Below are 55,030 nucleotides of genomic sequence, written 5' to 3' on the forward strand. Positions count from 1 at the left end.
GTCGTCACAGGCCGGTCCCTCGGCGCCCTCGGGGCGACCCTCGGTACGCACGGCCTGCCGCCAGGCGGAGGCCGTATGCATGGCCGCCCGGGCGAAGGGCCGGCCGGCCGGGGTGGCCAGCCAGTTCGCCTTCGGCCGGTGCTCGGCCAGCGCCCACAGACACACGATGAAGGCGTCCGTCCCGGTCCACACCTGCCCCGAGTCCCCGATGACGGTGATCTCCCGGAGCGTCGAGGGGTGGTCGAGCCGGGGGAACCGCCGGTGCGCCTCCCAGGACCCGGCGGGTACGAGGGCGAGCGGGACGAGCCACCGCTGCGCGAGCAGCCAGTGCCGGATGTGGACGCAGAGCGGGCAGTCGGCGTCGTAGAGGACGGTCAGGCGCCGGACGGCGGCGGTGGCGGTCGGCACGGCTCAGGCCCCGACCGGCGCGGTCCACGCCTGCGGCGGGACGGGCGGGGTCTGCTGGCGCTCCATGATCCCCCGGCGGCGCATCTTGTTCAGCACCCACACGTTCCCGAGGTGCATGACCCCGAGGACCAGCAGGACGACGCCGAGCTTGACCGAGAGCGCCTCGAAGAGGGCCCGGGGGGTCAGGATCTCCTCGCTCGACCGGAGGTAGAGGGTGACGAAGCCGATGTTCACGAGGTAGAAGCCGACCACCAGGAGCTGGTTGACCGCGTCGGCGAGCTTCTCGTTCCCGTGCAGGACGTCGCCGATGAAGACGCGGCCGTTACGGCTGAGGGTGCGCGCCACCCAGACGGTGAGGGCGATGCTGATGAGCAGGTAGATGACGTACGTGACGACGGTGAGGTCCATTGTCCCCAGCCCCTTTGAACGTGTTCAAACTGCTGACAGGGATGACTGTAGGCCTCTTTTTGAACAAGTTCAAGCTATGTTCAGCGGGCACCGCGCAGCCGCGCCGCCGCCAGGGAGAGCGCGAGCATCGCGGTGATGACCCCGACGGCCAGCGTGAGCGTGCCGGCCGGGCCGCCGCCCATGGCCCAGCCGTTGCCGAGCAGCAGGGCCGTGCCGCCGACGCGGGAGAGCAGCGCGTACCGGCGGTCGCCGGCGCGGCCGAAGTGGCGACCCAGGACGAAGCAGGCGGCGATCAGGGCGAGGAAGGTGATCGACCCGGCGGCGAAGTGGGCGTAGCTGTGCCAGGTGAGGGCGGCCGGTTGCCCGTGAGGGGTGCCGACCGGGAAGCCGTCGGCCGGGTCCATGACGAACACCCCCGCGGCGATCATGCCGAACCCGGCGACGCGTACCAGTCGCGGCACCCACGTGCCTCCGGGGGCGCCGAGCAGGGCCCGTCGCAGGCCCGTCGCCCCCAGGGCGAGCAGGGTTCCGACGACCAGGAAGTCGGTGATCTGGAGCCACCCCAGGGATCCGTTGCTCAGCGCGCTCAACGGGTGGCGGGTGATGTCGAAGCCCTCGCGCAGAGCCGCCTGGGACAGGGCGACGGCCGCCCACACAGGGGTCGCCACGACCGCACAGGCGAGCAGGGAGCGGGTGGCTGTCCGGGTGTCGGTCCGGGTGTCGGTCCCGGTACGGGGGCGGGACGTGGGGGAGGAGGTGGTGGTCATGGTGGATGCCTCTCGGGTCGGTCTTTCCGGTTCTCGCCGACACGTCGATCCGCGAATGTGACAGGGAACGGCGACCGTTCCCTGTCACATCTCCTTGTTCGACGTGTTGTCGCAAGCACCGCACGACCGACGAGAGGGACCCCATGCGCTACCTGATGACGACCCGGCCTTCCGACACCGCTCCCGACGAGAACCTGTACGCCGAGATGGGCCGGTTCATCGAGGAGCTGTCCGCGGCCGGCGTCCTGCTGGCGACCGGCGGCCTGGAGCCGGGCGGGGTCCTGGTGACCTCGCTCGGCGACGAGATCACCGTGACGGACGGGCCGTTCACCGAGGCCAAGGAGGCCGTGGCAGGCTTCGCGCTGATCGAGGTCCGCTCCCGGGAGGAGGCCGTCGAACTGGCCCGCCGCTTCCGCGGGATCGTCGGTGACGGCGAGAGCGTGGTCCAGCAGGTCTTCGGCCCCTGACCCGCGGGCGCCGCCGCACCCGTACGGAATGCCCGGCCCCGGCTTGCGTACGAGCCGGGGCCGGTGCTGTGATCGTGCCCGTGCCGGACACCCATCGCACGATCGACGCCGTCTGGAAGCTGGAGTCCGCGAAGATCATCGCCGGGCTCACGCGGATGGTCCACGACGTCGGCCTCGCCGAGGAACTGGCCCAGGACGCACTCGTCGCCGCACTCGAACAGTGGCCCGTCTCCGGAATCCCCGACAACCCCGGCGCCTGGCTGACGACCACCGCCAAGCGACGGGCCGTCGACCACATCCGACGCGACCGGCGGCTGACGCACAAGCAGGAGCAACTCGCCCACGAGCTGGAACAGCACCGGGAACCCGAACAGGACGACGTCCTACGGCTGATGCTCATCTCCTGCCACCCCGTCCTGCCGACCGAGGCCCGGGCCGCGCTGACCCTCCGGCTGCTCGGCGGCCTGACGGCCGAGGAGATCGCCCGCGCCTTCCTCGTCACCGGAAGCGTGATCGCCCAGCGCATCGCCGCCGCCAAGCGGACCCTGGCCGAGCGGCGCGTGCCCTTCGACCTGCCCGACGAGGGAGAGTTGACCGGACGCCTCTCGTCCGTCCTGGAGGTCATCTACCTGATCTTCAACGAGGGCTACTCGGCGACCTCGGGCGACGATCTGATGCGACCCGGGCTCTGCCTCGAAGCCCTGCGGCTGGGCCGGCTGCTGGCGGAACTCGCGCCGCAGGAGGCCGAGGCCCACGCGCTCGTGGCCCTGATGGAGATCCAGGCCTCCCGCTCGGCCGCGCGCACCGGCCCGTCGGGTGAACCCGTACAGCTGCACGAGCAGAACCGCGGACGCTGGGACCAACTGCTCATCCGACGCGGGTTCACCGCGATGCTGCGCGCCCGTCAGGTCGGCGGTACGTCGCCGGGCCCGTACCTCCTCCAGGCGGCGATAGCCGTGTGCCACGCCCAGGCCCCCACCGCCGAGGACACCGACTGGGTCCGGATCGCAGGCCTGTACGAGGCCCTGGCGCGGCTGCTGCCGACCCCGGTCGTCCAACTCAACCGGGCCGTGTCGCTCGGGATGGCCCACGGGCCCCAGGCCGGCCTGGACCTGGTCGACTCCCTGCTCGCCGATCCCGCACTGCGTGACTACCACCTGCTCCCGAGCGTCAGGGGTGACCTGCTGGCGCGCCTCGACCGGCGGCACGAGGCGCGGCTGGAGTTCCACCGGGCGGCCGCCCTCACCCGCAACGCCGCCGAGCGCGCGTTCCTGGAGCGGCGCGCGGACGCCGTCACCGACACGGTCCCGGCCGGTCCCACGCTCGGGGAGGCCGCTCGCGCCTTCCTCGCCCGCGACGAGCCGGCCGCGGCGACGGTCCGCTCCTACGAACAGACCCTGCGGCGGCTGTGCCTGACCCTCGGCGACCGGCACCCCTTGGCCTCCCTGACCGCCGACCAGGTGGCGGGCGTCTTCGCGACGGCCTGGGGCGGGGCGGCGGCCAGGACCTGGAACCGGCACCGCTCGGCCGTGCGGTCCTTCGGCTCCTGGGCCCGCCTGGACGACCTCGCGGCGGAACTGGAGCGGCGCCCGGAGACCGCTTCCCCGGCGCCGACGCCGGACCCCGCCCGGCTCGACACGCTCTGGGACGACCCGGACCTGCCGCTGCGCGAACGCACGCTGTGGCGGCTCCTGCACGAGTCGGGGGCCGCCGTGAAGACGGTCCTCTCACTGAACGTCGAGGACCTGGACTTGGAGGACCGGCGTGCCCCGGCCGGCCGCACCTGGGTGAGCTGGCGCGCGGGAACCGCACGCCTGCTGCCCGCGCTGCTGGCGGGTCGGACCCGGGGACCGGTGTTCCTCTCCGAGCGGCGGCCCGGACCGGGCCGGACACCCGCACCCGCCGACCTGTGTCCGCAGACGGGCCGGCGCCGGCTCTCCTACGAGCGGGCCGAGTACCTCTTCAAAGAGGCCACCCGGCCCCTGGACCCGACGGCCGGCGGCTACACGCTGGGCCGGCTCAGGGGCCGCCCGGCGGAGCGCACGCCTCACATGCTCAGCGAGCGCGCGTAGTTGAGCTGCCCCATCACCCACTGGTAGGTGTACGCGTCCACCGCCGGGATCATCGTGGAGTGGTGGCGGCCGCCGCTGGTGACCGTGACCTGGATGTAGCCGGTGGTGGTCTTCTGCTTCATCAACAGGAAGAGCAGGCCGAGCAGGCAGAAGAGGAAGAAGATGATCGCCAGCACGATCGCGTGCGGCGGGATCTTCTCCTCGGTGCGCGAGAAGTCGGTCGCGTTCCACATCGCGCCCCTGAGCGGCATGTTGCCCGAGGGGGTGATGATCTGGTCCCCGGCCACGGTGATGTCACCGAGGGACAGACCGGCTCCGCCGACCGGGGCGGGAGCGTTGTACGCGGGGGCCGGGATGCCCGCGCCGCCGATGGTCGGCTGGTAGGCCGGGGGCGCCGGGTAGGGCTGCGGGTAGCCGTAACTGGCCTCGCCGGGCCCCCACCTGTAGTCGCCCTGGTCGGGGGTCGCGGGCATCCCGGGCTGACCGCCCTGGCCGGCGGGGTCGCTCGTGTACGGATTCGGCTGCTGCTCGCTCATGCCGTCGATCCTTCCACAGGGACTTGCGCCCCGTCCCCCCGGTCCCGCAACCAGGTCAGAGCGCCGCGCCCACCAGCGACATGAGGTGTCGACGCGTCAACTCGCGGTCCCTGCTTGCCGGAAGAAGGGAGTAGACGACCGTGCGCCGCCCACCCTCGGTGGCGAACACCCCGCTCGTGGAACGGCCCATGGAGCCGGTCTTGCCCCAGACCACCGTGCCGTCGATCTCGCTCCGCAGCAGCCCGCCCGCGCTGAAACGGTCCACCGCGCCCTCGGAGAGCGCCGGCATGGCGAACAACTCCCGCTGCTGGGCCGGCCTGAGCAGCCGGCCGCGCATCAGGTGGGTCATGAAGCGTTCCAGGTCCGGGGCGTTGGAGACCATGCCGCCCTCCGCCCAGGCCCACGGCTCGATCTCGTCGCCGTCGGCGAGCACCGGCCCGGGGACGGAGCGGTCCCCGGGCTTCGGGGAGTACGTGTGGCGCAGCCCGAGCGGGCGGGCGATGCGGCGCTGGACCTCGTCGGCGTAGGAGCGGCCGGTGACCTTCTCGACGACCATGCCGAGGAGGAAGTGGTTGACGCCGTTGTACTGCTGCGCGCGCACCGGGTACCGGGGCGCGGCGCACCTCGGATCGGTCCAGTGGGCGACGACCTGCGCCGGGGTCGGGGCCTCACCCGGCCCGAAGGCGACGCAGGGCTCCTGGATGCCGCTGGTGTGGCTCAGGAGCTGCCCGACGGTGATCGGCTTCCAGTGTGCCGGGAGGGTCCCCGGGAGCAGCTCCTGGACCGGTGTGGCCAGGGTGAAGCGGTCCTCGCCGACGAGTTGCAGGACCAGGGTGGAGGTGAACAGCTTCGTGATGCTGCCGATCCGGAAGTTCGCGGCGGGGTCCTGCGACAGCGGGCCCGTGGCCCGGGTCCAGGTGGGGCCCGTCCCGCCGACCCGGACCAGGGTGCCGCTCGCCATCGGGCCGGGCTCCATCAGTGCGGTCAGGGCGGCGGTGTCGACCGGGTGGTGCCCGCGGACGGTGCCGGTCACCGGTGCGGCATGCGGCTCGGCCGCCGAGGCCGGCAGGACGGCTCCGACGGTGACGGACGCGAGGGCCGCGCCGGTGAGGACCAGAGTGGTCCAGCGGGCCGGGCGGGCGGTGGCGGGCGCTGCGTACGGGGTCTTCGTCATGCCCACGAGTCTGCTGCGGTGAAGATCGACCGGCCATGAGGGAAGCCCCCCACCGGACCCTGAGGGGTCCCTGACCGCCGTCGGGGGCGAGCGCACCCTGAACGGCTACGCGCTGCGGGCGCCGCGCCGCATCGACCCGCGGCGGCGGACCGACCCGGCGTTGAAGGCGTTCGAGCGCAACGGCTTCCTGGTCAGGCTCGTCGCGCCGGTGGGCGGCTGATGGCCGGAAGGGAACGGCGAAGGCCCCGCCCCCGGACGAACCGGGGACGGGGCCCTCGCACACACGGACCGGAAGGTCAGAAGCGGCGCGTGATCAGCGCACGCTTGACTTCCTGGATCGCCTTCGTGACCTCGATGCCACGCGGGCACGCGTCGGTGCAGTTGAAGGTCGTGCGGCAGCGCCACACACCGTCCTTGTCGTTCAGGATCTCCAGCCGCTGCTCGCCGGCCTCGTCACGCGAGTCGAAGATGAAGCGGTGCGCGTTGACGATCGCCGCCGGGCCGAAGTACTGGCCGTCGTTCCAGAACACCGGGCACGAGGACGTGCACGCGGCGCACAGGATGCACTTGGTGGTGTCGTCGAAGCGCTCGCGGTCCTCGGCGGACTGCAGACGCTCACGCGTCGGCTCGTTGCCCTTGGTGACCAGGAACGGCATCACGTCGCGATACGCCTGGAAGAAGGGCTCCATGTCGACGACAAGGTCCTTCATCACCGTGAGGCCCTTGATGGCCTCGACGGTGATCGGCTTCTCCGGGTTGATGTCCTTGATCAGCGTCTTGCAGGCGAGCCTGTTCTTGCCGTTGATCCGCATCGCGTCGGAGCCGCAGATGCCGTGCGCGCACGAGCGGCGGAAGGTCAGCGTGCCGTCGAGGTCCCACTTGATCTTGTGGAGACCGTCGAGCACGCGCTCCTTCGGGTCGATCTCGACCTGGAAGTCCTGCCAGACCGACTCGTCCGAGATCTCCGGGTTGAACCGGCGGATCCGGAAGGTGACCGTGATGAACGGCGAGGCCGCGGCCGCGGCCTCCATCTTGTCCAGGGTGGGGGTGGCCATCAGTACTTACGCTCCATCGGCTGGTAGCGGGTGACGACGACGGGCTTGTAGTCCAGCCGGACGGAGTCCTTGCCGTCGTCGCCGACCTCGCGGTACGCCATGGTGTGGCGCATGAAGTTGACGTCGTCGCGGTTCGGGTAGTCCTCGCGGTAGTGACCGCCGCGGGACTCCTTGCGCGCCAGCGCGGACACGGCCATGACCTCGGCCAGGTCGAGCAGGTTGCCCAGCTCGATGGCCTCCAGCAGGTCCGTGTTGAAGCGCTTGCCCTTGTCCTGGACGGACACGTTCTTGTAGCGCTCGCGCAGCTCCGCGATCTTCTCGACCGCGGTCTTGATGGTCTGCTCCGTACGGAACACCATCACGCACGCGTCCATCGTCTCCTGGAGCTCCAGACGCAGTTCGGCGACCCGCTCGTTGCCCGTGGAGTTGCGCAGGCGCTCGACCTGGTCCGCGACGAGCTGCGCCGGGTTCTCCGGGAGCTCGACGAAGTCGTTCTCCTGGGAGTACTTCGCGGCGGCGATGCCGGAGCGCTTGCCGAAGACGTTGATGTCCAGCAGCGAGTTGGTGCCCAGGCGGTTCGCGCCGTGCACCGACACGCACGCGACCTCGCCGGCCGCGTACAGGCCCGGGACGACGGTGGTGTTGTCCGCCAGGACCTCACCCTCGACGTTCGTCGGGATGCCGCCCATCGCGTAGTGCGCGGTGGGCTGGATCGGGATCGGGTCCGTGTACGGCTCGATGCCCAGGTAGGTGCGCGCGAACTCGGTGATGTCCGGGAGCTTCGCGTCGAGCTGCTCCGGCGGCAGGTGCGTCAGGTCCAGGTACACGTGGTCACCGGCCGGACCGCAGCCGCGGCCCTCACGGATCTCGGTGTAGATGGAGCGCGAGACGACGTCACGGGACGCGAGGTCCTTCATGACCGGCGCGTACTTCTCCATGAAGCGCTCGCCGTCCTTGTTGCGGAGGATGCCGCCCTCACCGCGGGCGCCCTCCGTCAGCAGGATGCCCATGCGCCAGATGCCCGTCGGGTGGAACTGGAAGAACTCCATGTCCTCCAGCGGCAGGCCGCGGCGGTAGCAGGCCGCCTGGCCGTCACCCGTGAGGGTGTGCGCGTTGGAGGTCACCTTGAAGAACTTGCCGGTGCCGCCGGAGGCGTAGATGACGGCCTTGGCCTGGAACACGTGGATCTCGCCGGTGGCGAGCTCGTACGCGACCACACCGGCCGACTTCTTGACGCCGTCCTCCTCGACCAGGAGCTGGTCCAGGACGTAGAACTCGTTGAAGAACTCCACGCCCTCCTTGACGCAGTTCTGGTACAGCGTCTGGAGGATCATGTGACCGGTGCGGTCCGCGGCGTAGCAGGACCGGCGGACCGGCGCCTCGCCGTGGTTGCGGGAGTGGCCGCCGAAGCGGCGCTGGTCGATGGTGCCGTCCGGGGTGCGGTTGAACGGCAGGCCCATCTTCTCCAGGTCGAGGACCGCGTCGATGGCCTCCTTCGCCAGGATCTCGGCGGCGTCCTGGTCGACCAGGTAGTCACCACCCTTGACCGTGTCGAAGGTGTGCCACTCCCAGTTGTCCTCCTCCACGTTGGCCAGCGCGGCGGCCATGCCGCCCTGCGCGGCGCCCGTGTGGGAGCGGGTGGGGTAGAGCTTCGTCAGCACCGCGGTGCGGCTGCGCTTCGTCGACTCGATGGCGGCGCGCATGCCCGCGCCACCCGCGCCGACGATGACGGTGTCGTACTTGTGGATCTTCATTGGTTTCGCCTCAGCCCCGTTGCCTAGCGGATGTTCGGGTCGAAGGTGAAGATCACCAGCGTGCCCAGAAGGATGGTGAACACCGTGGCGGTGTAGAGCAGGCCCTTCAGCCACAGCCGCGTGTTGGCACGCTCCGCGTAGTCGTTGATGACGGTACGCAGACCGTTGGCGCCGTGCAGCATGGCCAGCCACAACATCAGCAGGTCCCAGACCTGCCAGAACGGGGAAGCCCAGCGGCCGGCCACGAAGGCGAAACCGATCTTGGACACGCCGCCGTCGAGCACCAGCTGGATCAGCAGGTGGCCGATGACCAGGACGACGAGCACGATGCCCGAGAGGCGCATGAAGAGCCACGCGACCATCTCGAAGTTCCCGCGGGTCGAGCGCGGGGTCTTGCCGGTCCGCTTGCGCGGGGCCTCGATGTAAGGCGCCGGGTTCTCGACGTCGTAGAGGGACACGCCCTCCACGTCACCGACGCCCTTTTCGAAAGAAGTGTCAGAAGACATGCGTGTCACTTCCCGAACAGTTCAAGGTAGGCGTGGCCCAGGACGGGGTAGAGAGCCCCGACCATCAGCACGATCCAGACGCCCACGACGGTCCAGAGCATCTGCTTCTGGTAGCGCGGGCCCTTGGACCAGAAGTCCACGGCGATGACACGGAGACCGTTGAGCGCGTGGAACAGGATGGCGGCGACGAGGCCGTATTCCAGCAGCGCGACGATCGGAGTCTTGTAGGTAGCCACGACATCGTCGTACGCCTCGGGGGAGACGCGGACGAGAGCGGTGTCGAGGACGTGTACGAACAGGAAGAAGAAAATGAGGACGCCGGTGACTCGATGAGCCACCCAGGACCACATTCCTTCCCGGCCGCGGTACAACGTTCCAGCCGGCACGGAAAACCCTCCGGAAGCGGGGCGGGGGCCAGCCGGCTTCTTTGTCGGTCGGGCCCGGCCGGGTACGGTCCTCCGGCCCCGGACATCGTAGCGACGCTTTGTCGGTTCCCTTGCGCGGGGGCCATCGGTGTGATCAAACAGGCACGTACGGGCTATCCCACAGGGGCGAATAGCCCGATTTCCGTGGCAGTCAGCCCATCCGGCGAGGTCAGCCGGCGTGTCAGATCCCGGAGCCGGGCCTGCGCGACACGCCGTAGCTCGTCCGAGGAGATCGAGCGCTCCTCGTCGACCTCGTGGCCCATCCGGCGGCGGATCGCGCCCAACAGCTGGTCGGCCTGCTCCTCCGGCGGGTGTCCGTCGAGGCAGATCACGAAGGCGTGGCCGAACTTCCGTTCGTACTCCGCGTGGGCCGCGTCGAGGGCCAGCAGGGCGGCGTACGAAGCCCCGTGGTCCAGTTCGGCCGAGCGCTCCGCGGCCAACGCCTCGGTCAGATCGCCCTGCGAGAGGTCGTACGAGGCCTCGTCCGCGGCGGCGAGCAGGGCGCCGGGATCCGGGTAGGGGCGGTGCGCCGCCACCCGGTGCGCCCACCGCCGGCTCCCGCAGCACTGCAGCAGGACGGCCTGGGCGACATCGGGGGACAGGGCGTTGAACCGCATCAGTCCGAAGCCGTGCGAAGGATCGGAACGTCCCCCGGCTCCGGTCCGGGAGGTGCGCCCTGGGGCCTGTGCCGGAAGGTGGCTGGACAGCAGGGGGCTCCTCGGGGCGCGGCGGGGGTGTACCGCCACGCTATCGACGCAGGGCAGGCTGTGGCGTACCGATACGGGGATTTCACCCGGAAGTGAGCCGAAAGGATGACGTGAGCGTCACGGGCAGGCATGGTGAGGGGCCTGGGAAGGGGAGGGCGACCGAGGCCGCCACCCCCCACAGGAGAGGCCCCGGTCGCCATCCGTCACGGGCTCGTGCGACAAGCCCGTACCCATGTCAGCGCCTCGGGTGCGTTTTGTGTCACACCTCGCTCCGCACAGGATTGGTTGCACGTTGTATCACTCGTGGACGAGAGGTGCTTGAAAGCCGTAACGTGCTGATTTGCGCCACACGTACAGGACAGTGAACGGGTTGGGGACTTTGCTGGGGGACGACGCGGAGCTGACCGCCGCGGTGCTCGCGGCACAGGACGGCGACGAGAACGCGTTCCGTGCTGTGTACCGCGCCGTGCACCCACGGCTGCTCGGGTACGTACGCACGCTCGTCGGGGACGGCGACGCGGAAGACGTGACCTCCGAAGCCTGGCTGCAGATCGCCCGCGACCTCGACTCCTTCACCGGCGACGCCGACCGCTTCCGTGGCTGGGCGGCCCGCATCGCCCGCAACCGCGCCCTCGACCACATCCGCATGCGCGGCCGCCGCCCCGCCATCGGGGGCGACGACACCGAGCTGACGAGCTGGGCCGCCGAGAGCGACACCGCGGGCGCGGCCATGGAGGCCCTCTCCACCGGCCGGACCATGGCGCTCATCGCGCAGCTTCCGCAGGACCAGGCCGAGGCCGTCGTCCTACGGGTCGTGGTCGGCCTGGACGCCAAGAGCGCGGCCGAGACCCTGGGCAAGCGGCCCGGCGCCGTACGGACCGCGGCCCACCGGGGCCTGAAGAAGCTGGCCGAGCTGCTCGGCCCCGAGGGCGGCTCCGCGCCGGACCCGGACACCGGCTCGGATCCGGGCGCGGCGGTCGGCCATAATGCCCGTGGCCAGGCCTGGGGCGCCGGAGGCGGGAGGGATCTCGACGCCGTACCCGCGCAACGCGGCCGAGGCGGGGGCTTCGTAGAACAAACCGGTGTGACGGATTCACGTTGGCGGACGCAGAAGGACATGTGATGGCCGACGAGCGCAACAGGTGGCTGGACGAAGCCGCTGCGGAAAAACTGCTGCGCGGCGAACCGGTGGAACCTGTGGGGCCGGCCGCCGATCAGCGTGCCCGCGAGGAGGCGGCCCGGCTCCGTGCTGCCCTGGACGTCCTGGGTGGCGTGAACGCGCCGCTGCCCGCGGGCGCGGAACTGCCCGGTGAGGCCGCCGCGGTGGCCGCCTTCCGTACGGCCCGCGGCGGCACGCGCCCGGTCGCGGCGCCCGGCGTGGCGGCCGACGCGGCGGCCCCGTCCGACGAACCCCTGGTCGATCTCGGCCGCATCGTTCCCGTGCCCGCCCCCCGGCGTCGCCGCGCCGTGAGCTTCGGCCTGGCGGCGGCCCTGGCCAGTGTCGCCGTGGGCGGACTGGCCGCCGCGGCGGGCGCCGGGCTGTTGGAGCGGTCCCGGGTCGACAGCGCGGGACCCGGTCCGGCGATGTCCGTGAGCGCCGGCGAGGACCCGGCTCCGGGCATCGGCAGCGGAGCGCCGAGCGCCGGTCCGAAGCCGACCCTCACCCCGCAGCCGAATGGCTCGAATCCGACGTCCGCCACGGGGACGGCGCAGCCGCCCGGTACGGACGGGCGCGCCGCGACACCCGGGACCGGCGCGGGCGCCGGCGCCTCAGCGGGTTCCTCGGCGACGGCCGGCGCGGGCAAGGACGTGCAGGGCGGCACCGGCGCCACGGGTGGTATCGGTGGCAAGGACATCGACCGGGACACCTTCGGCGGCGGCACCACGGGCGGCAAGGACCGCGACCGCGACGGTGAGACCCGTCTCAAGGTCGCCGACCTCTGCACGGAGTTCAAGGCGGGTCGGCTCGACGAGGCGCGCCGCGAACGGCTCTCGCGTCTGGCCAACGGACTCACCCGGATCCCGGACTACTGCAAGTCGGTGCTCGACGACGGAGGCGCCGGCGGCAAGCGCAGCGACACCCAGCTGGGGGGCGGGACGCTCCGGGCCCCGACCCTGACGCCGACGCTTCCGCGGGGTTCGGTCGACCTGCGCACCGGCCGCTGACACATGTGCTGACCTGCCTGTAACACTTTTCGAACCGGCGGCGCAGTACATATCGAGCCGACTGGTCATCGGCCGCGCATGAGCCGGGGTTCCCCCCGTACCCCTGGGCTCTGCGCAACCGGCGCGGGCGGGGCACGTTCCCCCGGCCCTGCCCGCGCCCATGACGTTCGGACCGGAAGAAGCCCGAGGCGATCGCCTCGGGCTTCTTGCTTGCCGCTCACCTGCCGTGGGGACGGGCTCCGGCTCCGGGACGGGCTCCGGCTCCGGTGACATCACCAGTAGACGACGACCTTGTCGCCGACCTGGACCTGGTCGAACAGCGCCGACAGCTTGCCCTTGTCCCGGACGTTCACGCAGCCGTGCGAGGCCCCGTTGTAGCCGCGGGCCGCGAAGTCGGCCGAGTAGTGCACCGCCTGGCCGCCGCTGAAGAACATCGCGTACGGCATCGGCGTGTGGTAGATCGTCGACGTCCACTCCTTGGCCTTCCAGCCCACGTTGAACACGCCCTCGCGGGTCGGGGTGTTCTCGGAGCCGAAGCGCACGTCCATCGTCGAGACGACCTTGCCGTCGATCATCCAGGCGAGGGTGCGGCTCTCCTTGCTGATGCACATGACGCGGCCCTGCATGCAGCGCGGGTCCGGGGCGTCGACCTCGTTGACGGTCGAGGGGCGCAGCTCGTCGGCGGTGGGCTTCTTGCTCGCGGCCTGGATCTTCTTCCAGGTGGCGTCGTCGACCGAACCGGAGGCGGTCAGCCCGTTCTTCGACTGGAAGGTCTTGACCGCGGCGGTCGTCTTCGAGCCGTAGAAGCCGGTCGGTGCGACCGATATCAGCTTGAGCTGGCGCAGCCGGGCCTGGAGCTCGCGCACCTGGTCGCTCTCGTCGCCGTTGGCCATGATCGCCTTCACCGCGGGCGAAGGGGAGGTGGAGGAGGAGGCCGACGCGGAGGCGGAGGCGGACGGCGACGCGGAGGTCTCGCCGGGCTTGCCGTCGGTGGTCGGGGAGGCTTCGGGGGAGGTGCCCGCCGTGGGCGAGGACGAAGCCGAGGAGGCGGAGGCGACAGGCTCCGTCTTCTGCGGTCCGCAGGCGGTCGCGGCGAGTGCGACGGCGGTTGCCACCCCGATCGTGCGGATTATGACTCTCTGGCGCTGCATTGCAGTCCCCCCGGTTTCTACGTCGTGTATCTAGGTGATGCTCCGCGTGCGTGGACAGTTGCACTCGGCTCCGGGATGTTGCGCCATTGTGACCGGCAGCCGTCCGCGGCCTTACGAAGCGATACGCGGTCGCCGAACCCCGGCGGTGGTTCGGGGGAGGTTCTACCAGTCCTGGGCCCGTTTGCTCCACGGAGGACCACGTCACATGGCACAGACCGAGAGCGGAATTCCCGTCGAACCCGTCTACGGACCGGCCGACCTGACGGGATGGGACCCGGCGGCCGCACTCGGACAACCGGGTGACTTCCCCTACACGCGGGGGATTTATCCGAACATGTACACCGGTCGCCCGTGGACGATGCGGCAGTACGCCGGCTTCGGCACGGCCGCGGAGTCCAACGCCCGCTACCGGCAGCTCATCGAGGGCGGCGGCACCGGGCTGTCCGTCGCCTTCGACCTGCCGACCCAGATGGGGCACGACTCCGACGCCCCCCTCGCGCAGGGCGAGGTGGGCAAGGTCGGCGTCGCCGTCGACTCGCTCGACGACATGCGCACGCTGTTCGACGGGATCCCCCTCGACCGGGTCTCCACCTCGATGACGATCAACGCGCCCGCCGCGCTGCTCCTGCTGCTCTACCAACTGGTGGCGGAGGAACAGGGCATCTCGGGCACGCAGCTGACGGGGACGGTCCAGAACGACGTGCTGAAGGAGTACATCGCGCGCGGGACGTACATCTTCCCGCCCGGCCCCTCGCTCCGGCTGACGGCCGACACCTTCCGCTACTGCCGGGCCGAGATCCCCCGGTGGAACACCATCTCCATCTCCGGCTACCACATGGCCGAAGCCGGCGCCTCGCCCGCGCAGGAGGTGGCCTTCACCCTCGCCGACGGCATCGCCTACGTCCGTACGGCCCTGGCCGCCGGGATGGCGGTCGACGAGTTCGCCCCCCGGCTCTCCTTCTTCTTCGTCGCCCGCACCACCCTGCTGGAGGAGGTCGCGAAGTTCCGCGCGGCCCGGCGCATCTGGGCGCGCGTCATGCGGGAGGAGTTCGGGGCCCGGGACCCGAAGTCGCTGATGCTGCGCTTCCACACCCAGACCGCCGGGGTCCAGCTCACCGCGCAGCAGCCGGAACTCAATCTCGTACGGGTGGCCGTGCAGGCCCTGGCCGCCGTTCTCGGCGGCACCCAGTCGCTGCACACCAACTCCTTCGACGAGGCGATCGCGCTGCCCACCGAGAAGTCCGCCCGCCTCGCCCTGCGCACCCAGCAGGTCCTCGCGTACGAGACGGACGTGCCGCACACCGTGGACCCCTTCGCCGGGTCGTACGCGGTGGAGCGGATGACGGACGAGCTGGAGGCGGCGACGCTCGCGCTGATGCGCCGGATCGAGGACCAGGGCGGGGCGGTGGCCGCGATCGAGGCCGGCTTCCAGAAGGCCGAGATCGAGCGGAACGCCTACCGCATCGCGCGGGAGACCGAGAGCGGGGAACGCGTGGTGGTCGGGGTCAACCGCTTCACGCTGGAGCGCGAGGAACCGTACGAACCGCTGCGCGTGGACCCGGCGATCGAGGCACGCCAGTGCGCGGCGCTGGCCCGGCTGCGGGCGGAGCGAGGCGAGGCGGCGGTGACCGCGGCGCTCGCCGCGCTGAAGGAGGCGGCGGCCGGGACGGCGAACGTGCTGTACCCGATGAAGGAGGCGCTGCGCGCCCGGGCCACGGTGGGCGAGGTGTGCGGCGCACTGCGGGAGGTCTGGGGGACGTACGAGCCCACCGGTTCCACCTGGTGAAACACAGTGGCACGACAGGTGCAACCTTGTGGGACACTCCTGCGCATGCTGGGTGTGACAGATCTTCCGACCTATCTCGCCGGCCTGGTGCTGATCATTCTGCTGCCGGGCCCGAACTCCCTCTACGTGCTCTCCGTGGCCGCCCGTCGCGGAGTGCGCACCGGGTACAAGGCCGCCGCCGGGGTGTTCACCGGCGACGCCGTGCTCATGCTGCTGACCGCTGTGGGCGCCGGGGCCCTGCTGCGGGCGAGCCCGCTGGTGTTCACCGTGGTGAAGTTCCTCGGCGCCGGCTACCTGGCGTGGCTGGCCGTGGGGATGATGCGGGGCGCCTGGGCGCTGTGGCGTACGCGCGCGGAGCGGGCCGAGGCGGAGGCGGCCGCCCCCGCCGACCCGGCCGAGAACGAGCGGCCCTACCGGCGGGCGCTGCTGATCAGTCTCCTCAACCCGAAGGCCATCCTCTTCCTGATGTCCTTCTTCGTGCAGTTCGTGGACCCGTCCTACGCCTACCCGGCGCTGTCCTTCCTGCTCCTGGGCGGTCTGCTGCAGACCGGCAGCTTCCTGTACCTGACGATGCTGATCTTCGGCGGCACCCGCCTCTCGGCGGCCTTCCGGCGTCGCAAGCGGCTGTCGGCCGGGGCCACCTCGGCGGCGGGCGTGCTGTTCCTCGGCTTCGCGGCCAAGCTCGCCGTCAGCTGAGGTCCTTCAGCTGACGACGCGGCGCAGCCACCCCATCCGCCGTACGACCCGGCGCACCGCCGGGCTGCGCGGCAGGAACGACAGCTGCGCCGGGAGGCCGCCGGGCAGGCCGAGCGTGGTCAGCCGGCGGCGGGTGAAGTACCGCCAGGTGCGCGGGGTCAGGCGCTTGGCCAGGTAGGCCTCGGCCGCCGGCCGGCGGGCGGCCAGGATCTGGGGCTGCATCGTGAACCCGATGGCGGTGAGCAGCGCGGCCGGCTCCGCCCGGACCTGCTCGGGGGTCGGCGGCGTCCAGGTGCGGACCGCCTCGGCGTCGGCGAGGTCCGGCAGCAGGGCGTCCACCAGGGCCAGCGGGACCCGGTTGCTGTTCGGGTACGGGGTCAGCGCGGCCAGCACCGCGTCGGTGCCGGTCCGGGCCACCGGAAGTCCGTACAGCGTGGCGGCGGTCAGCAGTCCGGTGGAGAAGCAGCCGACGACCAGCGCCGGGCGCAGCCGCTGGTAGAGGGTCTCGGCCAGGACCGGGGCGGCAATCACCGTCAGCCGGGCGCCGAGCCGTTCGGCCTCCTCCACGGCCCGGCGGCAGTACGCGGCCGGGGCTCCGGGGTGCGGTTTGAAGACCAGCTCCCGGTGGCCCAAGGCGTGCGCGCCCCGGACCATCGACACGTGCAGCTCCTCCTCCTCGGCCAGGGTCATCAGGTCGAGCGCGGAGAGGTACTGGCCCAGCAGCAGGGCCGGGGGCCCGGCCGGCTCGGGTGCCGCGTCCGCGGTGGCCTCGGCGAGCTCCGCGAGGACCTTGAGGAAGGGCTCCGTCGGCACCAGTTCCACCCGTACCCCGAACTCCGTCAGCAGCAGCGGCTCCAGGCCGGGCACCAGGTCCAGGTGGAGCACCCGCCGCACCCGCATCCCGAGCTGCGGGTCGAGGCGGAAGCGGGTGGGGCCGTAGCTCATGAGCCCGTCGGCGTAGACGTCGACGGCCGCGCCCGGGAAGAGCCGGCACAGGCTCTGGGCCGGCGGGACCTGGAGGGATTCCACGATCAGCTCGATCCGGTCCTCGCCCAGGTGCCACAGCGAGCGCAGCTGCCGCTCCCAGATCGGGACGTCCTCCGCGCGCGGGGCCCAGGTGCTGGGGTGCTGCGGCTCGATGACGCGGTTCCAGTCGAGGACCTCGTCGAAGCGGGAACGCAGGGCGGCGAAGCCCGGCATGTCCGTGACCCCCAGGGTGACCTCGGCGGTGACGGCGTGGTTGCTCGTCAGCAGGATGCGCCGGCCGGCCGGTGGGAAGGAGCCCGCGTCGATGCCCGCCGCGAGCGTGGCCGCACCGTAGAGGGTGGAGGCCAGGAAGATCTGGGTGGGCATCAGACGCTTGCTCCTGACGGGGCCGCCTTGCGCGCGGGGGCGATGGCACGGCGGCCGGTGCGCAGGCGGCGCAGCACGGTGGAGCGTTCGACGTCCATGGAATCCAGGACCTGGTCCAGTACGCCCTGCGGCATGCGGCCGAGCGCGGCCGTGCTCATCGTACGGAGTTTCTTGGCCACGTCCGGCTCGAACCTTTCGATGGACCCCACATGGTGGGCGATAATTGCACAATAGGTCCGGACGGCTTTCGGGAGCAGTCGATCGCATTCCCGGTCGGCCATGACCTCGGCGAGCACCTGATCGAATGCACGGATGAAATCGAGCTGTCGTTCGTCCCCGACTTGCGTCAAAGAGGTGGACACTCCACGCCGGTAGAAGACGCCCGGCAGTCCGACCGCGGCGAAGGATTCCGCCTCCCGGTGCAGCCGCCAGATCCACGGCCGGTCCTCCGCGGTCCGTAGCCCGTCGGTGAAGTGCAGCACCCCGCGGTCCAGCAGGCGCCGGTGGTACATCCCCGCCCAGGCGTACGGGTAGTCCACCGAGGTGGCCCGGTCGGCGGGCAGGATCGCGGTGCGCGGCGCGGCGACCACCGCCTCGGGGCCGTAGGGGACGCGCTGCACGCTCCGCGACCTGCCCGTGCACCGCACATGGTCCGTCCGGACGAAGTCGCAGCTCAGGGCCTCTATGGCGGCCAGGGTCCGGGCCAGGTGGCCGGGCGCCAGCCAATCGTCCCCGTCCAGGAACGTCAGGTACTCGCCGCGGGCCGCGTCCAGACCGGTGTTGCGCGCGGTGGCGAGGCCCCCGTTGCGCTCGTGTCTGAGATGGACCGCTCCCGGCAGCTCGCGCGCCGCCCGTTCCAGCAGGTCGGGCGTCCCGTCCGTCGAGCAGTCGTCGACGAGCAGGAACTCGAAATCCTCCCGGGCGTTGAGTTCGAGACTCTTCAGGGCGTCCGGTGCGTATGTCTGCACGTTGTAGAACGGCACGACAACAGAGAGCTTGGGCACCCGCGAGACATTAGGGCGCCGCCCGTCATTCACTGTGGCCCGGACGCGGATTCCGTGTGAACGGAGCGGGGCGGGAGAGTTAACCCGTACGCTTTCGCATTTCGTAGACGCGTTGTTAACCCGCTGTTGTGCGGTCGTTGGGCCGATCACCGAAATCGCGGAATAGCTTCTGCCGCGTGCCAGAACGCAAACGCGTCGCCGTACTCGCCGATTCCGATACGCGATGGAAATGGGGCGCACTCACCGCCCGCCGTCTCGTGCCCGACCACCAGCTCACCGGATTCCTGCTGCGCGGCCGCGCCACCCCCACCGCGCGCCAGCTCGGCGAGGTGGGGGTGCGGGCCGAGCGGCTGTCCGAGGTGACCTGCGCCGAGTTCCTCGCCGAGATCGAACGCGAGCGCTACGACGTGGTCGTCCTCGCGCTCGTCGGCGGGGCCGTCCAGGCCGTCCTGCACGGGGCCCGCGCCCTGTGGCCCGCCCCGGCCCGGCGCCCCGTACTCGTCACCGGCTACGTGGGCGTCGTCTACGAGAAGCTCGCCGACGGGCTGCTGCTGAGGCACGGCGCCGACCTCGTGCTCGCCAACTCCCGCCACGACGCGCGGCGGTTCCGCGCCGTGTACGAGGGGGTCGGCGCGGACGCCGCCGCCGTCACCGAGACCGCGCTGCCCTTCCTGGGCGGAGCGCCGTACGAGCCGGCCGGGAGCCGGGCCCACACGGTGGTCTTCGCCGTCCAGCCTTCTGTGCCCGACAGCCGCGCCGACCGCGCCTACCTGCTGGAACGGGCCGCCGGCCACGCCCGCAAGCACCCCGACCGGGAGGTGTTGATCAAGCTGCGGAGCAGGCCCGGGGAGCACACCACACACCTGGAGGAACAGCCGTACCAGCGGCTCGCGGAGCGGCTCCCCGGCGGACTGCCCGCCAACTGCCGCCTGGTGTACGGGAACATGGGCGAGGTGCTGGACGGCGCCGACCTGCTGGTCACCGTCTCCTCCACCGCGGCCCTGGAATCCCTGCACCGGTCCATCCCGACGGCGATCCTCACCGACCTCGGCATCCGCGAGACGCTCGGCAACCACCACTTCCTCGGCTCCGGCTGCCTCGCCTCCTGGGACCAGCTCGACTCCGGGCTCCTGCCGACCGGTGATCCGGTCTGGCTGGCGGCGCAGGGCGTACTCCCGGCCGCGTCCGGGAGCGGCCCCGGCGACCCCCTGGCAGCGGCCTCCGGACCGGGCCTGTCCGCCGGGCCCGACGCAGCCGCGGAGCACGACCCCTACGCCGTCGCCCGGGCCAAGGTCGCCGGCCTGCTCGCCGCGGCCCGGCTTCCCTCGCCCGCCCCCTACTACACGCGCACCACCGCCCCCGGATACCTCCCCGGGATCCTCGCCCGCCACCACCTGGCGCCCGACGGCACCCCGCTGCCCGGCGCGGTGCGCCCGGCCGCGGGGGAGTCCCGGCTGCGCCGCCGGCTGCGCGGCCACCTCCGGGAGGCCGCCCGCGGGGCCTACCGGCACGGCGTGCAGCGCGTGGCTCCGGTGATCCGCAGGCTGGGGGAGCTGTGAGGGTCCTCGCCGTCATCCCGGCCCGCGGCGGCTCCAAGGGAGTGCCGGGCAAGAACCTCGCCGAGGTCGCCGGCGTCCCGCTCGTCGCCCGCGCCGTCCTGGCCTGTCGGGCCGCGCCCACCGTCACCGACGTGGTGGTCTCCACCGACTCGGAGTCCATCGCCGCCGCCGCCCGCGCCGCCGGAGCCGACGTCATCGCCCGCCCCACCGCGATCTCCGGCGACACCGCGAGCAGCGAGGCCGCCGTCCTGCACGCGCTCGCCACGTTCGAGGAACTGCACTCCCTCGCCGTGGACGTGGTCCTCCTCGTCCAGTGCACCAGCCCCTTCCTCACCACCTCCGACGTCGAGTCCGTCGCCGTCGCCGTCGCCTCCGGGGAGGCCGACTCGGCCCTGACCGTGGCCCCGTTCCACGGCTTCCTCTGGCGGGAAGGGGCCGACGGCTCCGGAACCGGCGTCAACCACGACCGGGCGTACCGCCCTCGGCGCCAGGACCGGCCGCAGGACCTGCTGGAGACGGGCGCCGCCTACGCCATGGACGCCACCGGCTTCCGCGGCGCCCGGCACCGGTTCTTCGGCCGCACCCTCCCCGTCGCCACCGATCCCGCCCGGGTCCTGGAGATCGACGACCCGCACGACCTGACCCGCGCCCGACTGCTCGCACCCCTGCTCGACCCGCGCCCCACACCCCTCGCACCTCTCACACCCCTCGCACCCGGTACTCCCCGTACATCCCCGCACCGAAGGACGCCCCCTGCCATGACGAGCACCCCCGACCCCCGCCTGCGCACCTTCGGCTCCCGCACCGCGGGCCCCGGCCGCCCCGTCTACGTCGTCGGCGAGATCGGCATCAACCACAACGGCGACCTCGGCAACGCCTTCGCCCTCATCGACGCCGCCGCCGAAGCGGGCTGCGACGCCGTGAAGTTCCAGAAGCGCACCCCGGAGATCTGCACCCCGCGCGACCAGTGGGACATCGAACGCGACACCCCCTGGGGCCGGATGACCTACATCGACTACCGCCACAAGGTCGAGTTCGGCGAGGACGAGTACCGCGCCATCGACGACCACTGCGCCAAGCGCGGGATCGACTGGTTCGCCTCCCCGTGGGACACCGAGGCCGTCGCCTTCCTGGAGAAGTTCGACGTCCCCGCCCACAAGGTGGCCTCCGCCTCCCTCACGGACGACGAGCTGCTGCGCGCCCTGCGCGCCACCGGCCGCACCGTCGTCCTGTCCACCGGCATGTCCACCCCGCACCAGATCCGCCACGCGGTGGAGGTGCTCGGCAGCGCCAACATCCTTCTCTGCCATGCCACTTCGACGTACCCGGCGAAGGTCGAGGAGCTCAACCTGCGGGTGATCAACACCCTTCGGGAGGAGTACCCGAACGTCCCGATCGGCTACTCCGGCCACGAGACGGGCCTGCAGACCACCCTCGCGGCCGTCGCCCTCGGCGCCACCTTCGTCGAGCGCCACATCACCCTCGACCGCGCCATGTGGGGCTCCGACCAGGCCGCCTCCGTCGAGCCCGGCGGCCTCACCCGCCTGGTCCGCGACATCCGCACCATCGAGACCGCCCTCGGCGACGGGATCAAGCGCGTCTACGAGTCCGAGCTCGGCCCCATGAAGAAGCTCCGCCGCGTCCGGGGCGAGTTGGCCGCCGTCTGACCCGAGGTCCGGCGCGTACGAGATCCGCCCCCCGACAAGGAGCACGTGGTGACCCCCTCCGCCCCCGCCGCCCCCTCCGCAGCCACCCTCGCGTTCGTCGAGAGTCCCGTCCAGCTCCTGAACGTGCTGGAGTGGGCGTACGCACGCCCCGGAGCGCAGCCGCAGCTGGACGGCGTCCCGCGCCAGCGGGGGCGCCGGGCCGGCGGGGCGGACCTGCCCGGGCCCGCCCCCCGGCCGGCGGGCGCCGCGTCCCCCCTGCGGATCGTCGTCCTGCCGCCCACCGACCCGATGTCCCGCGGCCAACTGCGCCGGGTGGCCGCACTGGCCCGGGACGAGGGGCACGAGGTCCGGTGGCAGGAGGCGCGCGGCAGCCGGTTCGCGCCGCTGAAGGCGCTGGCCGCGCTGGCGCGCGACGTGCGCGCCGCGCGCACGGTCGTCGTCGGCGACCCCTTCTCGCGCTACGTCCAGCTGCTGCTCACCCTGGTGCGGGCCGAGGAGCTCGTGGTGGTCGACGACGGCACCGCCACCATGGAGTTCATGGCCCAGACCGCCCGCGGCGAACGCCTCGTACGGTGGCACCGGGTCGGGGGCGGCGGACTGCCCGGCCGGATCCGCGAGCTGGCGTACGCGCCCGTCTCGGCGACCGCCCGCCGCCGCTTCACGCCGGCCGCGCACAGCGGCCACCGCGTCGAGGTGTTCAGCTCGATGCCCGTCACCGCCCACGGCGGGATGACGCTGCGGGTCAACGACTTCGCCTGGACCCGCGCCCGGTTCGGCCCGCCCCGCCTGACCAGGGGCACCGACCTGGTCGGCACCTCCCTCGTGGAGACCGGGGTGGTGGATCCGGACCGCTATCTGGACGCGGTGCGCGCCCTGACCCTGGAACACGGCGCCACCCGCTACTTCGCCCACCGCCGCGAGTCCCCGGAGAAGCTGCGCGCACTGAGCCGGGCGACCGGGCTGGAGATCGTACGCCCGGACCTGCCGCTGGAGCTGATCGCCCGGCGCGGTCCCGTCGGCCGGACGATCGTCAGCTTTCCGTCCACCGTCGTCCACACGCTGCCGTACGCCCTGACCGGTACCGGTGTCACGGTGGCCGTCTGCGACGTGGATCCGGCGTGGCTCACCGGGTCCGCCTCCCCGCGCGCCCGCAGCTTCCTCGCCGGGGTCACGGACACCGCCCGTGATGTGCGCAGACTGCCTGCGCAGGTGGCTCCCACGGCCTGATGAGCGCGCGAGTTTACCCCCGGGCGCATCCGGTCATGCGTCCAGAGGTCGGGTTTCTTTCCCCTAACGGCATGAACTTTTCGTGATCCCCGGCCAGTTGACCCGTCCGTGGGCCTACCCTTCAACGGGTGAACCAGTTGATGTCCCGCGAGTCCCAGACCGCCCAGCCCGCCGCGTCCGACCGGCCCGAGCTGCCCGGCAAGCTTCCGGACCACCTGCGTACCGAACTGATCGCCTTCCGCCGGGACTTGCACATGCACCCGGAGCTCGGACACCAGGAATTCCGTACCACCGCGGCGATCAAGGCCCGGTTGGAGCAAGCCGGCCTGCGACCACGGGTGCTGAACTCCGGCACGGGCCTGATCTGTGACGTCGGCACCTGGGACGGGGGCCGGCCGATGCTGGCCCTTCGCGCGGACATCGACGCCCTGCCCATCCCGGACGCCAAGACGCACGTCCCGTACCGCTCGACCTTCCCGGACCGCGCCCACGCCTGCGGCCACGACGTGCACACCGCCGTGGTCCTCGGCGCCGGCCTGGTCCTCGCCGAGCTCGACCGGCAGGGGCTGCTGCCCCGCCCGGTGCGGCTGCTCTTCCAGCCCGCCGAGGAGGTGCTCCCGGGCGGGGCCACCGACGCCATCGGGTCCGGGGTCCTGGACGGCGTCGGCCGGATCGTCGCCGTGCACTGCGACCCCCGGGTCGACGCGGGGCGCATCGGGCTGCGGGCCGGCCCCATCACCTCCGCCTGCGACCGGCTGGAGGTCACCCTCTCCGGCGCCGGCGGGCACACCGCGCGGCCGCACCTGACCACCGACCTGGTGACGGCCGCCGCCCGGGTGGCCGTCGACGCCCCGGCCCTGCTGGCCCGCAGGATGGACGCCCGCTCGGGCATGTCCGTCACTTGGGGCCGGATCGAGGCCGGGCACGCCTGCAACGTGATCCCGATGCACGCCGAGCTCTCGGGCACCGTGCGCTGCCTGGACCTGAACGCCTGGCACGAGGCGCCGGACATGATCCACGCGGCGATCGACGAGATCGCGACCATGCACGGCGCCAAGTTCGAGATCAACCACGTGCGCGGAGTGCCCCCGGTCGTCAACGACCCGGTGATCACCGAGCTGCTGCGCGAGGCGATGGGGGTCCGCTGCGGAGCGGAGTCGGTCGAGGACACCGAGCAGAGCCTGGGCGGGGAGGACTTCTCCTGGTACCTGGAGCACGTGCCGGGCGCGATGGCCCGCCTCGGCGTGCGTACTCCGGGCGACAGCGCCAAGCGTGACCTGCACCGGGGCGACTTCGACGTGGACGAGTCCGCGATCGCCGTCGGCGTGGAGTTCTTCACGGCCGCGGCGATGATCGACGGGCTCCGCGCGGTGGCCACGAGGTAGCCGCGGGACCGTCGAGAAGCAGCCGGCGGGCGAAACTCCTTACAACATCCGCGGGGCTCCCGGTGGGCGTGTCCAGCCCTTGGTACACAAGGGCTGGGCGCAGAAGGAGTTACCGATCGGTCACTGTCCGGTTCACGACGATCCGATAACGACTCATGAACGGGCCTTTAACTGACATCTACGCGCGTTACGATCGCCGCGAAACCAGCGCCGGTCGTGGCGCTTCGGTCAGGTTTTGAAGGAGCCTCCCCTTGCGCCGGATCACCAGGATCGCCACCGTGGGCATCGCGTCCGCGGCGCTGGCCCTCTCGGCCACCGCCTGTGGCGGAAAGAAGTCGTCGGACGCCTCGTCCTCCCCCTCGGAGTCGGGTCAGAAGTCCGCTGCCATCGCGTACGACATCGGTGGCCGTGGCGACCAGTCGTTCAACGACGCCGCCTACGCCGGCCTGAAGAAGGCCGAAACCGATCTCAAGATCAAGACCGCCGAGGCGGAGCCCACCGACGGCGAGGGCGAGGCCGACAAGGTCCAGCGCCTCACCGAGCTGGCCCGCAAGGGCAACAACCCGGTCATCGGCGTCGGCTTCGCCTACGCCCCGGCCATCAAGAAGGTCGCGCCGAAGTTCCCGAAGACCACCTTCGGCATCATCGACGACACCTCGGTCACCGGCGAGAACATCGCCAACCTCGTCTTCAACGAGGAGCAGGGCTCCTACCTGGCCGGCGTCGCCGCCGCCAAGGCGTCCAAGACCGGCACGGTCGGCTTCATCGGCGGTGTCGAGGTTCCGCTGATCAAGAAGTTCGAGGCGGGCTTCACCCAGGGCGTCAAGGACACCAACCCGAACGCCAAGGTGCTCTCCGCGTACCTGACGCAGCCGCCGAACTTCGACGGCTTCGCCAAGCCCGACCTCGGCAAGGCCGCCGCGCTGGGCCAGCTCGACGCGGGTGGCGCCGACGTGGTCTACGCCGCTGCCGGTCTCGCCGGTTCGGGTGCCATCGAGGCCGCGTCCTCCAAGGGCAAGTGGGCCATCGGTGTCGACTCCGACCAGTACAACCAGGCCGGTCTGGCGAAGTACAAGGACTCGATCCTGACCTCGGTCACCAAGGACGTCGAGGACTCGGTCTTCAACCTGATCAAGTCGGTCGAGGACGGCAAGCCGACCACCGGTGAGATCCGTTACGGCCTGGACAAGGACGGCGTCGGCCTGGCCGACTCCAACCCGAAGTACAAGGAGATGGCTGACGTCGTCGCCGCGGTGGAGAAGGCCAAGGCCGACATCATCGCCAAGAAGATCATCGTCAAGACCCAGCCGTAAGGCCGTTCCTGACATGTAGTCCTGGTCTCCGGGGTCCGGGAAGCGGTCGACATCGCTCCCGGGCCCCGAGCCACGTTCTGTGATCATTAGTCTGTGACCACGTGGCCGCCTGGCCGCAAGTTTTCACTTCCGACAGTGCTACGCGCGTAGAAGCATCGTGGACGCGATACTTTCTCTCCCCGCCCTGTCCCCCCTGCCTTCCGCTCCTTCCGCGCCAAGGAGAGTGCGTCATCAACGCGTCCAGCCCGCCCCCCGCCGTAGAACTGCACGGCATCACAAAGCGCTTCCCCGGCGTCGTCGCCAACAAGGACATCGCGATCACCGTCCGCAAGGGCACGGTCCATGCCTTGATCGGTGAGAACGGCGCCGGCAAGTCGACTCTGATGAAGATCCTCTACGGCATGCAGAAGCCGGACGAGGGCACCATCGCCATCGACGGGGAGCAGGTCTCCTTCAGCACCCCCGGCGACGCCATCGCCCGCGGCATCGGCATGGTGCACCAGCACTTCATGCTCGCCGACAACCTCACCGTCCTGGAGAACGTGGTTCTCGGCGGCGAGAAGCTGTACGGCATCGGCGCCAAGGCCCGTAAGAAGATCAAGGAGATCTCGGACGCGTACGGCCTCGGCGTACGTCCCGACGTCCTGGTCGAGGACCTCGGTGTCGCCGACCGGCAGCGCGTGGAGATCCTCAAGGTCCTCTACCGCGGCGCGAAGATCCTCATCCTCGACGAGCCGACCGCCGTGCTCGTGCCGCAGGAGGTGGACGCACTCTTCGACAACCTGCGCGAGCTCAAGGCCGAAGGCCTGACCGTCATCTTCATCTCGCACAAGCTGGGCGAGGTCCTGAAGGTCGCCGACGACATCACCGTCATCCGGCGCGGCACCACGGTCGGCACCGCCGACCCGAAGACCGCCACCACCAAGCAGCTCGCCGAGCTGATGGTCGGCTCCGAGCTGCCGTCGCCCGAGACCCGCGAGTCCACGGTGACGACCACGCCGATGCTGCAGGTGACGGGCCTGACCCTGGCCGCGGGCGACGCCGTCGTCGCCGAGCCGGAGACCATGGCCCCCGCGGGCGCCCCGGACTCCGCCACCCTGGAGCACGTCGGTGCGGGCCGCCTCCTGCTGGACGACATCAACCTGACCATCCACAAGGGCGAGATCCTCGGAATCGCCGGTGTGGAAGGCAACGGCCAGACGGAGCTCATCGAAGCCCTCATGGGCATGGCCTCCGCCGACTCGGGTGTCATCTCCCTGGACGGCAAGGACATCACCAAGACGCCGGTGCGCAAGCGCCGCGAGGGCGGCATCGGCTACATCCCCGAGGACCGTCACCGCCACGGCCTGCTGCTGGAGTCCCCGCTCTGGGAGAACCGCATCCTCGGCCACGTCACCGAGGCGCCCAACTCCAAGAGGGGCATCCTCGACCCGAAGGCGGCCCGCAAGGACACCGAGCGGATCGTGCGCGAGTACGACGTCCGCACGCCCGGCATCGACGTCACGGCGGCCTCGCTCTCCGGCGGCAATCAGCAGAAGCTGATCGTCGGCCGCGAGATGAGCCACAACCCGAAGTTCCTCATCGCCGCCCACCCCACCCGCGGTGTGGACGTCGGCGCGCAGGCGCAGATCTGGGACGCGATCCGCGAGGCCCGCCGCGAGGGTCTGGCCGTGCTGCTGATCTCCGCCGACCTGGACGAGCTCATCGGCCTGTCCGACACCCTGCGCGTGATCTACCGCGGCCGTCTGGTCGCGGACGCCGACCCCGCGACCGTCACCCCCGAGGAGCTCGGCACCGCGATGACGGGTGCCGCTTCGGGGCACCTGGAAGCAACCGACAACCACTCCGCCGCTGCCGACGGTGACACGACGGAGGACGAGGCCCGATGAAGACATTCGACAAGGACCGGCTGATGCTCGCCATCGCCGGGCCCCTGCTGGCACTGCTCAGCGCCTTCGTGCTGACCATGATCGTCCTGGCGGCGACGGGCATCAACCCGATCGAGCCGCTGCGCATCATGGTGGAGAACGGTGGCTACGAGGACATCCAGGTCCTCATCGTCAACCAGGCCGGCACGTACTACCTGGCAGCCCTGGCCGTCGCCATCGGCTTCCGGATGAACCTCTTCAACATCGGCGTCGACGGCCAGTACCGCCTCGCCGCGATGATCTCCGCCGTGGTCGGTGGCGCCATCGCGCTGCCCGGCCCGCTGCACATCCTGCTGATCGTCCTCGTCGCGATGCTGACGGGCGCCGCCTGGGCCGGTATCGCGGGTGTGCTGAAGGCCAAGCGCGGAGTCAGCGAGGTCGTCTCGACGATCATGCTGAACGCCATCGCGACCAGCCTCATCGCCTGGCTGCTCCTGCCGAAGAACCTCGGTGTCCAGGTCGAGGGCTCCAACGACCTCACCACCGGCGAGATCGCCCAGTCCGGCTGGTTCCCGGCCCTCTCCCTCGGCGACTCGGGCGAGATCTACGGCTTCACCTTCGTGGCCTTCGCCCTCGGCGTCGTCTACTGGTTCGTGCTCAACCGCACCCGCTTCGGCTTCGACCTGCGCGCCAGCGGCGCCAGCGAGTCCGCCGCCGCGGCCTCCGGTGTCGACTCCAAGAAGATGATCATCACCGCGATGCTCATCTCCGGCGCCGTCGCCGGCCTCTCCGGCATGCCGGTGCTGCTCGGCGAGAGCCACACGTACACCCTCGTCTTCCCCGTGGGTGTCGGCTTCACCGGCATCACCATCGCCCTGCTCGGCCGCAACAGCCCCGTCGGCATCTTCTTCGCCGCCCTCCTGATGGCCTTCATCGACAAGGCGTCCGCCGGCCTCGACACGGCCGGCTACGCCAAGGAGATCGGCACGATCATGAAGGGCCTGATCGTGATCGCGGTCGTCGTCTCCTACGAGCTGATCCGCCGCTACGGCCTGCGCCGCCAGCAGCAGAAGGTCGGCGAGGAGCTGGCCGCGGGCCACGCCATGAAGACCGAGAAGGAGGTCGCGGCGTGAGCGCCAGCACCGTTTCCACGAAGAAGGCGGCACCCGCCACCGGCGGCCGCAAGAAGCTCACCCTCCCGTGGATCATGCTGATCATCGCGGGCGCCCTCGCGCTGGTCTCCGTGGTCCGCCTGATCTCCGGGGCCAACGACCTGACCTCCGTCGGCCAGGTCGCCGGCGCCCTGTCCCTCGCCGTGCCGATCGGCCTCGCCGGTCTCGGTGGTCTGTGGGCCGAGCGCGCCGGTGTGGTCAACATCGGCCTCGAAGGCATGATGATCCTCGGCACCTGGTTCGGTGCCTGGGCCGGCTACCAGTGGGGCCCCTGGACCGGTGTGCTGGTCGGCATCGCCGGCGGCGCCGCCGGTGGCCTGCTGCACGCGATCATCACGGTGACCTTCAACGTCAACCACATCGTCTCCGGTGTGGCCGTGAACATCCTGGCGCTGGGCTTCACCCAGTACCTGTCGAACTTCACGTTCGCCGAGGCCCCGGGCGGCTCCTCCAAGCAGTCCCCCCAGGTCGAACCGATCACCAAGATCACAGTCCCCGGGCTCTCCGACTGGATGAGCGACCTCCAGGGCAAGCACTGGTTCTTCGTCTCGGACCTCGCCGGCGTCATCGGCGGTCTGGTCACCGAGATCTCCCTGCTGACCATCGTGGCCCTGCTGCTGATCCCCGCCACCTGGTGGGTGCTGTGGCGGACCTCCTTCGGTCTGCGCCTGCGCTCCTGCGGTGAGAACCCGATCGCCGCCGAGTCGCTGGGTGTCAACGTCTACAAGTACAAGTACATCGCCGTGATCATCTCGGGCGCCCTCGCCGGCCTCGGTGGCGTGTACCTGTCCGAGGTCGCCAGCCCCATCTACCAGGAGGGCCAGACCGGCGGCCGCGGCTACATCGGTCTCGCCGCGATGATCTTCGGTAACTGGATGCCGGGCGGCATGGCGATGGGCGCGGGCCTGTTCGGCTTCATCGACAGCCTCAAGCTGCGCGGTGGCGCGGAGAACGTCCACGCGATGCTGCTGCTGATCGCGATCCTGCTGGTGCTCGTCTGCGTCTGGCAGCTGTACAAGAAGAAGTACATCCAGGCCGGCGTCGCCGCCGCCTTCGCCGCGCTGCTGTTCCTCTGGTACGCGACGACCGACTCGGTGCCGAGCCAGTTCGTGGACGCCGCTCCGTACCTGACCACCCTGCTGGTGCTCGCCCTGTCGGCGCAGCGCCTGCGGATGCCCAAGGCGGACGGCATGCCGTACCGCAAGGGTCAGGGCAAGTGACCTCGGACCGGACGGTGGACTGGGAAGCCCTGCGGACGTCCGCCCGGGAAGCGATGACCCGGGCGTACGCCCCGTACTCGGGCTTCCCGGTCGGGGTCGCCGCCCTGGTGGACGACGGCCGCGTCGTGACCGGCTGCAACGTCGAGAACGCCAGCTACGGGCTGGGCCTGTGCGCCGAGTGCGGACTGGTCTCCTCCCTGCACGCCACCGGCGGAGGCCGCCTCACGCACTTCACCTGCGTGGACGGAAAGGGCGAGATCCTCGTCCCGTGCGGCCGCTGCCGCCAGCTGCTGTACGAATTCGGCGGCGACGAGCTGCTGGTGGAGACCCCGGACGGGATCCTCCCCCTGGCGGCGATGCTGCCGCAGGCCTTCGGGCCCGACCACCTGAGATAGCCGTGCCGACGGCCCTTCGCCCCTGCCGGGGCGGAGGGCCGTCGTCCTTCCGTTCCTGAACCCCTCATCTCCCCCTCTCTATGCGCGTAGAAGGAAGCACCACATGGACGTCATCTCCGTCATCCGGACCAAGCGGGACCGCGGTGAGCTGAGCCCCGAGCAGATCGACTGGGTCATCGACGCGTACACCCGCGGTGTCGTGGCCGACGAGCAGATGTCGGCGCTGGCGATGGCCATCCTGCTCAACGGCATGAACCGGACCGAGATCGCCCGCTGGACCGCGGCGATGATCGCCTCCGGCGAGCGCATGAACTTCGACTCCCTGTCCCGCCCGACCGCCGACAAGCACTCCACCGGCGGCGTCGGCGACAAGATCACCCTCCCGCTCGCCCCGCTCGTCGCCGCGTGCGGCGCGGCCGTGCCCCAGCTGTCCGGCCGCGGCCTCGGCCACACCGGTGGCACCCTCGACAAGCTGGAGTCCATCCCCGGCTGGCGCGCGCTGCTCTCCAACGAGGAGATGCTGCACGTCCTGGACACCACCGGCGCGGTCATCTGCGCGGCCGGTGACGGTCTGGCCCCGGCGGACAAGAAGCTCTACGCCCTGCGTGACGTCACCGGCACCGTCGAGGCCATCCCGCTGATCGCCTCCTCGATCATGTCGAAGAAGATCGCCGAGGGCACCGGCTCGCTCGTCCTGGACGTCAAGGTCGGCACCGGCGCGTTCATGAAGAACATCGAGGACGCCCGCGAGCTGGCCCGCACCATGGTCGGCCTCGGCACCGATTCGGGCGTCAAGACCGTCGCGCTGCTCACCGACATGTCCACCCCGCTCGGCCTGACCGCCGGCAACGCCCTCGAGGTCCGCGAGTCGGTCGAGGTCCTCGCCGGTGGCGGACCCGCCGACGTGGTCGAGCTGACCATCGCGCTGGCCAAGGAGATGCTGGACGCGGCGGGCATCAAGGACGCCGACCCGGCGAAGGCCCTCGCCGACGGCTCCGCGATGGACCACTGGCGCCGGATGATCGCGGCCCAGGGCGGCGACCCGGACGCGACCCTCCCGGTCGCCCGCGAGCAGCACGTGGTCACCGCGCCCGAGTCGGGCGTCCTGACCCGCCTGGACGCGTACGGGGTCGGCGTCGCCGCCTGGCGCCTGGGCGCCGGCCGCGCGCGCAAGGAGGACCCGGTGCAGGCGGGCGCGGGCGTCGAGCTCCACGCGAAGCCGGGCGACACCGTCACGGCGGGTCAGCCGCTGATGACCCTGCACACGGACACCCCGGAGAAGTTCGACTACGCCCTCGCCTCCCTGGCGGGCACGTACGACATCGCCCCGGCGGGCACGGCCTTCTCCGCCACGCCGATCGTCCTGGACCGCATCGCCTGACCTGCGGCTTCCCTTTCGTGTGAACGGGACCGGTGGACCCCCACCGGTCCCGTTCGGCGTGCTGGGATCGGTGCCGACCGCTTCACGAGGAGCAGGAAATGAGCGCACCGACCGCCCCGTACGTACCCGATCACGACAGCTGGGAGGGCCTCGTCCGCCTCTGGGAGGAACTGGACTGGCCCGAGGGCTGCAAAGTGGAGATCATCGGCGGGACCGTCAGGGTCGCTCCCCGGGCGGCTAACCGCCACGCCCTCATCGCGTCCATGGTCCGGCGCGCGCTCTGCCCGGCGCTGCCCGAGACGTGGGGCGTCCACCAGAGGCAGAGCATCGCGGTCGCGTCCTGCAAGGCCATGCTCACCCCGGACATCCTGGTCCTGGATTCGTCCGTCCTCGTCGAGTCGGCCACGGAGTGCTACGTGCCCGCCGAGCGCGCCGTCCTCGTCGCCGAGATCACGTCCCTTTCGACGGCGGCGCAGGACCGCACCGAGAAGTCCGCAGCGTATGCCCGGGCAGGCATCCCGCTCTACCTCCTCATCGACGCCCACGCCCCCGGCGGCCCAACGGTCACGCTGTACGGGGAGCCGAAGCAGGACGAGTACCGGGTGCTGGGTGCCGGCAGGTTCGGCGACACCTTCCACCTGCCTACCCCCTTCGACCTCGCCATCGACACCTCCGTCTTCCCCCGCCCCTGACCTCAGAGCCGCGGCAGGGTCTCGCCCGGGAGCGGTTCGCGGCGCTGCTCCAGCCAGAACAGGTAGCCGCGGAGGTAGGCCTCCAGACCGTCGTCGATGTACGCGACGACGTCGCGCAGGCCGCGGGCGGCGTCCTGGTGGTGCACCTCGTACGGGGGTCCTCGGCGTCCCGTTCGGCCGCGGCGGCCACGGCCCACTCACGGACCTGCCCGCGCTCTCGCCACCAGTCGCGAACCGCCTCGACGGTCCAGTGGTCGTCGCCGTCCCAGCCGTAGCCGGAGTACAGCTCCACCTGGGCGGCGCTCAACAGGGCTTCGGCCTCCAAGGCGTTGACCGGCTGCCGGTAGACGAACTCGTGGTCGCCGTCGTAGGCGATGTGACGCGGAGCCTCCCACCGGCCCAGCTCCATGCAGTCGGTGTCCGCCCCGTAGAACGGGCCGGGGATGTTGCGCCGGTTCCGCTCGGCCCAGACCCCCGAGAACACCGGGAAGCGCCGGGTCTCGGGCGTGACGAGCCGGCGGACGTAGGGCACCGGGTCCCAGTAGGCAGGCTTCATCGCGCCATTGTGCGTGCCCGCCGATGAGTTCCGGTGGGCGGGGGAGTCACCCTCTCGTGGAGATCCAGAAGCTCGTGCTGCCCGGTCCCGGACCGGCCGCCCCGCAGGACGCCGCGCTGCTGTGCGCCCGGCTGGCCCGGCTCTACGACGGCGGGGCCGGCGCGGTGGTCTGCGACGCCGCCGCGGTCACCAGGCCCGGGCTCGCCGACGTAGAGGTGCTGGCCAGGCTGCGGCTGGCCGCGCGGGGGCGGCCGCTGCGGGTGACCGGCGCAGGGCCCGCCCTACGCGCCCTGCTGGACCTCGTAGGACTCGTCGAGCTCCTCGGGGAGGCCGAACAGCGGGAACCACCGCGCGGTGTCCAGGAAGGCGTTGAGCCCGACGATCTTGCCGTCTGAGATCTCCAGCACCTGGAGCGCCCACGGGGTGTGGCCCGGTCGTCCGTCCTCGCGCGGCCGGTACTGGCCGAAGGCGGGCAGGCCGTTCGCCGTCGTCGGGATCAGCCGGGAACCCTTGCAGCCGATGCCCTGGTTCAGGTGCCAGGCCGCGATGTCCGCGTGGCCCTGGAGCCACAGGTCGTACGGCGGCATCGAGAGCACCGCGTCCTCGTGCAGGAGGGTGGTGAGCCGGGAGATGTCGTAGGCCTCGAAGGCGGCGAGGTACTGCTCCAGGAGCTTCGACTGGTCCGCGTCGAGCGGATCCGCGGGGTCGCTCTCGCGCAGCGACTGCCCGGCCAGGGTGGCCCGGGCCCGCTGGAGGGCGCTGTTCACCGAGGCCGTCGTGGTCTCCAGGAGCTGGGCCACCTCGTCGGCCTTCCAGGCCAGCACCTCGCGCAGGATGAGCACCGCCCGCTGCTTCGCCGGCAGGTGCTGGAGCGCCGCGACGAAGGCCAGCCGGACGGACTCCTTGGCCAGCGCCATCTCCGCCGGGTCGGCGGTCTGCGGCAGCACCCGACCGTCCGGGACCGGCTCCAGCCAGGTCACCTCGGGGCGCTCGTTGAGCACGGCGGAGGCCTGGTGCTGCGGGGCGGTCAGGTCCATCGGGCGGGCCCGCTTGTTGCCCGCGTTCAGCAGGTCCAGGCAGACGTTGGTGGCGATTCGGTACAGCCACGACCGCAGCGAGGACCGGCCCTCGAACTTCTCGTGGGCGCGCCAGGCGCGGACGTACGTGTCCTGCACCGCGTCCTCGGCGTCGAAGGACGAGCCGAGCATCCGGTAGCAGTAGCCGGTGAGCTCGACCCGGTACCGCTCCATGGCCGTGTCGAGGTCCATTTCGGTGGTGGCGAGATCGCTCATGTCGTACGTCCGTCCCCCTGGTCGTTCCGCGTACTTCGGAACCTACCGGAGGGGTCCGACAACGGCAGCCGGAAGCGGTGGACGCGCCCGCCGACCCCTACATATGTCGCCATCAAGTTTCTTGACGTCAAGATTCATTTGGGGCAGGCTTCCGTCATGTATCTCGACATCGAGATACATGGGCGGTGGGCGCGGTCGACGGGGGAGACGGGGATGCGGCGTGGTGGGGAGATCCGGAAGACACGGCAGGGGGACGGTGGTCTGTCGGCGCAACTGCGCCGGCCGCCCGGCGGCCGTGACGCGCGGATCATGCTGCTCACCCAGGCGCTGGACCGGGCGGGCACCGGCGTGTGGGCCGCGTCCTCCGTCCTCTACTTCACCTTCGTCGTCGGCCTCGACGCCGGGCAGCTGGGCCTGCTGCTGGGCGCGGCCGGGGTGGCGGGCATCGCGGGATCACCGCCGGCCGGCCACCTCGCCGACCGCTTCCAGGTCCGCACCCTGCTGATCGGCTGCCACCTGATCCGCCTCGGCGCCCTGTGCGTGCTGCTGCTGGTCACCGACTTCGGCCTGCTGCTGCTCCTGTTCGCCGTCACCCACCTGGGAGACCGGGCGGCCAAGACGCTGGAGATGCTCTTCGCCACCCGGGTCGCCGGCGAGCGGCGCTCCACCTACCAGGCCCTGTCGCGCAGTTCGGCGAACGCCGGCTACGCCCTCGGCGCGGGTCTCGCCGCCATCGGCCTCGCCGTCGGCACCCGCGGCGCCTACCAGGTGCTGATCCTGGCGAACGCGCTGTCGTTCCTCGTGGCCGCGGTCCTGGTGTGGCGCACCCGGGAACCGCGCGGCGCCGGACTCGTGGTCGCACAGCCCGGGGCGGCGGAGGGGGACGCCCCGGCGGCGGCCGGCACCGGCCCCTGGCGGGACCGCGGATACCTGCGCTTCGTCCTGCTGGACATCCCGATGAACCTGGACGACTCGATCCTCGGCGTCGGCATCCCGCTGTGGCTGGTCGGCCACACCGCGGCCCCGCACGCCCTGATCCCGGCCTTCCTGGTCATCAACACCGTGCTCGTCGTCGTGCTGCAGCTACGGGTCTCGGCCCGGGTCCGCGACGCCCGCCGGGCGGCGGACGCCGTCGCCCTGTACGGCCTCACGGCGCTCACCTGCTGCGCCTTCCTGGCCGCCGCCCCCGCGGGCGGGCCGTGGGCCGCCTCGCTGCTCCTGCTCGCCGCGTCCGTGCTGGTCACCGCGGCGGAGCTGATGCGCTCGGTGAGCTCCTGGGAGCTCGCGGTCTCCCTCGCCCCGGCGCGGGCGACCGCCTCCTACCTCGGGGTGGCCGGCATGGCCCAGTCCGTCCAGAAGTCCGCGGGCCCGCTGCTGCTGACCGGCGCGGTGATGGCGGCCGGCCCCGTCGGCTGGCTGGCCCTCGGGGCCGGCGTCGCGGGCCTCTCCCTCGTCCAACGCCGGTCCGCCCTGAGACGGTTGGACCGCCTCGGCGCCCCGCCCGTACCCGCCACCAGCGAGGCCGGGTCGGCCTAGGTACCGGGCTTGCGTCCGTACACGTAGACGTCCTCGCCCTGCCCCAACAGGTTCCAGTACGCCTTCGCGTCGGCGGAGCGCATGTTCACGCAGCCGCCCGAACCGGGCGGGTTCCACATGCTCTTGGTGGTCGAGTGGAAGGCGATGCCGCCGTCGAAGAACTGCGCGTACGGCATCGAGACGTTGTAGAGCGTCGACCAGTGGTCGATGTTGCGGTAGTAGATCTTCTTCAGGCCCGTCCGGGTCTCCGTGCCGTCCTTGCCGGTACGGACCGGGACGGGCCCGTACCTCAGGGTGGCGCCGTCCTGGATCCAGCTGAGCTGCCGCGTCAGGTCGACGCAGGCGATCCGGCCCCGGTCCACCGGGCAGGCGCCCGCCTTGTTCGGGGTGGTCCCGGCCGCCCGCTGGGCCAGCATCGTGCTCATCGTCTGCCAGGTCAGCGGCCCGGCGTAGCCCTGCGTCGGGGTGATCCCGTGGCTCGCCTGGAAGGAGCGGATCGCCGTGCAGTCCGCCGCCGACTGCTTCCCGTCCACCGGCCGCCCGAGGAACTGCTCGACCTGCCGCTGGTAGGGCCCGGTGGTGAGGTTGCAGGAGGCGGCGGCCCGCGCCGCCCCGCCTCCCGTGACCACCACCGGAAGCGCCAGCGCGAGGGCCCCGACCAGCACCGCCGCCCGCCGCCCCACGCGCCCGCCCGACGCCCGTGTCCCCGCGCCCGTCCCCGTGTCCGTCCCCGTCCCCATCCGGTCCTCCCCTGCTCGCACCGCATCGTCCTCCGTGTTGAATGCCCGGAAAACAAGCAGGGGTTGCCGCGTCGGGTGTGGAGATTTCGTCAGCGCGCGCCCACGGCCGACGCCGGCATCCGCCGCTCGGCACGCGCCGCGTGCGACCCGTACAGGGTGATCGACACGACGCCGAGCACCGCCAGCAGCGCGATGCCGACCGTGGCCGCCCAGCCCGCCGAGTGGTAGGCGAGGGCGCCCAGGGTGCCGCCCGCGCTGGAACCGAGGTAGTACGCGGACTGGTAGAGCGCGGAGGCCTGCGCCCGGCCCGTCTTCGCCGTCCGGCTCACCGCGGCCGAGGCCACCGCGTGCCCCGCGAAGAAGCCCGCGGTGATCAGCACCAGCCCCAGCACGATCGCCGCCAGCGAGTCCGACAGCGACAGCAGCAGGCCGAGCGCCGTGGTCGTCACGGCCAGGTACAGCGCGCCGCGCCGCCCGGTACGGGCCACCAGCTTGCCGGCGGCGGCCGAGGAGACCGTACCGACCAGATAGATCAGGAAGATCGACCCGACCACGCCCTGCCCGAGCGAGAACGGCTCGTCCACCAGCCGGTAGCCGATCACGGTGTAGACCGCGCCGAAGACCGTCATGAACAGGGCGCCGATCCCGTACAGGCGCAGCAGCAGCGGATCGCGCAGGTGACCGGCGACGGTACGGCCCACCGCGCGCGGGTTCAGCGACGCCGGGCGGAAGAACCGCGCCCGGGGCAGCAGCACCAGGAAGGCCACGGCGCATGCCAGCGCCATCAGGGCGACGGCCAGCAGACCGGCCCGCCAGCCCCACAGCTGCGCGGCCCAACCGGTGACGAGACGACCGCTCATCCCGCCGATGGAGTTGCCCGCCACGAACAGGCCGATCGCGGCCACCAGTGCCTTCGGCCGGACCTCCTCCGCCAGGTAGGCCATCGCGGAGGCCGGGATCCCGGCGATCGCCGCGCCCTGGATCGCGCGCAGCACCACCAGCCACTCCACGTTCGGCGCGAACGGCACCAGGAGGCCGACGGCGACGGCGATCACCATCGAGTACGTCATCATCCGGGTGCGGCCGAACCGCTCGGACAGCGCGCTCAGCGGAAGGACGAACAGCGCGAGCGCGCCGGTGGCCGCGGACACCGTCCAACTGGCCTGGCCCGCCGTCACCCCGAAGCCGGCGGAGATCGCGGGCAACAGCGCCTGGGTGGAATAGAGGAGGGCGAACGTCGCGAGTCCGGCGGCGAAGAGCGCGAAGCTCATCCGGCGGTAACCGGGGCGGCCGGGGGAGAGGGGCTGCGGTGCGGGGGACGACGAGGTGGAGGCACCCGGGATGACGGGTGCCCCGGTATGAACGGGAGGCATGCTTCGACGTTAGGCCCGTCATTTTCATGCGTCCAATGCACAGAATCGCGATAATCGATCCACTGATGCATCAACCCAGCTCAGAGGCGTGGATGTCGATGAACCGTTACGTAGAAGACATGGCAGTGACAACTCTGCTGGCGCCGAGGCTGGCGTATTTCGTCGCCGTCGCCCGCCACGAGCACGTCACCCGCGCCGCCCACGAGCTCGGCGTCCCGCAGTCCACCCTGTCCCGGGCCATGGTCCGGCTCGAACAGGACCTCGGCGTCACGCTGTTCGCCCGCAAGGGCCGTACGGTCGCCCTCACCACGGCCGGCCGCACCTTCCTGGCCTCGGCCGAGCAGGCCCTCACGGAGATCGACCGCGCCGCCGAGTCCGTTCAGCAGGACGCCGATCCGGCGGCCGGCAAGGTGGCCTTCGGCTTCCTGCACACCCTCGGGTCCGAGACCGTACCCGGCCTCATCCGGGCCTTCCGCGCCGACCATCCGCGCATCCGCTTCTCCCTCGTCCAGAACTACGGTGAGGCCATGCTGGAGAAGCTCCGGGCCGGCGAACTCGACCTGTGCCTGACCTCCCCGCTGCCGGACGCCCCCGACCTGGTCGCGCGCCGCCTCGACGAACAGCGGCTGCGGCTCGTGGTCCCGGACGACCACCGGCTCGCGACCCGCAAGCGCATCCGCCTCGCCGAGGCCGCCGAGGAAACCTTCGTCACCCTGGAGCCCGGCTACGGCATGCGCCGCATCACCGACGACCTGTGCGCGGAGGCCGGGTTCACCCCGAAGATCGCATTCGAGGGCGAGGAGGCCGAGACCCTGCGCGGCCTGGTCGCCGCCGGCCTGGGCGTGGCCCTCCTGCCGCCCCCGGCCGTGCCCCGACCCGGCGTGGTCGAGCTGACGGTCACCGCCCCGCGCGCCGTCCGCGAGATCGGCCTCGCCTGGCTCGACGGCCACCCCGACACCCCACCGGTGGCGGAGTTCAAGCGCTTCCTCCTCTCCCGTCGCGGCCGCCTGATCCCCGAACTGGACCCGTCCGTCGGGTGATCGGGACGCAGCGCCGAAAAGCGGTGGACCGGCCCCGGCACGGCCAGGACAATTCCGGAGTCATCGGGACCGAGGGGGAGCTTGTTTGGACGTGTTCACGTGTGCCGGGTGCGGTACGGAGCTGACGGTGCCGGTCTCCCGGGTCGCCCTTCCCGTCCACACCCACTACGGGGCCTGGGAGCAACTGCACCCGCCGCTGATGGACCCGACGACGTACGCCGTCGAACCCGAACCCTGGGGGCCGCCCTGGCGGTTGTGGGACGAGGTGGGGGAGGCGGAGGCGGCCGCCCGGGGCGTGTACGCGCCGGAGTACTCGGTGTCCTTCGCGGCCCGCGGCAGGATCGTCATCGCCCCGGGCGACTCCCGGGGCATGGCCCTGCTCCTCGACAGGTGCGAGGGCTACTGCATGGGCGTGGACGGCCGCGACGGCCCCAATCTGGCATGTACGGGGTGCGGACGGCCGGTGGCGACCCGGATGGACGACTGCGGCCTCTGGCAGGCGGTGTGGCTGGAGCCCGACGCGGTGGAGCGCCACCCCTGCGACGTCCCCGCCGCGCCGCCGCCCGACTGGGACGACCTGCTGCGTGAGGCGTACGCCGTACCCCCCTTCGAGCTCGACGGATCGTGGAGCAGGCGCTGGGCCGCGGCGGTCGGGGTGGCCCTCGCCCACCTGGTGGCGGCCTGCGACGGAGGACCGGTGACGCTGCCCGGCGGGCTCACGGAGGAGGTCTTCGGCCCCTCCGTCGCCCGCTTCCCGGCCCCCGGACTCCCGCCGCGGTACGCGGCCTTCGCCGGGCCGGGGATCGGCCTCCCCCGACCCGCCGCCGACATCCTGCTCGTCCCGCGCCATCCACTGACCGGCGAACCGTGGCGGCCGGAGACCGGCACGGCCGTGGTCGTACCGCTGGACAGCGGGGTCTGGGCGTACCTCGCCCTCTCCCGCGCCGGGGAGACCTCACCGGTGCCGGCGACCGGCCGCCTGCCGGAGGGCGTCCTGCGCGACGACTATCCGGAGTTGCCGAATCCGTGGCCGCTCTGGCCGGACGGCCAGGCCTTCATCCGCACCCTGGCCCGGCTGCCCGCCGCCCGCAGCCCCCGGCTGCGCGGCTACTTCGAACGGCCCGGACGGCAGATCTAGGGCTTGTCTCTCGGATCAGGGCGGATCAGGCCGGTCGGGCGGGGTGGGGGCCGCCGCCGAGAGCAAGTAGCCCGCCTGGAAACGGGACTTGGCGCCCACCGCGCGCATGATCTCGGCGATGTGGCGCTGGCAGGTCCGCTCCGACATGCCCAGGCGGCGGGCGATCACCTTGTCCTCCAGGCCCTCCGACAGCAGCCGCACGATCGTCTGCCGCAGCTCGTCCGAGATCGACCGGGCCGCCTCCGGGCTCACCGAGGTCGGGAAGGGCTCCGCGCCCACCCAGGAGCGCTCGAAGGTCGTCGTCATGAAGTGCACGACACTCGGGTCCCGCACCACCAGCGCCGCCCCGCTGCGGTCCGGCACCGCCATCAGGCCCGTGTGCTCGTCGAAGATCAGCATCCGCATCAGCCCGTCGCCCAGGGTCCGTACCTGGGCGCCCAGGGCCGTCACCCGCTCGACGTACGCCGCCGTGGGCCGGGAGTAGCGTGCCGTGTGCTGGTAGATCGTGCGCATCCGGACCCCGCGCGTCAGCAGCGACTCGTCCCGCCCGATCGACTCCTCCAGCGTCTCCAGCGGGCGGCCCCCGCCGGGCTGCGAGGTCAGCAGCTCCCGCTCGCACGTCGCGACCAGCTCCGTGATGAGTCCCCGTACCGCCCCGAGGTCGGTGACCAGCTCCAGCCGGCCCGACCCGCTGAGGTCCCGGTGCGCGGTCCCCGACTCGTACGCGGGCACCAGCGCCTCCAGCCGCCCGCGCAGCCGGTCCATCTCGTCGTGCGTCTCCCGTACGAGCAGGGCCAGCGGGGCCAGGGCCCGGGCCGCCGCGGCCCGGGGGGCCACCGCGCTCCAGCGGTCCGGGTCGTCGCCCGGGGCCCGCTGGAGCAGGTGTGCGGCGGCCAGCTCGGTGATCGCGGCGGCCGCGCGGACGCCCAGGGCCCCGGTGGCCTCGCACAGGTCGAAGGCGTGCCGCTCGACGGCGTACGCGTACAGGCGCCGGGCGGCGGGGCTCAGCTCCCCGTCGCCTCCGGCCGGCCCGGGTTCCTCGGGAGGCATGTGCGTATCCGTCCCGAGATATGCCTGTTTGTAAACCCCTCGTATTTCCGCAAGGCGGCAAAACGACGCCTGGGCGGCTGCCCTCGGCGTCCGCCCGAGCGGCACAGTGGCAGCACGGCGCGAGGGGGAAGCGCGGTGTGCCGCAGCGGACGCCCAGGCGAGAACGGGGGCCAGTGTCCGGCGCGGCCCGCGGCCGGCCGTGGTGGTCGCGCCAGGGCCGTTCGGTGCCATCCGACCGTGAGGGGGCGGAGCGGCGGGTACGGACGGACTGGCGCGACCCCGAAGAGCACGGGCAGGTCGGCCACCGCACACGTCGGCCGTCGGCCGTCGGCCGTCAGCCGTCCGCCGGCTTCGCGTAGTCGTTGTATCCGGTCCAGTCCAGCGCCACGCACGGCTCGTCACCCAGGACCCAGGCGTCGTGTCCGGGGGCGATCTGGATGAAGTCGCCCGGGCCGAGGTCGCCGCTCTCCCCGTCGTCCATGACGATCTTCATCCGGCCGCTCACGATGTACCCGGTGTGGGCGGAAAGGCAGCTGTCCGTGCCGGCCAGCGGCTTGATGTGCAGCGACCAGCGCCAGCCCGGCTCGAAGACCGCGCGCCCGACCGCCCCGCCCTCGGTGTTGAACAGGTCCAGCCTGCCCGTGCCGGCCTCGAAGGGCCGCGTCTCGTCAGGCTTGTCGAAGTTCCTGTGGACCAATCCGCCCATGGCCGGTCGCCTCCGGGAGTCTGTCGGCACACCCCGAGTCCACTTCCTACGGTACGCGCGCCGCCCGCCGCCCGTGGATCACTGCCGACCGCGCGGGTCACCTGCGGAGCGCCTTCCCGAAGCCGGAGGCCAGCGGCATCCGTAGACCCAGGGGCGGTGGTGCGGCCAGGGCGTCCGTCACCGGCCGCGAGTACCGCCCCGTGAAGACCGCGCCCAGGATGAAGTCCACCGCCAGTGCCACCACTTCCGGCTGGTGCTCGCGCAGCCCGTGCCCGTCCGAATGCACCTCGAAGCGGCACGTCGACCGGTTCGCCTTCTTCGCGCGCGCCGCCAGCCGGAAGGAGGCCTCCGGGTCGCTGCGCGCGTCGTTGGTGCCGTGGACGATCAACACCTGCCGTCCCGACAGCTGTTTCACCGGTTCAGGGGAGTCGGTCCGGGCCGCCTCCGTTAAACAAGGGGCGATCACCACGACCGAGTTGACGGCCCCGTGGCCCGCCGCCCGCAGTGCGGCCACTCCTCCCGCGTCGTAGCCGGCCAGGCAGACGGGCACGTCCCCGTACCGCCGCACCGCCTCGTCCGCGGCCCACTCCGCCTGCTCCTCCCGGGCGGAGTCCCCGCCGTGGACGACCATGTGCGTGACGAGCCCCTCCGCCCCGCCCGCGCGGGCCAGCGCCCGCGCGAGCGGACGTACGGGACCCGGAGAGAATCGGGAGGCCCCGGGGAGCAGGAGCACCACCCCGTTGACCGTGCTTTCCGTCGAACCCGAGCCGGTTCTCGCGCCGGCCGCCCGCCCCAGACGGGCCCCGCGCGCCGGCGGCGCATGCTGTGCCATGGCGGAACAGTCTCAGACCTTCGGGTGTACGCCATCCGTCCGCGCGGTCTCTGTTACATATCGACGCCCGCCGGGGACATTCCGCTCTACGCGCGTAGGAGTAGAGTGCGCAGATGACGAGCGAGACCCCCAACCTGCCGACCCCGGACCAGATCCGTCGTTCCCCGAAGGTGCTGCTGCACGATCACCTCGACGGTGGACTGCGTCCCGGGACCATCATCGAGCTGGCCCGTGAGGTCGGTTACGAGAACCTCCCCGAGACCGACGCCGACAAGCTCGGCATCTGGTTCCGCGAGGCCGCCGACTCCGGTTCCCTGCCGCGCTATCTGGAGACCTTCGCGCACACCTGCGCGGTCATGCAGACGAAGGCGGCCCTCTTCCGGGTCGCCGCCGAGTGCGCCGAGGACCTGGCCGAGGACGGCGTCGTGTACGCCGAGATCCGCTACGCGCCCGAGCAGCACCTGGAAGCCGGCCTCTCCCTCGAAGAGGTCGTCGAAGCCGTGAACGACGGCTTCCGTGAGGGCGAGCGCCGCGCGAAGGCGAACGGCCACCGCATCCGCGTCGGCGCCCTGCTGACCGCGATGCGCCACGCCGCCCGCGCGCTGGAGATCGCCGAGCTGGCGAACCGCTACCGCGACAACGGCGTGGTCGGCTTCGACATCGCCGGCGCCGAGGCCGGGTTCCCTCCCACCCGCCACCTCGACGCCTTCGAGTACCTCAAGCGCGAGAACAACCACTTCACCATCCACGCGGGTGAGGCCTTCGGTCTGCCGTCGATCTGGCAGGCGCTGCAGTGGTGCGGCGCCGACCGCCTCGGCCACGGTGTGAAGATCATCGACGACATCGAGGTCGCCGAGGACGGTTCCGTGACGCTGGGCCGCCTGGCCTCGTACGTCCGGGACAAGCGCATCCCCCTGGAGATGTGCCCGACCTCGAACCTGCAGACCGCCGCGGCCGCCTCGTACGCCGAGCACCCGATCGGTCTGCTGCGCAAGCTGCACTTCAGGCTCACGGTCAACACGGACAACCGCCTGATGAGCGGCACCAGCATGAGCCGCGAGTTCGAGCACCTGGTCGACACCTTCGGCTACACCCTCGACGACATGCAGTGGTTCACCGTCAATGCGATGAAGTCCGCGTTCATTCCTTTCGATGAACGACTGGCCATGATCAATGAAGTGATCAAGCCCGGCTATGCGGAGCTGAAGTCGGAGTGGCTGTTCCGGCAGACCGCCTCCACCAGCGGTTCTGTCTCGGCCTAGGCCACGACTTGACGTAACGGAAGCGCCCGGGAGGGATAATTCCCGGGCGCTTTCTCGTATTTAAGGATGTTTGCGGGCGGGGGTTTGAAGTGACTAGTTTGCGGAGCCGCTCAATTCCCCGTCGCAAGGACAACTTTTCATGAAGAAGTCAGCTGCCAAGACCCTCGGTACCGCCGTTCTCGGTGTCGCCTTCGCCGCGGTCGCCGCCGGTACCGCCTCCGCCGCCGTCCCGGCGGTCGGCCTCACCGACGCGCTGGGCTCCGCCACCGGCATGCTCCAGGGTGCGACCAGCCAGCAGCAGGTGGGCGGCGAGGCTCAGCAGTCGAGCGACCCCACCACCCAGATCACCGGAGCCCTGACCCCGCTGACCGGCGCCCTGAACGGCCTCGGCAGCTGACTCTGCCGTCACTGTGACGCGTACACGTGTGCGGTGGGCGCATGCCCTTTCGACCAGGTATGTGTCCCGCCGCGCCGTGTGTCACGATCGCCACCAACTGCCCGCCGACGTCTTGGGTACGAGGTTCTCGGTCATGCGCATGAAGGCACGAGCGACGATGGTCGCGCTGGTCCCCGCCCTGCTGTTCGCCGCGGCGGGGTGCAGCAGTACGAACACCCCCGCGACGGGCAAGGCCCCCGACCCCAAGGGCTCCGCCGGCAGCGCCTCCGCCGCGCCCGGGGCCCCGGCGCCGTCCGCCGCGGCAGCCGGATCGGCCGCGCCGAAGACCGGTGGCAGCCGGCTCGAGCGGTCCGCGCTGGCACAGGGCGACCTGCCCGGCTACCAGATCTCCGCCCAGGGCAAGAACCCCAACGCCCCGGACGGCCAGCCGCAGGCCGACAAGAAGGCCTGCCAGCCGCTGGCCGACATCATGGGCGACAAGCCGGACCCGTCCGCGCGCGAGACCCTCAGCCGCGGCATCGGCTCCCAGAAGCAGGTCGGGCTGGCCGTCTCCGCCTCCGTCAGCTCCTACTCCGAGCGTGACGCCAAGGCGCTGATCTCCCGGCTCAAGGCCGCCGTCGCCGCCTGCGGTGCGGGCTTCTCCGCCAAGGTCGAGAAGCAGACCGGCGCCTATCGCGAGGTACGCCCCGCCGAGTACCGCACCAGCGGCGACGAGAGCGTCAGCTGGACCATGACCGCCGCCGCCGAGGGGGTCTCGGCACAGGTCCACCTGGTCGTCGTACGCGAGGGCGACACCGTCGTGCGGCTGACGGCCCTCAATGTCGCGGCGGCGGCACCCCAGCAGAAGGCCCAGGTGCCGCAGGAAGTGGCCGACAAGCAGCTGGAGAAGATCCGCAAGGCCCAGCAGGCCGGCTGACCCGAGGACGCGCCGGCCGTCGGACTACCAGGCGGCCGAAGCGGACTTCTCGTTCGGCAGCAGCACCCACAGCGCTATGTAGATCAGGAACTGCGGGCCCGGCAGCAGGCACGAGACGACGAAAATGGCGCGCATCGCGTTCGCGGAAATTCCGAAACGCCGCGCCAGTCCGGCGCAGACTCCGCCGATCCAGCGGCCGTCACGGGGGCGGACCAAGGCGCTCATGAGATTCTCCTTCGTCGGTATCGCTTTCTGCGATGACTCAATACTCCCGCTGGACCGCCGACAGAACGTCGGTCCAGCGGCCGAGCCCGACCCTGGAAATCTTCGGGGTGTCCCCCTGATAAACGGTGTGTGAGCGCCTCAGCCGGGCCCGCAGCGCCGGTACGACGGCCACGTGCGCGAGCACCACGCCGACGGTGTTCAGCAGCACCGAGTCCACGTTCACGACCTGCCCCGGAACCGCGGTCTGCAGCATCTCGATGCACACGGAGACCAGCGCGCCCGCGGCCGCGGTGCGGGCCAGCGAGGACCAGGCGGACAGCGCCGACGGCGCGAGCCGTCCACTGATCAACGGCACCAGCACCCCGAGCGGGGCCAGCAGCGCGAGTCCCTCACCGATCTGCCGGGCGGCCTCCAGCGGACCGAGCGCCAGGTCCGCCGAGATCCCCTCCAACGGGCTCAGATTGGCCGCCGCGGCCCAGGGCACGTCCAGCGGTCGCAGGGTCAGCCAGCCGACGACCACGAAATGGGCGACGAGCAGGACCCCGGCCAGGAGTCGCAGACGGAGGTGGATCGCGGTGGCGGCGTGTTCGCCGGCCTCATGACGCTGCACACCTGGGAGGACGCGTCGTCCGGTAGCCCTGGTTCCGGCCCGGAGCGGGGTGTGGCGGGGAGCACCCGGGAGGGTGCGGATCCGGCGTCCTGGCCGGTCAGCGCGTGGCGATGAGGACGATCAGGAGCAGCGCGCCGATCAGGGCCGGCGCGATGATCTCGTACGACCAGCGCACGCGCACACCGCCCTGCGCGCCCGGCCGCGCGGCATTCAATTCGGCCAGTCCCTGCAGCTCGTCGACGATCCGGTCGGCATTGGCCCGCATCGGTTCGGAGGCGGCGGCGGACGCGGAGGCCCGGCCCCGCGCGGTGGGGTCGCCCGAGCTGCCGGGGTCGCGGCGGTCGATCGCGTTGCGGCGCATCTGCTGCCGGTTGGCCTTCTTGCGCTCCCGCAGCGAGACCGGCACGGACCAGAGCTGGTACTTCGAACCCTCGGCCAGCACCTCGGCCGAGTACCCGGCGCGCACCGCGTCCACGGCCGCCCAGGGCAGCTCGATGACCCGGAACGGGTTCCGCACGCGCATCCGGTCCTCATTGGCGAAGACGGCCGGGCGGATCGTGAAGGCGACGATCAGCGGTACCGCGCACAGCGCCACCGCCAGTCCGATCCACGGGGTGTTGCCGGAGCCGCGGAGCACGGCGTCGCCGCAGAGCCAGACGGTCAGCGCGAGCAGCAGTACCCCCGAGACGAAGCCCATGGAGGATCGGTAGACCCGGTCTGCGTACACCGGCTCGTCGGACGGCTGCTGGCTGCTCATGGGGTCGATTCTGCCCCACGTCATCTCAGCCCACGAGATCGGCGTACAGGATGATGTTGTCGGGGCGGTGCCCGTTCGTGATCTCGCCGCCGCAGGTGATGACGCGCAGCTCGGGGCGGGCGGTGTCGCCGTACACCTTGGCGGTCGGGAAGTGCTTCTTGTCGACCTGCTCCAACTCGCGGACGCGGAAGACGGCGGTGGTGCCGTCGGCCCGCGAGATCGTGATCTCCTCGCCGGTGCGGACGCGCGACACGTCCTTGAGCACGGCGGGGCCGCGGGCGGTGTCGAAGTGGCCGATCAGCACGGCGGGACCGGTCTGGCCCGGCGTCACGCCCTTGGTGTACCAGCCGATCCGGTCGGCGTCGGCCACCGAGGGCACCTCGACGGTGCCGTCGGCGGCCAGGCCCAGCCCCAGTACCGGGGAGGTGTCCACCCCGGCCGAGGGGATCCGTACGCGTACGGGTTCGGAGGCGGCCATCGCGGTCGCGGCCGGGACGTCGGCCGGAGCGGCGGAGGCCGGGCCGATGTGCGGGGTCGGGGCGGACGCCGGGCTACCGGCGGGGGTGCCACCGCAGCCGGTCAGGGTGGCGAGGGCGAGCGGGGCGAGCAGCGCGGTGGCGCGGAGGGCGGCTCGGGACATGGGGGGCTCCTGAACGGGGACCGGCGGGCCACCCGAGGGTGGCCCGCCGAGATGGGCGTCGACGTGGCCGCGCGGGGCGGCCGTCGGTCAGCTGTGGCTGCGGCGACGGCGCAGGACGGTCGCCCCGAGCGCGGCGAAGACCGCGAGGAGGCCGGCGCCGGCGGCGACGGTGATGCTGTTGTCGGTGTCCTCGGAGGCGATCTCGGCGCCCGCGGCGACGGATCCCTGGGGGACGACGGTGGTCTGACCCACGGTCTGGGCGGAGACGTTCGTGGCGGTCACCGGCTTCGCGGTGGAGGGCTCGGGCTCGGCGGTGGAGGACTCGGGCTTCGGGGTGGAGGGCTGGGGCTCGGCGGTGGAGGGCTCGGGCTTCGGGGCCGGGGTCTCCTCCGTGACCTGGTAGTCGAGGGTGCAGCCCTTGGGGAGGGCGGGGAAGTCGGCGAAGCCGGACGGGACGTCGTCGCCGCCCTGGGTCTTCCACTCGAAGACGGGCTTGGCGCCGCTGGGGTTGTTGATGCGGGAGAAGTAGTCCGACGCGCCCTTGGGGTGGGTGCGGGTCAGGGTGCGGGTCCAGGTGTCGGCGGGGTCGGAGCCGTGCATGACGACCTTGGGGCCCTTGGGGGACATGGTCAGGTCGGCCTGCAGCCCGGCGCCGAGGTCGACCTGCTCGGTCCGGGAGACGCAGTCCGCCGGGGCGGTCGGCGCCTGCGGCAGCGGGTAGGACCTGGTCGTGCCGCCCTTGGCCACCGTCAGGGACGGGTGGCGCGGGTCCTCCTTGACGAGCCGCAGCTCCAGGCCGCTCACCGAGGCCTTGGGGTGCTCGCCGTCCAGCGTGGCGAGTGTGCGGCCCATGTAGTCGTCGCCCGGCTTCCAGTCGGCGGACACGGCGCGGATCCAGACCTCGGGACCCTCGGACGCGTTGCGCAGCACCGCGACGACACCCGTGTCGATCAGGACGGGCGTGCCGGCGTAGCGGGCGGGCACGGTCGCGGCGGCGGCCTGCGGGGCCGTGGCCGCGTACGCGGTGCCCGCGACCGGGGCGAGGAGGGCACCGGCGAGGACGGCGGTGGCGAGGGAGGCACGGAGGGCGGTACGCATAACGACTCCTTGAAGCGTTGTCTCGGAAAAGTGGAGGAGAGTCGCATGCCGCGGTTTTCTCTGTCGGTGAGAGCCGGGTGAGTGTCTGGCGGGCTGCTGAGAACAAAGTTACGGATCTTGTTCGTGCGGACGATCCGGCTCCTGTCACAGGTCCGTGACGGAGAGTGGAGGTGTCGATTCCATAGCGGATCCGGGGGCGGGGGTGACAGGTCGCTACGCGCGTAGATATGCTCATCTGGTGACCATGCCCACCACCCTCACCGCATTCGCTGACGTGACGACGTCCGACAGTGCGCTGCGCCGCTTCCTGCACGGGCTGCCCGGCGTCGACGCTGTCGGCCTGGAGGCCCGCGCGGCCTCCCTCGGCACCCGTTCGATCAAGACGACGGCCAAGGCGTTCGCCATCGACCTGGCCATCTCGATGATCGACCTGACGACGCTCGAAGGCGCGGACACCCCGGGCAAGGTCCGGGCGCTCTCCGCCAAGGCCGTCAATCCCGATCCGACCGACCGTTCGACCCCGATGACGGCCGCCGTCTGTGTCTATCCCGACATGGTGGCCACGGCGAAGGCGGCGCTGAACGGCGCCGACGTCAAGATCGCCTCCGTCGCGACCGCCTTCCCGGCCGGCCGCGCCGCCCTGCCCGTCAAACTCGCGGACACCCGTGACGCCGTCGCCGCCGGCGCCGACGAGATCGACATGGTCATCGACCGTGGCGCGTTCCTCGCCGGCCGCTACCTGGAGACATACGAGCTGATCAAGGCCGTCAAGGAGGCCTGCGTCCGCGAGGACGGCAGCGCCGCGCGCCTGAAGGTCATCTTCGAGACCGGCGAGCTGTCGACCTACGACAACATCCGCCGCGCCTCCTGGATCGGCATGCTCGCGGGCGCCGACTTCATCAAGACGTCGACGGGCAAGGTCGGGGTCAACGCCACCCCCGCCAACACGCTGCTGATGCTCGAAGCCGTCCGCGACTTCAAGGCGCAGACTGGAATCCAGATCGGCGTGAAGCCGGCCGGCGGCATCCGGACCACCAAGGACGCCCTCAAGTTCCTGGTCCTGGTCAACGAGACCGTGGGCGAGGACTGGCTGTCCAACCACTGGTTCCGCTTCGGCGCCTCCAGCCTGCTGAACGACCTGCTGATGCAGCGCCAGAAGCTGAGTACCGGCCGTTACTCCGGTCCCGACTACGTGACGGTGGACTGATCACCATGGCTTCCCTTTTCGAGTACGCGCCGGCCCCCGAGTCGCGTTCCGTCGTCGACATCGCCCCCTCCTACGGGCTCTTCATCGACGGTGAGTTCACCGACGCCGCCGACGGCAAGGTCTTCAAGACCGTCTCGCCGAGCAGCGAGGAGGTGCTGGCCGAGGTCGCCCAGGCCGGCGCCGCCGATGTGGACCGCGCCGTCAAGGCCGCCCGCAAGGCCTTCGCCTCCTGGTCCGCGCTGCCGGGCTCCGAGCGCGCCAAGTACCTCTTCCGCATCGCCCGGATCATCCAGGAGCGCAGCCGCGAGCTCGCCGTCCTGGAGACCCTGGACAACGGCAAGCCGATCAAGGAGACCCGCGACGCGGACCTCCCGCTGGTCGCCGCGCACTTCTTCTACTACGCGGGGTGGGCCGACAAGCTCGACCACGCGGGCTACGGCCCGAACCCGCGTCCGCTGGGCGTGGCCGGCCAGGTCATCCCGTGGAACTTCCCGCTGCTGATGCTGGCCTGGAAGATCGCCCCGGCGCTCGCCACCGGCAACACCGTCGTGCTGAAGCCGGCCGAGACGACCCCGCTCTCCGCGCTGTTCTTCGCGGACATCTGCCGCCAGGCGGGTCTGCCGAAGGGTGTCGTCAACATCCTGACCGGCTACGGCGACGCGGGCGCGGCCCTCGTCGAGCACCCGGACGTCAACAAGGTCGCCTTCACCGGCTCGACCGCCGTGGGCAAGAAGATCGCCCGCCACGTCGCCGGCACCCACAAGAAGGTCACCCTGGAACTGGGCGGCAAGGGCGCCAACATCGTCTTCGACGACGCCCCCATCGACCAGGCCGTCGAGGGCATCGTCAACGGCATCTTCTTCAACCAGGGCCAGGTCTGCTGCGCGGGCTCCCGCCTGCTGGTCCAGGAGTCGATCCACGACGAGCTGCTGGACTCCCTCAAGCGCCGCCTCTCCACGCTGCGCCTGGGCGACCCGCTCGACAAGAACACCGACATCGGCGCGATCAACTCCGCCGAGCAGCTGGCCCGGATCACCGCGCTCGCGGAGACCGGTGAGGCCGAGGGCGCCGAGCGCTGGTCCCCGGCGTGCGAGCTGCCGTCCTCCGGCTACTGGTTCGCCCCGACGCTCTTCACGAACGTCACCCAGGCGCACACCGTCGCCCGTGACGAGATCTTCGGTCCGGTGCTGTCCGTGCTGACCTTCCGTACGCCCGACGAGGCCGTCGCCAAGGCCAACAACAGCCAGTACGGCCTGTCCGCCGGCATCTGGACGGAGAAGGGTTCGCGCATCCTCGCGGTCGCGAACCAGCTCCGCGCCGGGGTCGTCTGGGCCAACACGTTCAACAAGTTCGACCCGACCTCGCCCTTCGGCGGCTACAAGGAGTCGGGCTTCGGTCGCGAGGGCGGCCGCCACGGCCTGGAGGGCTACCTCGATGTCTGATCAGTCGGCGGCGTCCCGCCTGCACGTCTTCAAGACCTACAAGCTGTACGTCGGGGGCAAGTTCCCCCGCTCCGAGAGCGGCCGGGTGTACGAGGTGTCCGACTCCAAGGGCAAGTGGCTGGCCAACGCTCCGCTGTCCTCCCGCAAGGACGCCCGTGACGCGGTGGTCGCCGCCCGCAAGGCCTTCGGCGGCTGGTCCGGCGCGACCGCGTACAACCGCGGTCAGATCCTCTACCGCGTCGCCGAGATGCTGGAGGGCCGCCGCGAGCAGTTCGTCCGCGAGGTCGGCGAGGCCGAGGGCCTGTCCAAGTCGAAGGCCGGCGCGGTCGTCGACGCGGCCATCGACCGTTGGGTCTGGTACGCGGGCTGGACCGACAAGATCGGCCAGATCGTGGGCGGGGCCAACCCGGTCGCGGGCCCGTTCTTCAACCTCTCCACCCCGGAGCCGACCGGTGTCGTCACGGTCGTCGCCCCGCAGGACTCGTCCTTCCTGGGCCTGGTCTCGGTGATCGCCCCGGTGATCGCGACGGGCAACACCGTCGTCGTCATCGCCAGCGAGCGGTCCCCGCTGCCGGCCCTGTCCCTGGGCGAGGTGCTCGCCACCTCCGACCTGCCCGGCGGCGTGGTCAACATCCTGTCCGGCAAGGCCGGCGAGATGGGCCCGCACCTGGCGTCCCACCAGGACGTCAACGCGATCGACCTGGCCGGGGCGGACGCGGCGCTGGCCAAGGAGCTGGAGATCGCGGCGGCCGACAACCTCAAGCGCGTTCTGCGTCCACAGCCTGTGGACGACTGGAGCGCCGACCCGGGCACCGCGCGGATGACGGCGTTCCTGGAGACCAAGACCGTCTGGCACCCCACCGGGTCGCTGGGCGCGGGCGGCTCGTCCTACTAGTCCCCCGGGACAGGACGGCCCCGTACGAGACCGGCCCCGGCAGCGTCCCCCGCGCTGTCGGGGCCTTCGTGTGCCCGCAGGGCGCGTGGCTACGGCTTCGGGAGCACCGGCCCGAGCAGCGAGGAGGCGGCGGCGGTCGGCAGCTCGCCGACCGACGGTCCCTGGGTGAGGATGCCGGTGACCATGCCGGTCCCGACCGCGGGGAAGTCGGCGACCTTCGTGGCGACGCCGTTGTCCAGCGGGTCCACGCCGGTGTGGGCGAGCGGGTTCACCTTGAGGTTCGCGATGGGGTCGGCGACCCCCGACAGGGCCGCCGGGATGTCGAGTTCACCGGCCTGCGCCCCGCCCGCGGCCATCGCCAGGGCCGCGCCCGCCATCGAGACGGTCAGTCCGGCGTTGCGGAGCCGGTTCGGAAGGGAAGGGGCTGCGTGACGTGCCATGGTGATCCCGCCTGAGGTCGTGGTCGCGTGCGCACGCAGCGTAGTTGAGGTGTGTTCCTGGACACCAACCGGCCACCGGGAGGATCCCCTACCCGGGGGAATGGTTCAGACTGGTGTCCCGTGAGCTCCCCCTCTTCCTCGCCGACCCGAGTCGTCCTGCTGACCGGTCCGTCGGGCTCCGGAAAATCCTCGCTGGCCGCCCGCTCAGGGCTGCCCGTGCTGCGCCTCGACGACTTCTACAAGGAGGGCGTCGACCCGACCCTCCCGCTCGTCGACGGCAGCTCCGACATCGACTGGGACTCCCCGCTGTCCTGGGACGCGGACGCGGCGGTCGCCGCGATCGCCGAACTGTGCGCGGCGGGACGGACCGACGTCCCCGTCTACGACATCGCGACGAGCTCCCGCACGGGCTCCGAGAGCCTCGACATAGCCCGCACCCCGCTGTTCATCGCCGAGGGCATCTTCGCCGCCGACGTGGCCGCCCGCTGCCAGGAGCTCGGTCTCCTCGCGGACGCCATCTGCCTGCGGGGCCGCCCCTCGACGACCTTCCGTCGCCGGCTGGCGCGCGACCTGCGGGAAGGCCGCAAGTCGGTGCCGTTCCTGCTGCGCAGGGGCCTGCGGTTGATGCGTGCGGAACGCGGCATCGTGGCCCGCCACGTCGCCCTGGGCGCACACGCCTGCGCCGGCGACGAGGCCCTCGGCCGCCTGGCGGCGGCCGCGGCGGGCCGCCACCGCGCGACGACCCCGGCGTAGGACCGTAACCCTCAGCGGCGGGACCAGCGCTCCGTCAGGGTGGTGAGCGCGGCCGCGGCCCGGTCGAGGCCGCGGTCGTCGCCGCGGAGGGTCTTGTTCAGTTCGACGTGCAGGAAGCGCGACTGCCGGTCGGCGGCGGTCCGGCCCTGTTCGTTCTCCCGGCCGGCGAGCTTGCAGCGCGCCGAGTACGCCGTGCAGACCTCCAGGCCGTCGCGCCGCAGCGCGGCGGTCAGCAGTTCGGCGTCCGCGAGGGCGCTGTCGCCGGCTCCGGTGGAGACCACCGCGTCGCGCCCGCGGAACGACTCGTCGGCGAACCCGTGCAGCTGGACCCCCGGCAGGTTCCGCCGAGCCAGCTCCTCCACCACCCCGTGGAAGACCGAGTCGTCGCGGTGCGCCACGTCCGCCGCCCCGTCCTCGGCCGCGTCGCGGTGGGCCCCCGCGAGCACGAGCACCCCGCCGGGCGACCCGCGCAGCACCCGCGCTCCCAGGAGTTCGGTGCGGGCGTCGGCGAGGGGGTGGGGGACCTGGACCGACCAGCGCGCAGGCCCGTCCAGGTCGACGTACACCCGGCCCCAGCCGCGGCCGGTGTGGCCCGATTCACTCACCCCGTCCGCCACCTCGGCGTACCGGCGTCCGGTGGCGGCGTCCGTGACGGTGCGGAGGGTGAAGTCGATCTCGGCCAGGCCGGTCCGCGCCGCTTCCGGATCCCCGTCGAGCACGTGGGCGAACGCCCTGGTGAACGCGCGTCGTTCCTGCTCGGTGGGGGTGCGGTAGCCGCCGCTCGCGCCGAAGCCGGCGGTGAAGTCGGCGATCCGCCGCTCCAGGTCGGTGCCGGCGGAGCGTTGGGGGGCGGGGTCGGTCGGGCGGGCCGGCGGCGCGCTTCCCGGGCCTGCCATCCAAAGAGTCAAAACGGTACAAACGGTGATCAAGGCGCCGCACAGAACCGCGATCGTTATCCGCCTGGTCCGTGGAGCGCTCATAGTCGTACGAAAATAGCGGAGTGATGCCCTCCGCTTTTGCCCCGCCCGCCCTTCACCCCGGCCCGCCCGACCTCGTGACCGGGACCCGTCGGCGGACCGGCCCGCGCTGACCGGACGCGCCGAGGCCCTCACGGCACTCCCCGCGCGCACCGCAAGACCGGATCACCACACCCCCTAGGCCGCACCGGCTCCAGGACAGAACGAAGAGGAGCCTGCGTTGGCCGCGTTGCGACCGAAGCGGCGACACCGGACCCGCCGCCGGGCCGACATGTCGCTCCTGGGCGGCATCCGCCCGCCCATCGCGGCCCTGTCCGCCCTGCTGCTGACCCTCGCCGCCCTCACCGCGTTCCAACTCGGTCACGTGGGCCGGGAGAGCGTACCGCCGGCCGTCCTCACCTCCCAGCAGCACTTCGCCGAGGACGGCGCCATCGCCCTGCGCGCCTCCCTCGACGAGAGCATCACGGACATCGGCAGGACCGCCTCCCTGTTCAGCTCCGGCGAACCGGTCTCGCCCGACTCCGTGCTCGACAAGCTCGGCAGCGTCTACCAGAAATGGCGCGGCACGGCCGTGATCGAGATCAAGTCGGGCCGACTGGAGGCGCAGCGCGGCGAGAACCTCCCGCTGACGGCCCTCGACCTGACCGCGCTCGACGGGGAGTCCGGCCTCGCCCCCCGCATGGTCCGGCTGGAGAACGGCGAGACCCGCCTGCTCACCCTCGCCCTGCTGTCCTGGCCCGACCGCCCCCAACAGCTCCTGGTCGCCTCCAGCAGCCTGAAGGTCCCCGGCATCAGCCTGGGCAGGTCCCGCGCCATCGCCGTCCTCGACTCCTC

The 55,030-nt window shown here is 71.6% G+C and carries 56 protein-coding genes and 1 pseudogene (2 of these 57 running past the window's edge); 30 read left to right on the forward strand and 27 right to left on the reverse strand.

What is annotated here, in order from left to right:
- The 3 genes from ACGFYY_RS10250 to ACGFYY_RS10260 all read right to left on the reverse strand — a co-directional run.
- Positions 1–408, reverse strand: the 5' portion of a protein-coding gene (locus ACGFYY_RS10250; RefSeq protein WP_365272801.1) for a DCC1-like thiol-disulfide oxidoreductase family protein. 21 nt of this gene lie to the left of the window's left edge; only the first 408 of its 429 coding nucleotides appear in the window; its start codon is at positions 406–408; the stop codon falls past the left edge of the window.
- A gap of 3 nt (positions 409–411) precedes the next feature.
- Positions 412–816 (reverse strand): hypothetical protein, encoded by a 405-nt coding sequence (locus ACGFYY_RS10255; RefSeq protein ID WP_150258867.1) that lies wholly within the window; start codon positions 814–816, stop codon positions 412–414.
- An 80-nt stretch (positions 817–896) separates the two neighbouring features.
- A complete protein-coding gene (locus ACGFYY_RS10260) occupies positions 897–1,583 on the reverse strand; it encodes a DUF998 domain-containing protein (RefSeq protein ID WP_393708113.1) in 687 nt (228 codons plus the stop codon).
- Positions 1,584–1,726: 143 nt separating this feature from the next.
- Between ACGFYY_RS10260 and ACGFYY_RS10265 the strand changes: the two genes are divergently transcribed.
- Together ACGFYY_RS10265 and ACGFYY_RS10270 are read left to right on the forward strand one after the other, a co-directional pair.
- Complete coding sequence (locus tag ACGFYY_RS10265) at positions 1,727–2,050, forward strand: YciI family protein (RefSeq protein ID WP_393708115.1); 324 nt, start codon at positions 1,727–1,729, stop codon at positions 2,048–2,050.
- Between the two features lie 80 nt (positions 2,051–2,130).
- Positions 2,131–4,122, forward strand: coding sequence for a DUF6596 domain-containing protein (locus ACGFYY_RS10270; RefSeq protein WP_393708117.1), 1,992 nt, complete (start codon positions 2,131–2,133; stop codon positions 4,120–4,122).
- Here the strand turns inward: ACGFYY_RS10270 and ACGFYY_RS10275 are convergent.
- From ACGFYY_RS10275 to ACGFYY_RS10305, 7 genes are all read right to left on the reverse strand, one after another.
- The gene (locus ACGFYY_RS10275) at positions 4,098–4,658 is read right to left on the reverse strand and encodes a hypothetical protein (RefSeq protein WP_365272804.1); all 561 of its coding nucleotides are present in this window, start codon (positions 4,656–4,658) and stop codon (positions 4,098–4,100) included. The genes ACGFYY_RS10270 and ACGFYY_RS10275 overlap by 25 nt on opposite strands.
- 55 nt (positions 4,659–4,713) lie before the next feature.
- The gene (locus ACGFYY_RS10280; RefSeq protein WP_393708120.1) at positions 4,714–5,832 is read right to left on the reverse strand and encodes a serine hydrolase domain-containing protein; all 1,119 of its coding nucleotides are present in this window, start codon (positions 5,830–5,832) and stop codon (positions 4,714–4,716) included.
- A gap of 296 nt (positions 5,833–6,128) precedes the next feature.
- Positions 6,129–6,887: a succinate dehydrogenase iron-sulfur subunit gene (locus ACGFYY_RS10285; RefSeq protein ID WP_136229770.1), complete on the reverse strand. Its 759-nt coding sequence runs from the start codon at positions 6,885–6,887 to the stop codon at positions 6,129–6,131.
- A complete protein-coding gene (gene sdhA, locus ACGFYY_RS10290) occupies positions 6,887–8,641 on the reverse strand; it encodes a succinate dehydrogenase flavoprotein subunit (protein ID WP_365272810.1) in 1,755 nt (584 codons plus the stop codon). Before sdhA ends, ACGFYY_RS10285 begins: the two co-directional genes overlap by 1 nt.
- Before the next feature lie 23 nt (positions 8,642–8,664).
- Positions 8,665–9,147 (reverse strand): succinate dehydrogenase hydrophobic membrane anchor subunit, encoded by a 483-nt coding sequence (locus ACGFYY_RS10295; RefSeq protein ID WP_109784026.1) that lies wholly within the window; start codon positions 9,145–9,147, stop codon positions 8,665–8,667.
- Positions 9,148–9,152: 5 nt separating this feature from the next.
- On the reverse strand, positions 9,153–9,533 hold the full coding sequence (gene sdhC / locus ACGFYY_RS10300) for a succinate dehydrogenase, cytochrome b556 subunit (RefSeq protein WP_365272814.1): 381 nt from the start codon (positions 9,531–9,533) through the stop codon (positions 9,153–9,155).
- 152 nt (positions 9,534–9,685) lie between these two features.
- Positions 9,686–10,189 (reverse strand): 2-oxo-4-hydroxy-4-carboxy-5-ureidoimidazoline decarboxylase, encoded by a 504-nt coding sequence (locus ACGFYY_RS10305; protein ID WP_393708124.1) that lies wholly within the window; start codon positions 10,187–10,189, stop codon positions 9,686–9,688.
- Positions 10,190–10,658: 469 nt separating this feature from the next.
- Between ACGFYY_RS10305 and ACGFYY_RS10310 the strand changes: the two genes are divergently transcribed.
- Complete coding sequence (locus ACGFYY_RS10310; RefSeq protein WP_365272869.1) at positions 10,659–11,402, forward strand: RNA polymerase sigma factor; 744 nt, start codon at positions 10,659–10,661, stop codon at positions 11,400–11,402.
- Positions 11,402–12,445 (forward strand): hypothetical protein, encoded by a 1,044-nt coding sequence (locus tag ACGFYY_RS10315; RefSeq protein WP_393708126.1) that lies wholly within the window; start codon positions 11,402–11,404, stop codon positions 12,443–12,445. Before ACGFYY_RS10310 ends, ACGFYY_RS10315 begins: the two co-directional genes overlap by 1 nt.
- 272 nt (positions 12,446–12,717) lie before the next feature.
- Here the strand turns inward: ACGFYY_RS10315 and ACGFYY_RS10320 are convergent, their stop codons facing one another.
- Positions 12,718–13,596, reverse strand: a complete 879-nt coding sequence (locus ACGFYY_RS10320) for a peptidoglycan-binding protein (RefSeq protein ID WP_393708128.1) — start codon at positions 13,594–13,596, stop codon at positions 12,718–12,720.
- 205 nt (positions 13,597–13,801) lie between these two features.
- Here ACGFYY_RS10320 and ACGFYY_RS10325 point away from each other — a divergent pair, with 205 nt between their 5' ends.
- Together ACGFYY_RS10325 and leuE are read left to right on the forward strand one after the other, a co-directional pair.
- Positions 13,802–15,382, forward strand: a complete 1,581-nt coding sequence (locus ACGFYY_RS10325; protein ID WP_393708130.1) for a methylmalonyl-CoA mutase — start codon at positions 13,802–13,804, stop codon at positions 15,380–15,382.
- Positions 15,383–15,427: 45 nt separating this feature from the next.
- A complete protein-coding gene (gene leuE / locus ACGFYY_RS10330) occupies positions 15,428–16,078 on the forward strand; it encodes a leucine efflux protein LeuE (protein WP_030712550.1) in 651 nt (216 codons plus the stop codon).
- A gap of 6 nt (positions 16,079–16,084) precedes the next feature.
- On the opposite strand, the gene ACGFYY_RS10335 is transcribed toward leuE, so the two are convergent.
- Together ACGFYY_RS10335 and ACGFYY_RS10340 are read right to left on the reverse strand one after the other, a co-directional pair.
- Complete coding sequence (locus ACGFYY_RS10335; RefSeq protein WP_393708133.1) at positions 16,085–17,431, reverse strand: polysialyltransferase family glycosyltransferase; 1,347 nt, start codon at positions 17,429–17,431, stop codon at positions 16,085–16,087.
- Complete coding sequence (locus ACGFYY_RS10340) at positions 17,431–18,435, reverse strand: glycosyltransferase family 2 protein (RefSeq protein WP_393708135.1); 1,005 nt, start codon at positions 18,433–18,435, stop codon at positions 17,431–17,433. Before ACGFYY_RS10340 ends, ACGFYY_RS10335 begins: the two co-directional genes overlap by 1 nt.
- A gap of 176 nt (positions 18,436–18,611) precedes the next feature.
- Here ACGFYY_RS10340 and ACGFYY_RS10345 point away from each other — a divergent pair, with 176 nt between their 5' ends.
- The 12 genes and pseudogenes from ACGFYY_RS10345 (at position 18,612) to ACGFYY_RS10400 (ending at position 32,314) form a co-directional block, all read left to right on the forward strand.
- Entirely contained in the window at positions 18,612–19,994 is a 1,383-nt protein-coding gene (locus tag ACGFYY_RS10345) for a DUF6716 putative glycosyltransferase (protein WP_393708137.1), read from the forward strand.
- Positions 19,991–20,374: pseudogene (locus tag ACGFYY_RS10350) on the forward strand (cytidylyltransferase domain-containing protein); the annotation flags it as partial. The gene ACGFYY_RS10345 and the pseudogene ACGFYY_RS10350, both read left to right, overlap by 4 nt.
- 378 nt (positions 20,375–20,752) lie before the next feature.
- Positions 20,753–21,661, forward strand: a complete 909-nt coding sequence (locus ACGFYY_RS10355; protein WP_393708525.1) for an N-acetylneuraminate synthase family protein — start codon at positions 20,753–20,755, stop codon at positions 21,659–21,661.
- A 48-nt stretch (positions 21,662–21,709) separates the two neighbouring features.
- Positions 21,710–22,888, forward strand: coding sequence for a hypothetical protein (locus ACGFYY_RS10360; protein ID WP_393708139.1), 1,179 nt, complete (start codon positions 21,710–21,712; stop codon positions 22,886–22,888).
- Between the two features lie 140 nt (positions 22,889–23,028).
- Positions 23,029–24,273, forward strand: a complete 1,245-nt coding sequence (locus ACGFYY_RS10365; RefSeq protein WP_365272874.1) for an amidohydrolase — start codon at positions 23,029–23,031, stop codon at positions 24,271–24,273.
- A gap of 251 nt (positions 24,274–24,524) precedes the next feature.
- Positions 24,525–25,586: a BMP family ABC transporter substrate-binding protein gene (locus ACGFYY_RS10370; protein WP_365272838.1), complete on the forward strand. Its 1,062-nt coding sequence runs from the start codon at positions 24,525–24,527 to the stop codon at positions 25,584–25,586.
- A 230-nt stretch (positions 25,587–25,816) separates the two neighbouring features.
- Positions 25,817–27,475, forward strand: a complete 1,659-nt coding sequence (locus ACGFYY_RS10375) for an ABC transporter ATP-binding protein (RefSeq protein WP_393708528.1) — start codon at positions 25,817–25,819, stop codon at positions 27,473–27,475.
- A complete protein-coding gene (locus ACGFYY_RS10380; protein WP_365272840.1) occupies positions 27,472–28,587 on the forward strand; it encodes an ABC transporter permease in 1,116 nt (371 codons plus the stop codon). The genes ACGFYY_RS10375 and ACGFYY_RS10380 overlap by 4 nt, the downstream gene beginning before the upstream one ends.
- Positions 28,584–29,846 (forward strand): ABC transporter permease, encoded by a 1,263-nt coding sequence (locus ACGFYY_RS10385; protein WP_365272843.1) that lies wholly within the window; start codon positions 28,584–28,586, stop codon positions 29,844–29,846. Before ACGFYY_RS10380 ends, ACGFYY_RS10385 begins: the two co-directional genes overlap by 4 nt.
- Positions 29,843–30,241: a cytidine deaminase gene (locus tag ACGFYY_RS10390; protein WP_365272846.1), complete on the forward strand. Its 399-nt coding sequence runs from the start codon at positions 29,843–29,845 to the stop codon at positions 30,239–30,241. Before ACGFYY_RS10385 ends, ACGFYY_RS10390 begins: the two co-directional genes overlap by 4 nt.
- A gap of 103 nt (positions 30,242–30,344) precedes the next feature.
- The gene (locus tag ACGFYY_RS10395) at positions 30,345–31,622 is read left to right on the forward strand and encodes a thymidine phosphorylase (protein ID WP_030009876.1); all 1,278 of its coding nucleotides are present in this window, start codon (positions 30,345–30,347) and stop codon (positions 31,620–31,622) included.
- A 98-nt stretch (positions 31,623–31,720) separates the two neighbouring features.
- The gene (locus ACGFYY_RS10400; protein WP_393708143.1) at positions 31,721–32,314 is read left to right on the forward strand and encodes a Uma2 family endonuclease; all 594 of its coding nucleotides are present in this window, start codon (positions 31,721–31,723) and stop codon (positions 32,312–32,314) included.
- 2 nt (positions 32,315–32,316) lie between these two features.
- Here the strand turns inward: ACGFYY_RS10400 and ACGFYY_RS10405 are convergent, their stop codons facing one another.
- On the reverse strand, positions 32,317–32,460 hold the full coding sequence (locus ACGFYY_RS10405; RefSeq protein ID WP_393708145.1) for a hypothetical protein: 144 nt from the start codon (positions 32,458–32,460) through the stop codon (positions 32,317–32,319).
- 466 nt (positions 32,461–32,926) lie between these two features.
- Between ACGFYY_RS10405 and ACGFYY_RS10410 the strand changes: the two genes are divergently transcribed.
- Entirely contained in the window at positions 32,927–33,265 is a 339-nt protein-coding gene (locus ACGFYY_RS10410) for an STAS domain-containing protein (RefSeq protein ID WP_393708147.1), read from the forward strand.
- On the opposite strand, the gene ACGFYY_RS10415 is transcribed toward ACGFYY_RS10410, so the two are convergent.
- Positions 33,152–34,162, reverse strand: coding sequence for a sigma-70 family RNA polymerase sigma factor (locus ACGFYY_RS10415; RefSeq protein WP_393708149.1), 1,011 nt, complete (start codon positions 34,160–34,162; stop codon positions 33,152–33,154). The genes ACGFYY_RS10410 and ACGFYY_RS10415 overlap by 114 nt on opposite strands.
- Positions 34,163–34,375: 213 nt before the next feature.
- On the opposite strand from ACGFYY_RS10415, the gene ACGFYY_RS10420 reads away from it, so the two are divergent.
- Positions 34,376–35,698: an MFS transporter gene (locus ACGFYY_RS10420; RefSeq protein WP_393708151.1), complete on the forward strand. Its 1,323-nt coding sequence runs from the start codon at positions 34,376–34,378 to the stop codon at positions 35,696–35,698.
- Here the strand turns inward: ACGFYY_RS10420 and ACGFYY_RS10425 are convergent.
- Both ACGFYY_RS10425 and ACGFYY_RS10430 read right to left on the reverse strand, forming a co-directional pair.
- Positions 35,695–36,438 (reverse strand): L,D-transpeptidase family protein, encoded by a 744-nt coding sequence (locus ACGFYY_RS10425; RefSeq protein ID WP_393708153.1) that lies wholly within the window; start codon positions 36,436–36,438, stop codon positions 35,695–35,697. The genes ACGFYY_RS10420 and ACGFYY_RS10425 overlap by 4 nt on opposite strands.
- An 89-nt stretch (positions 36,439–36,527) precedes the next feature.
- Complete coding sequence (locus ACGFYY_RS10430; protein ID WP_365267496.1) at positions 36,528–37,811, reverse strand: MFS transporter; 1,284 nt, start codon at positions 37,809–37,811, stop codon at positions 36,528–36,530.
- A 62-nt stretch (positions 37,812–37,873) separates the two neighbouring features.
- Between ACGFYY_RS10430 and ACGFYY_RS10435 the strand changes: the two genes are divergently transcribed.
- Both ACGFYY_RS10435 and ACGFYY_RS10440 read left to right on the forward strand, forming a co-directional pair.
- Positions 37,874–38,851 carry a LysR family transcriptional regulator gene (locus ACGFYY_RS10435; protein ID WP_030712495.1) on the forward strand — a complete coding sequence of 326 codons (978 nt, stop codon included), beginning with the start codon at positions 37,874–37,876 and terminating at the stop codon, positions 38,849–38,851.
- Positions 38,852–38,936: 85 nt separating this feature from the next.
- Positions 38,937–39,989 carry a hypothetical protein gene (locus ACGFYY_RS10440; protein WP_393708156.1) on the forward strand — a complete coding sequence of 351 codons (1,053 nt, stop codon included), beginning with the start codon at positions 38,937–38,939 and terminating at the stop codon, positions 39,987–39,989.
- 15 nt (positions 39,990–40,004) lie between these two features.
- Here the strand turns inward: ACGFYY_RS10440 and ACGFYY_RS10445 are convergent, their stop codons facing one another.
- The 3 genes from ACGFYY_RS10445 to ACGFYY_RS10455 all read right to left on the reverse strand — a co-directional run bounded on the left by ACGFYY_RS10445 (position 40,005) and on the right by ACGFYY_RS10455 (position 42,577).
- The gene (locus tag ACGFYY_RS10445) at positions 40,005–41,039 is read right to left on the reverse strand and encodes a LuxR C-terminal-related transcriptional regulator (RefSeq protein ID WP_393708158.1); all 1,035 of its coding nucleotides are present in this window, start codon (positions 41,037–41,039) and stop codon (positions 40,005–40,007) included.
- A 334-nt stretch (positions 41,040–41,373) separates the two neighbouring features.
- Complete coding sequence (locus ACGFYY_RS10450) at positions 41,374–41,745, reverse strand: cupin domain-containing protein (protein ID WP_393708160.1); 372 nt, start codon at positions 41,743–41,745, stop codon at positions 41,374–41,376.
- Positions 41,746–41,842: 97 nt separating this feature from the next.
- Positions 41,843–42,577, reverse strand: a complete 735-nt coding sequence (locus ACGFYY_RS10455) for an alpha/beta hydrolase (RefSeq protein ID WP_393708162.1) — start codon at positions 42,575–42,577, stop codon at positions 41,843–41,845.
- 113 nt (positions 42,578–42,690) lie between these two features.
- Here ACGFYY_RS10455 and ACGFYY_RS10460 point away from each other — a divergent pair, with 113 nt between their 5' ends.
- The 3 genes from ACGFYY_RS10460 (at position 42,691) to ACGFYY_RS10470 (ending at position 45,152) form a co-directional block, all read left to right on the forward strand.
- Positions 42,691–43,839: an adenosine deaminase gene (locus ACGFYY_RS10460; RefSeq protein ID WP_030763337.1), complete on the forward strand. Its 1,149-nt coding sequence runs from the start codon at positions 42,691–42,693 to the stop codon at positions 43,837–43,839.
- Between the two features lie 139 nt (positions 43,840–43,978).
- Positions 43,979–44,236, forward strand: a complete 258-nt coding sequence (locus ACGFYY_RS10465) for a hypothetical protein (protein WP_365267487.1) — start codon at positions 43,979–43,981, stop codon at positions 44,234–44,236.
- A gap of 133 nt (positions 44,237–44,369) precedes the next feature.
- Positions 44,370–45,152 carry a hypothetical protein gene (locus tag ACGFYY_RS10470; protein WP_393708165.1) on the forward strand — a complete coding sequence of 261 codons (783 nt, stop codon included), beginning with the start codon at positions 44,370–44,372 and terminating at the stop codon, positions 45,150–45,152.
- Positions 45,153–45,176: 24 nt separating this feature from the next.
- On the opposite strand, the gene ACGFYY_RS10475 is transcribed toward ACGFYY_RS10470, so the two are convergent.
- From ACGFYY_RS10475 to ACGFYY_RS10495, 5 genes are all read right to left on the reverse strand, one after another.
- Entirely contained in the window at positions 45,177–45,377 is a 201-nt protein-coding gene (locus ACGFYY_RS10475) for a PspC domain-containing protein (protein ID WP_189733112.1), read from the reverse strand.
- A gap of 37 nt (positions 45,378–45,414) precedes the next feature.
- Positions 45,415–45,987 carry a VanZ family protein gene (locus ACGFYY_RS10480; protein WP_365267483.1) on the reverse strand — a complete coding sequence of 191 codons (573 nt, stop codon included), beginning with the start codon at positions 45,985–45,987 and terminating at the stop codon, positions 45,415–45,417.
- Positions 45,988–46,084: 97 nt separating this feature from the next.
- Complete coding sequence (locus ACGFYY_RS10485; protein WP_365267481.1) at positions 46,085–46,744, reverse strand: PH domain-containing protein; 660 nt, start codon at positions 46,742–46,744, stop codon at positions 46,085–46,087.
- 25 nt (positions 46,745–46,769) lie between these two features.
- Positions 46,770–47,384, reverse strand: coding sequence for a class F sortase (locus ACGFYY_RS10490; protein WP_393708169.1), 615 nt, complete (start codon positions 47,382–47,384; stop codon positions 46,770–46,772).
- Positions 47,385–47,471: 87 nt separating this feature from the next.
- Positions 47,472–48,482 carry a hypothetical protein gene (locus tag ACGFYY_RS10495; protein ID WP_393708171.1) on the reverse strand — a complete coding sequence of 337 codons (1,011 nt, stop codon included), beginning with the start codon at positions 48,480–48,482 and terminating at the stop codon, positions 47,472–47,474.
- Positions 48,483–48,726: 244 nt separating this feature from the next.
- Between ACGFYY_RS10495 and deoC the strand changes: the two genes are divergently transcribed.
- The 3 genes from deoC to ACGFYY_RS10510 are packed head-to-tail and all read left to right on the forward strand — an operon-like array spanning position 48,727 to position 52,026.
- Complete coding sequence (gene deoC, locus ACGFYY_RS10500) at positions 48,727–49,689, forward strand: deoxyribose-phosphate aldolase (protein WP_393708530.1); 963 nt, start codon at positions 48,727–48,729, stop codon at positions 49,687–49,689.
- A gap of 5 nt (positions 49,690–49,694) precedes the next feature.
- Complete coding sequence (locus tag ACGFYY_RS10505; protein ID WP_393708173.1) at positions 49,695–51,131, forward strand: aldehyde dehydrogenase family protein; 1,437 nt, start codon at positions 49,695–49,697, stop codon at positions 51,129–51,131.
- The gene (locus ACGFYY_RS10510; protein WP_365267474.1) at positions 51,124–52,026 is read left to right on the forward strand and encodes an aldehyde dehydrogenase family protein; all 903 of its coding nucleotides are present in this window, start codon (positions 51,124–51,126) and stop codon (positions 52,024–52,026) included. Before ACGFYY_RS10505 ends, ACGFYY_RS10510 begins: the two co-directional genes overlap by 8 nt.
- 89 nt (positions 52,027–52,115) lie before the next feature.
- On the opposite strand, the gene ACGFYY_RS10515 is transcribed toward ACGFYY_RS10510, so the two are convergent.
- The gene (locus ACGFYY_RS10515) at positions 52,116–52,466 is read right to left on the reverse strand and encodes a hypothetical protein (RefSeq protein ID WP_365267473.1); all 351 of its coding nucleotides are present in this window, start codon (positions 52,464–52,466) and stop codon (positions 52,116–52,118) included.
- 51 nt (positions 52,467–52,517) lie between these two features.
- Here ACGFYY_RS10515 and ACGFYY_RS10520 point away from each other — a divergent pair, with 51 nt between their 5' ends.
- Positions 52,518–53,219, forward strand: coding sequence for a uridine kinase (locus ACGFYY_RS10520; protein WP_365267472.1), 702 nt, complete (start codon positions 52,518–52,520; stop codon positions 53,217–53,219).
- Positions 53,220–53,230: 11 nt separating this feature from the next.
- Here ACGFYY_RS10520 and ACGFYY_RS10525 read toward each other — a convergent pair whose 3' ends face one another.
- Positions 53,231–54,115 carry a hypothetical protein gene (locus tag ACGFYY_RS10525; protein ID WP_393708177.1) on the reverse strand — a complete coding sequence of 295 codons (885 nt, stop codon included), beginning with the start codon at positions 54,113–54,115 and terminating at the stop codon, positions 53,231–53,233.
- Positions 54,116–54,467: 352 nt separating this feature from the next.
- On the opposite strand from ACGFYY_RS10525, the gene ACGFYY_RS10530 reads away from it, so the two are divergent.
- Positions 54,468–55,030: the 5' portion of a HAMP domain-containing protein gene (locus tag ACGFYY_RS10530; RefSeq protein ID WP_393708533.1), read on the forward strand. The gene runs 1,660 nt beyond the window's last position; 563 of the gene's 2,223 nt are visible here — the first part of the coding sequence; its start codon is at positions 54,468–54,470; its stop codon lies off the right edge, out of view.

It is taken from the genome of Streptomyces sp. NPDC048331, from assembly GCF_043201215.1.
GTDB lineage: Bacteria > Actinomycetota > Actinomycetes > Streptomycetales > Streptomycetaceae > Streptomyces.

What these genes read in the sequence shown, in the direction of transcription:
- ACGFYY_RS10460 (WP_030763337.1), top strand. Translation starts at nt 42,691, where the DNA reads ATGACGAGCGAGACCCCCAACCTGCCGACCCCGGACCAGATCCGTCGT.
- ACGFYY_RS10445 (WP_393708158.1), bottom strand. Translation starts at nt 41,039, where the DNA reads ATGCCTCCCGAGGAACCCGGGCCGGCCGGAGGCGACGGGGAGCTGAGC.
- ACGFYY_RS10505 (WP_393708173.1), top strand. Translation starts at nt 49,695, where the DNA reads ATGGCTTCCCTTTTCGAGTACGCGCCGGCCCCCGAGTCGCGTTCCGTC.
- ACGFYY_RS10450 (WP_393708160.1), bottom strand. Translation starts at nt 41,745, where the DNA reads ATGGGCGGATTGGTCCACAGGAACTTCGACAAGCCTGACGAGACGCGG.
- ACGFYY_RS10475 (WP_189733112.1), bottom strand. Translation starts at nt 45,377, where the DNA reads ATGAGCGCCTTGGTCCGCCCCCGTGACGGCCGCTGGATCGGCGGAGTC.
- ACGFYY_RS10420 (WP_393708151.1), top strand. Translation starts at nt 34,376, where the DNA reads ATGCGGCGTGGTGGGGAGATCCGGAAGACACGGCAGGGGGACGGTGGT.
- ACGFYY_RS10275 (WP_365272804.1), bottom strand. Translation starts at nt 4,658, where the DNA reads ATGAGCGAGCAGCAGCCGAATCCGTACACGAGCGACCCCGCCGGCCAG.
- ACGFYY_RS10305 (WP_393708124.1), bottom strand. Translation starts at nt 10,189, where the DNA reads ATGCGGTTCAACGCCCTGTCCCCCGATGTCGCCCAGGCCGTCCTGCTG.
- ACGFYY_RS10280 (WP_393708120.1), bottom strand. Translation starts at nt 5,832, where the DNA reads ATGACGAAGACCCCGTACGCAGCGCCCGCCACCGCCCGCCCGGCCCGC.
- ACGFYY_RS10255 (WP_150258867.1), bottom strand. Translation starts at nt 816, where the DNA reads ATGGACCTCACCGTCGTCACGTACGTCATCTACCTGCTCATCAGCATC.
- ACGFYY_RS10260 (WP_393708113.1), bottom strand. Translation starts at nt 1,583, where the DNA reads ATGACCACCACCTCCTCCCCCACGTCCCGCCCCCGTACCGGGACCGAC.
- sdhA (WP_365272810.1), bottom strand. Translation starts at nt 8,641, where the DNA reads ATGAAGATCCACAAGTACGACACCGTCATCGTCGGCGCGGGTGGCGCG.
- ACGFYY_RS10365 (WP_365272874.1), top strand. Translation starts at nt 23,029, where the DNA reads ATGTCCCGCGAGTCCCAGACCGCCCAGCCCGCCGCGTCCGACCGGCCC.
- ACGFYY_RS10495 (WP_393708171.1), bottom strand. Translation starts at nt 48,482, where the DNA reads ATGCGTACCGCCCTCCGTGCCTCCCTCGCCACCGCCGTCCTCGCCGGT.
- ACGFYY_RS10470 (WP_393708165.1), top strand. Translation starts at nt 44,370, where the DNA reads ATGCGCATGAAGGCACGAGCGACGATGGTCGCGCTGGTCCCCGCCCTG.
- leuE (WP_030712550.1), top strand. Translation starts at nt 15,428, where the DNA reads ATGCTGGGTGTGACAGATCTTCCGACCTATCTCGCCGGCCTGGTGCTG.
- ACGFYY_RS10415 (WP_393708149.1), bottom strand. Translation starts at nt 34,162, where the DNA reads ATGAGCGATCTCGCCACCACCGAAATGGACCTCGACACGGCCATGGAG.
- ACGFYY_RS10425 (WP_393708153.1), bottom strand. Translation starts at nt 36,438, where the DNA reads ATGGGGACGGGGACGGACACGGGGACGGGCGCGGGGACACGGGCGTCG.
- ACGFYY_RS10515 (WP_365267473.1), bottom strand. Translation starts at nt 52,466, where the DNA reads ATGGCACGTCACGCAGCCCCTTCCCTTCCGAACCGGCTCCGCAACGCC.
- ACGFYY_RS10525 (WP_393708177.1), bottom strand. Translation starts at nt 54,115, where the DNA reads ATGGCAGGCCCGGGAAGCGCGCCGCCGGCCCGCCCGACCGACCCCGCC.
- ACGFYY_RS10355 (WP_393708525.1), top strand. Translation starts at nt 20,753, where the DNA reads ATGACGAGCACCCCCGACCCCCGCCTGCGCACCTTCGGCTCCCGCACC.
- ACGFYY_RS10285 (WP_136229770.1), bottom strand. Translation starts at nt 6,887, where the DNA reads ATGGCCACCCCCACCCTGGACAAGATGGAGGCCGCGGCCGCGGCCTCG.
- ACGFYY_RS10490 (WP_393708169.1), bottom strand. Translation starts at nt 47,384, where the DNA reads ATGTCCCGAGCCGCCCTCCGCGCCACCGCGCTGCTCGCCCCGCTCGCC.
- ACGFYY_RS10335 (WP_393708133.1), bottom strand. Translation starts at nt 17,431, where the DNA reads ATGCCCACCCAGATCTTCCTGGCCTCCACCCTCTACGGTGCGGCCACG.
- ACGFYY_RS10400 (WP_393708143.1), top strand. Translation starts at nt 31,721, where the DNA reads ATGAGCGCACCGACCGCCCCGTACGTACCCGATCACGACAGCTGGGAG.
- ACGFYY_RS10265 (WP_393708115.1), top strand. Translation starts at nt 1,727, where the DNA reads ATGCGCTACCTGATGACGACCCGGCCTTCCGACACCGCTCCCGACGAG.
- ACGFYY_RS10325 (WP_393708130.1), top strand. Translation starts at nt 13,802, where the DNA reads ATGGCACAGACCGAGAGCGGAATTCCCGTCGAACCCGTCTACGGACCG.
- ACGFYY_RS10465 (WP_365267487.1), top strand. Translation starts at nt 43,979, where the DNA reads ATGAAGAAGTCAGCTGCCAAGACCCTCGGTACCGCCGTTCTCGGTGTC.
- ACGFYY_RS10320 (WP_393708128.1), bottom strand. Translation starts at nt 13,596, where the DNA reads ATGCAGCGCCAGAGAGTCATAATCCGCACGATCGGGGTGGCAACCGCC.
- ACGFYY_RS10485 (WP_365267481.1), bottom strand. Translation starts at nt 46,744, where the DNA reads ATGAGCAGCCAGCAGCCGTCCGACGAGCCGGTGTACGCAGACCGGGTC.
- ACGFYY_RS10510 (WP_365267474.1), top strand. Translation starts at nt 51,124, where the DNA reads ATGTCTGATCAGTCGGCGGCGTCCCGCCTGCACGTCTTCAAGACCTAC.
- ACGFYY_RS10315 (WP_393708126.1), top strand. Translation starts at nt 11,402, where the DNA reads ATGGCCGACGAGCGCAACAGGTGGCTGGACGAAGCCGCTGCGGAAAAA.
- ACGFYY_RS10380 (WP_365272840.1), top strand. Translation starts at nt 27,472, where the DNA reads ATGAAGACATTCGACAAGGACCGGCTGATGCTCGCCATCGCCGGGCCC.
- ACGFYY_RS10295 (WP_109784026.1), bottom strand. Translation starts at nt 9,147, where the DNA reads ATGTCTTCTGACACTTCTTTCGAAAAGGGCGTCGGTGACGTGGAGGGC.
- ACGFYY_RS10430 (WP_365267496.1), bottom strand. Translation starts at nt 37,811, where the DNA reads ATGCCTCCCGTTCATACCGGGGCACCCGTCATCCCGGGTGCCTCCACC.
- ACGFYY_RS10455 (WP_393708162.1), bottom strand. Translation starts at nt 42,577, where the DNA reads ATGGCACAGCATGCGCCGCCGGCGCGCGGGGCCCGTCTGGGGCGGGCG.
- deoC (WP_393708530.1), top strand. Translation starts at nt 48,727, where the DNA reads ATGCCCACCACCCTCACCGCATTCGCTGACGTGACGACGTCCGACAGT.
- ACGFYY_RS10395 (WP_030009876.1), top strand. Translation starts at nt 30,345, where the DNA reads ATGGACGTCATCTCCGTCATCCGGACCAAGCGGGACCGCGGTGAGCTG.